The organism is Cupriavidus sp. GW822-FHT02D05, assembly GCF_058802485.1.
The window spans coordinates 56,295-111,985 of the sequence record NZ_JBXAOE010000010.1 but is presented as its reverse complement, the minus strand read 5'-3'; the positions used below and the strand labels follow the sequence as shown (position 1 = coordinate 111,985).

Genomic DNA, 55,691 nt, shown 5'->3' with positions numbered 1-55,691 from the left:
GGTGGGCTGGAACATGTTCTTCGCTCGGGTAGAGCGATCTATGTAGGCGGCGGAAAGGATTGGTGGGGAACTACCGTCTCTTCGTCAGTCTCCCAGGGGAATTCCACATCCCAGGTTGGCGTGTTGCCAGCCGCGTTTCGGGACGTCTATCGCGTGGCTCAAATGGGTGGCCTTGCCAGCGGTTTCCAGCGCTTCACAGACGGGGAGGTCGGGGCAACTCTGACGTTGCCATGGGTGCCGGAGCTTGTGCGCCAATGCGGATCACGCGCAACACAAGGGTATCCGTTTTGTCGCGGCTTGGAAGCAGGTGCCCGTCGCCGCAATCGAGATATTGCTCGATGCCATCAAAACTACGGTGCTTGATCTCGCCATCAACATCGATCGCGAGAAGCTAGTCGCGAGCGTCCGCAAGCGAACTCCCGACGACTATTCAAACCTGAACTGAATTAGGCCGGCCGGCAGAATTTCCAAGTGCGTTCAGGACACCAGCGCCCTGCCAGATTATCCGGCAGGGCCTATAGCGTGCAACTCACACAAGATGACCTATATCCATTCTCTCGGGACAAGCGAGCTATTTCTTGCCGGACGCAAAACCTCGCGCTTACCCCAGGTACTTGAACAGATTCATCCCCTGGATCTGCATGAATGACTGTTGTGCCGCCTGCAGCGAAGTCTGGCGCTGGTAGTACTCGGTCATGGCCGAGTAGTAATCCAGGTCCTGCAGGCCCGAGAGCGTCTCGGTGTAGTTCAACCCACGGTTGGTGCCGATGGTGTTGAGCGCATCGAGCTCATTCATGCGCGAGCCGACCGAGGTCTGCACCGTGCTGACGTTGTCCAGCGAGTTGGCCATCTGGCGGTTTGCCGTGGACAGCGCGTTGGCCAGCGTGGCGCGGTCGGTGCTGGTGACGATCGGCTGCTTCAGGGCATTGATGACGCTCTGCAGGTTGGCAAAGATGTCCGTGCCGGCTTGCTTTGCGGGTTGCAGGTTGACGACATCGCCATCCTTGGGCGTGCCCTTGATCGACAGCGAGAGCCCGCCGGCCGAGATGCCGGCGCCGTCCACATAGTCCACCGGGGCGCCAACGGCGGCCGGCGGCGCGGCGCTCTGGTCCATTACCTGGTACTGCATCTTGCCCGTGACGGCATTGGTTGCGAAATTGAGCGAGAGGCTGTGGCCGTACAGCGCATTGGTTGGATCCGTCACCGAGATCGCGCTGAACTCGCCGGTGCCCGTATTGGTGGTTGGCGAGGAGGCAACGTAGGTGGCGGTGGACTGCACGCTCATGAAGATCGCGTTGCCGTTGTCGTTGGTGGGCATCTGACGGGCAACGTCGACCTGCAGCAGTTGCTGGCCGGTATCGCCGCCATAGACCACCGCGCCGCTGCCGTTCTTCGCGAACGGCGGCGTGGACGACTGGTAACCCGCGAACAGGAACTGGCCGTTGCCATCGTCGGCGTTGGACAGGCCGAGCAGCTGGTTGTATGAGTCCTGCAGCGAGGAGGCGACCGAGGCGCGGTCGGCATCGCTCATGGTGCCGTTGCCGGCTTGCACCACCAGCGTCTGGATATTCTGGACGGTGGTGACGACGCTGTTGAGCGAGCTCAGTTCCATCGACAGGTTGGTGTTAGCCTGTTTGCGGGACGTGGCGTACTGGCCGTTGACCGCGCTGGACTGCGAGACCACCAGCGCCCGGGTGGCACCCACCGGGTCGTCGGACGGCGTCAGGATACGGCGGCCGGTGCCGAGCTGTTGCTGCACATGCAGCAATGAGCCTTGCTGGCTGTTCATCGAGGCCAGGCCGAGTTGGTAGAGCGTGGAGCTTGCAACGCGCATGTCTGTTCCTTTAGGAGATCCGGGTCTTCAGAAGCGATCAGCGGCCGATACCGATGATGGTGTCGAACAGCGTGGTGGCAGTCTGGATGACCTTGGCGTTGGCCTGGTAGAGCTGCTGGAAACGCAGCATGGAGACCGTTTCCTCATCCATGTTCACGCCCGAGATGCCTTGCTGCGCCGTCTGCACCTGGGTCGTGACGCTGTCCTGCGAAGTCGACGCGATCTGCACTGATTTGGCGCGGCTGCCGACGTCGTTGACCAGCTGCGCGAAGGCGTCGTTGTAGCTCGACACGCCGCCGATGGTCTTGGTGGTTTGCAGCTTGGCCAGCGCGAGCGCGTTGCCGTTATCGGATACGCCGCTCAGGTTGGGCGCCAGCGTGAAGCTGTCACCAGTCTTGGGCGTGCCGTCGAAGCTGACCGTGACACCGTTGAACGAGTATTGCGTCGCGGTGCCGCTGGGGGTCGGGCCGCTGGTGGGCACGACAGGCGCGCCCGTCGCATCGGTGAAGACGTAATTGGCGCCGTTGTACTTGGCCGTGATCGTGGTAGCGGGCAGGCTGAAGCCTTGCGCGACATTGCTGACCTTGACCGTGCCGGTACCGGTGTTGGTGGTACCTGCGCTGGCGCGCAGCGGGCCTGCGGCAGCAATCTTGGCGGGATCGGTAATGGCCATGTCCATGCTCGCGGCCACATTGCGGGTCGGCTGGATCTGGTAGGAATCATTGGCCGACATCGCCGTCGGGATCTTGACGTCCACGCCATCCGCCGACAGCGTCAGCGGATAGGTGGCGGTAGCGCCCGCCTGGGTGGCCACGACCGTGTTGTCCGACATGCGCGTGAGCGAGTAGTTGGTGCCGTCGTAGGCCAGCGTGTAGTCGCTGGTGGTCAGTTGCGACGTGTTGCTGATGCTGGCCGATACCAGCGAGGTGCCGGTATTCGAGCTCTTGGGCAGCGTGACGGGCGTGCCGAGCTTGAACAGGTTGCCGCCGATCTGGCCGGTCAGGTCCACGCCCAGCTTATGCTGGTCGTTGAAGGTCTGGGCGAGCGTCACCGACAGCCGCCCGATGGCGTTCTGCGCGGGATCCAGCGACTCGGTGCGGAACTTGAGCAAGCCGCCGACGGAGCCGCCGGTAAGGGTGCTTTCGTCCATCTCGGTCACGTTGCCGTTGGCCTGCGTGTAGGCGATCGTGGTACGCGACGGATCGGCCGACGATTGCACCGCCTTCAGATCATAGGAGTTCGATCCCATCACTAGGGGCTGGCCGTTGCCGACGAACACGTTGTATGTATTGTCCTGCGGCACCACCTTGACGCCTACCAGCTGGGTCAGCTGCGAGACCATCTGGTCGCGCTGGTCGAGCAGGTCGTTGGGCGGCTGGCCGCCGCCGGCAGCGGTAGCCCGCGTGATCTGGTCGTTGAGCTTGGCAAGCTGCTGGGAGTAGGCGTTGATCTGCGTCACCGAGCTCTGCAGCTGGGTATTGACACCGTCACGCAACTGCTGGAAGTAGGAGTTGGCGGCGCGCACCTGCCCAGTGAGCGATTGCCCGGCATTGATCATGTTCTGGCGCGCGGCCGGATCCGCCGGCGTGTCGGATACCCCTTGCACGGCGGCGAAGAACTTCTGCATCAGCGGTGCGATACCGCCCGTCTGGTCGGCCAACAGGTTGTCGATCTGGCCGATCTGGCTGGAGTACGTCGAGAGCTGGGCACTGGCGGACTGGGCGTTGCGCAGCTGGCCGGTCAGGAACTCGTCATAGACGCGGACCACCGAGGTCGTGTTGGACCCTTGGCCGTAGAAGCCGCTGCTGGTGTACTGGCCACCTGCGGACGCAATAATGGTGTTCTGCCGCGTATAGCCTGCCGTGGCGGCATTGCTGATATTGTGGCCAACCGTCGTCAACGCGTTCTGCGCCGTGTTCAGGCCGGAAAGTCCGATATTGAAGAGAGACATGCTCTAACCCCGCATCTGGTGGCTGCCGTGTGCCTGACCTGGCGATCCGTGCACCGTGGCCGCTTGTCGCGGAGCCTTCGATGCCGGTTCGCCGCTGCCGGACATGAACGGCGGTGAATGATGTAAGTAACGGCAGAAGTACAAGGAGACTTTAGTGCGCGGCGCCCACAATTTGCGTCCGCTCGGCCTGTGCCCTGCCAGGGCACGGCATGCGCTCAGACGGGCACTTTCCGCATGATCCGGACCAGCTTTTCGCCGTAAGCCGGATCCGTGGCATAACCGGCACGCTGCAGGCCCCGCGCCGCGTCGTCCGGTGTGGCCGCCGCCAGTACCTCGGCGTAGCGCGGGTTGTTGCTCAGCAAGCGCCCGTAGTCGGCAAAGGCTTCGTCGTACGAACCGTAGGCACGGAAGCGCGCGCGCACCTTTTGCGGCTGGCCGTCGACATATTCGGTGGTGGTGATTTCCGCGACCTGGCCCTTCCAGTTGGCGCCCGCCTTGATGCCGAAGACATTGAAGGTGGTGCTGCCGTCCGGGTAGGCAATCTCGCGCCGGCCCCAGCCGGATTCGAGCGCGGCCTGGCCCAGAATCAGCTTGGCCGGCACGCCGGTAGCGCGCGCTGCGGATTGCGCCGGCCCCGCCATGCGGGAGACGAAGGCGCTGATGTGGGCCGGCGTGTCTTCCGGCAACACGGCATTGCCGCCCTGCCACGCACCGGTGTCCTGCGACTGATACTGGCGCAGGCCCGCAGTGGGGTTCCAGCTGGTGCCGGCCACCACGCTGCCTGCACGCGGCGCGTCCGCGTCGCCGTTGCGCATGTCCAGCGTGCGCGCAAGGCCGGGGGCCGCGTCGTCCATGCCCGCCTGCACGGCGGCCTGCTTGGCGGCCGCGCCAGCGAGCTCGGGCGGCAGGCCCGCGCCGCTGGCGCGCGCGAGCTGGCGCACCATGACGTCGGCCAGGCCGATGCCGCGCGTGGACATCTGCTGGGACAGCTGCTGGTCCATCATCGACATGTACAGCTTGGTCTGCTCGTTGTCGAACAGGCCATCCTGCGGCGTGGCGTCGCGCATGCTCTTGAGCACCATCTGCGTGAACACCGCCTCGAACTGGCGCGCGGCGGTGCGCAGCGTCTCCGGGGTGGCCCCGGTACGGGCACTTTGCTTGAGGCCTTCGAAGCCTTGCGTATCCAGGGCGAAGCGTTGCGAGAGTTCGGCCTGTGCGGCCACGCGGCTGGCTGACATGATCAGATGATCTCGAGGTCGGCGCGCAGCGCACCTGCGGCACGCATGGCCTCAAGGATGGTCTGCAGGTCGGCCGGCGTCGCGCCCAGCGCGTTCAGGCCCTTGACCACCGCGGCCAGCGATGCGCCGGCCTTGACCATCTGCAGCGCGCCGCCTTCTTGCTTCATGTTGATCTGCGAAACCGGCGCCACCACCGTCTGGCCGCCACTGAACGGCGCCGGCTGGCTGATCACCGGCTGGGTATTGATCACCACCGACAGATTGCCATGCGCCACCGCGCAGTCGTCCACCGTCACGGCCTGGTTCATCACGATCGAGCCGGTGCGCGCATTGAGGATGACCTTGGCGGCGGCCTTGGCGCGCGTGACCTCGATGTTCTCGATGCGGGCCATGAAGCCCACCCGCGCGCTCGGGGCCGCGGGCGTGCGCACCTGCACCACCCTGCCGTCCAGCGCGCTGGCTACGCCGCCGCCCATCGCGCGATTGATCGCCTCGACAACGCGTTCGGCCGTGCCGTAGTCGGTTTCGCGCAGCTCCAGGTTCAGGATGCCGCCTTCGGGTTGGAACGCGGGGACGGCGCGCTCCACGATGCCGCCATTGGCAATGCGGCCCACCGCCAGCTGATTGACCTGCACCTTGCTGCCGTTGGCCGACGCGCCCGCGCCGCCCACCAGCATATTGCCCTGCGCGATCGCGTAGACCTGGCCGTCGGCGCCCTTGAGGGGCGTCATCAGCAAGGTGCCGCCACGCAGGCTCTTGGCATTGCCCATCGACGACACCACCACGTCGAGCTGGCTGCCGGGCCGTGCGAACGGCGGCAGCGTGGCGGTGACCATCACCGCCGCCACGTTCTTGAGCTGCATGTTCTTGCCGGCCGGCAGGGTGATGCCGAGCTGCGAGAGCATGTTGGTCAGGCTCTGCGTGGTGAACGGCGTCTGCATGGTCTGGTCGCCGGTGTTATCCAGCCCCACCACGAGCCCATAGCCCACCAGCGGGTTGTCGCGCACGCCCTGGAAGTTGGCCAGGTTCTTCAGCCGTTCCGCGTGCGCCGCGCCTGCTAGCAGGCCCAGCGTCAGCGCCAGGAAGAGAGCGCGGACGAAGCGGCTGCGCGAGGCGGGGAGCGAAGACAGGGACATGACGCGGTCAGTGATCAATACGGTGAAACATTGAGGAAGAAACGCTGCAGCCAGCCCATGTTCTGCGTCTCGTCGATATAACCCTTGGCGGTGTACTCGATGCGCGCATCGGCCACCTGCGTGGACGGCACCGCGTTGTCGCCGGTGATCGTGCGCGGATTGACCACCCCGGAGAAGCGGATGTATTCCGCGCCCTGGTTGATGGCCATCTGCTTTTCACCGGAGACGATGAGGTTGCCGTTGGCCAGCACTTCCAGCACGGTCACGGTGATGGTGCCGTTGAACGTGTTGGTGGCGCTGGCGCCGCCGCTAGCCTTAAGCGCATTGGCGCCGCTCATGGTCGCGTTCTGGGCGCTGCTGAACAGCCCGCCAAGCGCCCTGGGCACGGCATCGAAGGCCAGCGCGCTGTTGGACGTGCGGCTGGCGTTGGTGCCGGAGTTCTTGCTGGCGTTGACGTTCTCGCTGATCACGATGGTGAGGATGTCGCCCACGTTGCGCGGCCGGCGATCCTCGAACAACGGATTGCCCGCATACGACGACTGGTAGATCGATCCGCTCGCCGGCGCCAGCGCGCGCGGCTCTGCCCGCGCGGAGGTGGGCAGCTGGACCAGCGGCTCGCGCGGCATCATCGCGCAACCCGTCGCGAAGCAGCAAAGGGCAAGCGCGCCCAGGCGAGTCAGCGAGGCAATCATGATCATCCCAGCTGGGTGAGGCGCTGCAGCATCTGGTCGGAGGTCTGCACGGCCTTGCTGTTGATTTCGTAGGCGCGCTGGGTCTGGATCATGCTCACCAGTTCTTCGACCACGTTCACGTTGGACGCTTCGACGTAGTTCTGCTGCAGCGTGCCGGAGCCGTTCAGGCCAGGCACCGTGGTGTTCGGCGCGCCCGACGCATCGGTCTGCACATACAGGTTCTCGCCAAGGCTCTCCAGGCCGGCCGGGTTCGCGAAGGTAGCCAGTTGCAGCTGGCCGACCTGCACGTTGGCGCTCGAGCCGGGCTGGGTCACCGAGACCACGCCGTCGCGCGCAACGGTCAGCGCCGTGTAGTTGGCCGGCAAGGTGATGGCGGGCTGGATCACGAAACCGCTGGACGTCACCAGTTGGCCGTTCTGGTCGGTCTGGAACGAGCCATCGCGCGTGTAGGCGGTGGTGCCGTCGGGCATCGTGACCTGGAAGAAGCCCTGGCCGATCACTGCCACGTCCTTGCTGTTGCCGGTCTGCTGCGGATTGCCCTGGGTATGGATCCGCTCGGTAGCCACGGGACGCACGCCGGTGCCCAGTTGCAGGCCGGACGGCAGCGTGGTCTGGTCCGAAGACAATGCGCCGGGCTGGCGCACGGTCTGGTACATCAATTCCTCGAACACGGCACGCCCACGCTTGAAGCCGTTGGTGGAGACGTTGGCCAGGTTGTTCGAGATCACGTCCATCTGCGTCTGCTGCGCATCGAGGCCGGTCTTGGCAATCCAGAGAGAGCGGATCATGTTTGTCCTCACAAGGCTGCCGCGAGCCGCGGCAGCACATCAATTCAAAGTTCAGTTATTCGAGAGCAGTTGATTAGCGCGCTGATCGTTGGTGTCAGCGCCCTGGATCATCTTCATCTGCATCTCGAAGCGGCGGGCGTTGGCGATCATGTCGACCATCGCCTCGACCGGGTTGACGTTGCTGCCTTCGATCGCGCCGGAAATCACGCGGATGTTGGCGTCAACCTGCAGCGGCTGCGCGCCGGGGCGCAGCCGGAACAGGCCATCGTCGCCTCGGGCGATCGAATCGGGCGGTGGATTCACCAGCCGCAGCTTGCCCACCTGGGCCAGGCCCGCGGAGGTCTCGCCAGGGCCGCGCGCGGTAATCGTGCCATCGCTGCCGATGGTGACCTGCGCGCCAGGCGGCACCGCGATCGGGCCGCCATCGCCCATCACTTGCAGGCCGGTGCTGGTAACCAGTTGCCCGTCCGCCGACACCTGCAGCGAACCGGCGCGGGTGTAGGCTTCCGTGCCGTCCGGCGCCTGCACCGTCAGCCAGCCGTTGCCCTGCAGCGCCACGTCCAGCGGGCGCTCCGTGTAGGTCAGCGGGCCGGCCTTGAAGTCGGCGCCAGGCGTGGACGCCAGCGTGAATGCGCGCGTTGGCGAGGCTTGCCCCACCACCGGCACCGCGCGGAACATGTTGACCTGCGCGCGGAAGCCCGGCGTGGAAGTATTGGCCAGGTTGTTGGACACCGCGGCCTGCTGGTCGAGCGTCTGCTTGGCCCCCGACAGGGCGGTATAGATCATGCGGTCCATGGCGTCCCTTTAGTTCCTGTCCGTGCGGCTCGTCTTGCCAACGCTGCGCATTACAGGTTGACCAGTGTCTGCATGACGGTGTCCTGCGCCTTGATGGTCTGCGCGTTGGCCTGGTAGTTGCGCTGCGCCACGATCAGGCTGACCAGCTGGCCGGACAGGTCCACGTTGGATGCCTCCACCGCATTGGACTTGAGCGTGCCAAGGCTGCCGCCGGCCGCGCCGACCACGGCCTGGCCCGATGCGCCGGTCGCGGACCACACGTTGTTGCCCTCCGGCTTCAGGCCCTGCACGTTGCCAAAGCCGGCCATCACGACCTGGCCGAGCGACTGCGTCTGCTGGTTCGAGTAGCTGCCAAGGATGGTGCCATCCGGCTGGATCGCAAAGCCGAGCAGGCTGCCCGCGGTATAGCCGTTCTGCACAGGCGGCTTGGTGTCGTTGGCGCCGGCGAACTGCGTCGTGCCGGTCAGGTCCATCGCGATAGCCAGGGGGGCCGCACCGTTGGCAGCGGCGATGTTGATGGCGGTGGTAGCACCTGCGGCCGGCGACTGCAGCGTGCCCTTCGAGTCGAACTTGAGCGTGATCGGCGCGCCAACCACGTTGCCCGCCGCATCGGTCAGGTTCATCGTCCAGTCGGTGCCGCCGCCGCCCGCCGCCGGGAACGTGCCCGCGCCGGGCGTGCCCGTGGAGAAGTACGCGGTGAGCTGCTTGGCGTTGCCCAGCGAGTCATAGACGGTGACGCCGGAGCTGTAGTTGAACATGCTCGACGTCGGCAGTGCGGCCGGGGTGCTGGCGAACGGCGTGGTCGGTACGGTGCTGCCGGAGTTCAGGTTGAAGGAGATGCCGAGGGTGGTGGTCGCCTTGGCGGCCATCGTGGTGTTCGGCACCACCAGCGGCTGCGGCTGCACAGCGCCGCCGCCCACCGTGCCAGCCGGGTAGCCAGTCAGTTTCAGGCCTTGCGCGTTGGTGATGCTACCGTCCTGCTGGCGCTGGAACTGGCCGTTGCGCGAGTAGAAGACCGAGCCCGAGGAATCGGTCAGGCGGAAGAAACCATTGCCATTGGTGATGGCCACATCGAGCGCATTGCCGCTCGACTCGATATTGCCCTGGTTGAACGACTGCACCACCGAATTCACGGTCGTGCCCAAGCCAATCTTGGTGCCGGCGTACACGTCGGCGAACTGCGCGGTCGATTGCTTGTAGCCGACCGTGTTGGCGTTGGCGATGTTGTTGCCGATGACGTCCAGATTCGATGCGGCGGCATTGATGCCGCTTACCCCTTGACCGAAACCCATGATTTTCTCCTAGTTACCTGACATCCTGCCGGCGCGTCTCGCGCGTGGCCACGTGATTAAAGAATGCGGCGAACACCGTCGACCGGCGCGGTGCGGCCGCCGCCGATGTCGACCAGCACGCCCGTGGAGTCGCCACTGATGCTGTTGACCTTGCCGTAGACCAGCGCGACCGGCGCGACATCCTTGCCGTTGGCGGTAGCGGTGACCTTGAAGCTGTAGTCGCCATCGGCAACGGCGACGCCTGCATCGTTCTTGCCGTCCCAGGCGATGTCGTGCACGCCGGCGGTCTGGCCGTTCATGTTGATGTTGCGCACCACGTTGCCGTTCGCGTCGACCACCTGGACCGTGACCGCATCGGCGGTGGACGGCAGGTCCACACCGATCTGGCCCGGCACGCCGCTGGCCACCGTGGTGGCATTGCCCGGCACCATCACGGTGTGGCCAATCAGCGCTGCCGAATCCATCGCGCGGCTCGCGCTGACTTGCGACAGCAGCGAGTTCAGCGTGGTGTTCAAGGTCTGCATGCCGCTCACCTGGCTGATCTGCGCGAGCTGCGAGGTCAGCTGCGAGTTGTCCATCGGGTTGAGCGGATCCTGGTTGTTCATCTGCGTGACCAGCATCGTCAGGAAGTTGTTCTGCAGGTCGGCGGCGGATGCGCTGCCGCTTTGCAGGGTATTGGCGATGCCGGCGGCGCTGGTGCTGCTGCCTGTGGAGGAGGTCGTGGTCATTGCGTATCCCGGTTTTACTGACCGATGGTCAGTGTCTTGAGCATCATGTTCTTGGCGGTGTTGAGGACTTCCACGTTGGCCTGGTAGGAACGCGAGGCCGAGATCATGTTGACCATCTCCTCCACCGGGTTAACGTTTGGCATCGTGACGTAGCCGTCGGCATTGGCCAGCGGATGCGTGGGGTTGTGCACCATGCGCGGGGGCGACGGATCTTCCATCACACCCTCCACCTGCACGCCGCCCACGTCGTTCTGGCCTGGTGTGGCGGCAAGGCCGAACACCACTTGCTTGGCGCGGTAGGGCTGGCCGTTGGGGCCGACCGCACTGTCGGCATTGGCCAGGTTGGACGCGGTCACGTTCATGCGCTGCGACTGCGCAGCCATGGCCGAGCCGGCGACTTCGAAGATGTTCATTGCGGGCATGGCGTGCTCACTGCTGGATGGCCGACAGCATGGTCTTGATCTTGGCGCTCATCACGGTCAGCCCGGACTCGAAGTGCACCGCGTTGTCGGCAAAGGCGACGCGCTCGGTGTCCATCTCGACGGTATTGCCATCGATGCTCGACTGCATCGGGATGCGGTAGTCGAGTTGCATCTTGTCGGCGAACGCAGACGTCACGCCCGGCAAGTGGCGCACCGAGGTGGTGGACAGCGACACGCCTTCGGCTTGCTTTCCGCGCTCGACGCTTTGCGCCAGCGTGCTGGAGAAATCGAAGTCGCGCGCCTTGTAGCCAGGTGTGTCGGCATGGGCGATATTGGAGGCAATCACCGATTGCCGCTGGGTCCGCAAGCTCAGCGCTTCTTGTTGGAAGCGCAACGCCGCATCGAGTCTGTCAATCATGTCTGTGTCTCGCTGGAGGGGGAGAGCAACGAAGGTCGACCTTCTTCAGGTGTGCCATCTTAGGGGCGGCCCCGTCATGCCAATCGCACGAATAGGGCAAAGAAAACCGCGCATTTCGACTCGAGCAAGAACGCGGGGCTGCCTACAATAGGACCCGTTGACACGCACGCAGCACCCGCTTTCGCGGTGCGGCCCGCGTCGTTTCCTTGCCTGGATGTACACATGACCCCTCGTTTCCGGGCCGCCGCGGCGCGCGCCCTGCTCTGCGTGCTGGCCGCCGGCGGCACGCTGCCCGGCAGCGCCGGCGCGGCGCCGCCCTCGCCGTTTCCCGAAGACCCGGTGCGCGCCGCGGTCGAACAATTCCTTGAGCGCCAGACTGCCGGCCTGCCCGGCAAGGCCACCATCCAGGTGGTGCCGCCCTCGGGCGGGCGCGCGCCGGATTGCCCGCTGCCCGAGCCGTTCCTGCCGCCGGGCGCGTCCCCCTGGGGCCGGGTCTCGGTCGGCGTGCGCTGCGCCGGCGAACGTCCCTGGACCCGCTACGTGCAAGCGCGCGTGTCGGTGGTGGCCGACTACTATGTGGCCGGGCGCAACCTGATGCCCGGCGAGGCCATCGATGCAGCCGACTTGGAAGTCCGCCAAGGCGACCTGGCGTCGCTGCCGCGCGCGGTGGTGACGGATCCCGCACAGGTGACCGGCGCGGTGGCGGCCAACCGCATCGCCGCGGGTTCGCCGATGCGGATGGATCTACTGAAGAAGGCCATTGCCGTACGCCAGGGCCAGAACGTGACGGTGCTGGTGGAAGGCGAGTCGTTCCAGCTCAGCAGCGAGGGCAAGGTCATGGCCGAGGCCGCGGTGGGCAACAACGTCCAGGTGCGGCTCAAGAGCGGTCAGGTGGTCAATGCGCTGGTGCGCAACGGCGACACGGTGGTGCTACAGCAATAGGGAATCGGGACGGCGACACCTGGAGTTGCGCATGCGTCTCATGGGCCGGCTCATGAGACAATAACGCACGCTCCGCGGCCGGAAAAACGGCGCCGCGGCGTCGCAATTCGACCTAAAGTTTCGCCCTAAGCATCCGATAAGCCAAAGGTACCCAGCAAGGAATCATCGTGAAGATCAATCAGACCACCTCGTCGAGGCCGAGCGACGCCATCGACGGCGCCGTGCGCAGCGTGGCCGGCGCCCCCGGATCGACGGCCGCCCCGGAGACGTCCAGCGTGCGCGTCAGCAGCCCCCTGTCGGCCCAGGTGCGCGAGATCGGCGCGCGCATGGTGGAAGACCATGACGACGATATCGACACCGCCAAGGTCGAAGAGATCCGCCAGGCGATCTCCGAAGGCCGCATCAAGATCGACCCAAGCAAGATCGCCGACGGGCTGCTCGCGTCCCTGCGCGAACTCAGCGGCGGCGCCTGACACCGCGGCTTGCTACGGGCCGCATCGCCAACCCCACCCTAAGATAGGCAAGCCATGAGCCAGTCCCTGATCCAGAACCTGCACCGCGAAACCGAGCTCGCGCAGGAGTTCGCCACCGTACTAGGCGAAGAAAGAAGCCTGATCAAGGCCGGCGATTACCAGGCCCTTGCCGGGCTGCTGGAACGCAAGGTCGAACTGGCCGGATTGCTGGGCGCCCTGACGCGCACGCGCGAGGCGCAGATGGGTGCCATGGGAATTCGCACCGGCGCGGGCGGCCAGCTGTTCGGGCGCCAGATCGATTCGTCGGTGGAGGCCGCATGGCGGAGGCTGGTGTTTGCGGCACGCACGGCAAGCCACGCCAATGCGCTGAATGCCGCGGTTGTGGATGCGCATCTCGAGTTCACCGAGGAAGCGATCCTGGCGTTGCGGCAACGGGGTGACAACACGACGCTCTATGGGCGCGACGGGCGCACGCAGAACGGGCCGCAAGGGGTCAGTCTGGCGACTGGTTGAATTGGGTATTGGTTGAGCTGGGTGGTTTGTGGCATCTCGTTCTTGCGAGTGCCCGCCCTCTCCCCCGGCCCCTCTCCCACAAGTGGGAGAGGGGAGCAAACCGGCGGGAACAGAAGACGATTCGATGTAGCCGTGATTGCCGCCCCGCAGCGGTAGTGGGACTGCAGTTGCGGTTAAGCAGTTGCGGTTAGGCTACCCTGCCCCCTCACCGAAACCCAACCGTCACCTCGTTAGCCTGCCCGATCAAAACCGGCGTCAACGCGCCCTTCCCCGGCACCTGAAAGGCAAACACAAAGCCCTTGGCAGCGTCATCCCCGCTAAACGCCTCGGTCAGCCCCTCAGCCCCCGAAAGCAATACACACCGTTGCGCATTGCATAGGTAAGCCTGCAGTGCATTCGGCGGCGTACGCGAGAAGCTATAGCGCCACCGCACCGTCGTGATTGCGCCCTGCGCCTGCGGCAAATAGCCGGTCGGTGAAATCGGGACGGAAACGGTGCGCAAGCCTTTGCTGTACAGCGCAGGCCCGTTCACCGAAGCCGACCAGCTATGCAGCGCCTGCCCGCCAGGCGCGGCCAGTGCCGGGCAGCACGCCACGGCTAGCGCCAACGCAGCGAAGTGCTTGGGCCCGTTGCTCACAGCAGCCCGCGCAACTGCGAACGCAGCCGTGTAATCGCCTGGCTGCGGATCTGGCACACGCGCGACTCGGTGACTTCCAGCACCGCGCCGATTTCCCGCAGGTTCAGCTCCTGGTCATAGCACAGCGACAGCACCAGCTTCTCCCGCTCGGGCAGGCGCTCGATGGCGCGGATCAGCGCTTCGCGCATGCCACTCTCCATCAGCACCGTGAGGGGGTTGCCGTCATCGCTCACGCTCAGGTGCCGGTCCAGGAAGTCCTCTTCGCCGGAGCGCTCGAAGTCTTCATAGTGCAGCAACTGGCAGCCATAGACCTCGTTGAGCAGCGTCTGGTATTCGTCGAGCGGCAGCTCCAGTTCCTGCGCCACTTCGGAGTCGAGCGGCGCACGGCCCAGCGTTTGCTCCAGGCCACGCACGGTGCGCTCGATCCGCCGCGTGAACTGGCGCAGGCTGCGCGACTGCCAGTCGTTGGCGCGCACCTCGTCGAGCATGGCGCCGCGAATGCGCTGGCTGGCGTAGGTCTCGAAACGCGCACCGTGGGTGTCTTCATAGCGCTTGGCGGCGTCGAGCAGGCCGATCATGCCGGCCTGGATCAAGTCATCGAGCTGCACGCTGGCAGGCAGCTTGGCCGCCAGTTGCAAGGCGATGCGACGCACCAGCGACGCATGCGCCGTCACGGTATCAGTCTGTTCGAGCTTTCCCTGAATCGTATACATGGTGGAATTCTCGTGAGTCCTAGCTTGCAGGTCCCGGCCCTTAAGCCAGGGCCGTGGCCGTCGGCGCCATCGGTGCCGACAGGGTTGAACGGGGATCGGTGGACATTGGCCAGCTGGCAATGCCCGTGGCAATTCGGCGTAATGCGGCGGTGGCGGGCGCGGCCGGGAAGGCCTCGACCACGCAACGGCCCAATGCGGTACTGCGCTCAACCAGCGGATCGTGCGGCAGGCTGCCCGCGGGGCTGGCCTCGACGCCAAGGTACTGGCTGGCGGTACGGGCCAGGTTGCCCAGCACCGCACTGGCGGCGGCGTCCCCGGCGGCGGCATTGATCACCAGGTGGAAACGCCGGCAGGCGTACAGGTGATTGAGCTGCTTGATGCAGGCGTATGCGGCTTTGATCGAGGCCGGCTCCGCGCGCAGCACCACGATGAGGTTGTGCGCCGCGCCTGCCATTTGCGACAAGCCGCCATCCGCATCGCTGCGGGCGTCGCTGAGCACGGTGCGAAACGACTTGAGCAGCTGCAGGTCGCCATTGGCCTGGGGGCTGCCCGGCAGCACGGCGATGGTGCCGGCGGGACGCTTGCCGAGCGCAGCGTCGAGCGTCACCGCGCCACCCAGCACCGCGGCCAGGGTGCCTTCCGGCATGGCGCCGGCAAGCCGGGTGGCGCGGGCGCCGAAGCGGTCCTCATCGACGAGCAGTACACGTTCGCCTTGCAGGGCAAGAGCGTTGGCCAACCCCAGTGCCACCGTGGTGGCGCCGGCACCGGCATCGCTTGCGACCACGGCAATGCGGCGCGTGGCGCGTGGCGCCAGCATGCGCCGCAGGCTTTCCGCCTGGTCGGATGCGAGTGAATTCACGGCTTATTCTCCCTGCGCCAGTGTCTCGAACACGCGGCTTCCGCTCATGCGCGCCTCGAGCTGGCCCCCGGCGCCGCCCAGTTGGAACGTCTCCGGCGGCGCTTCCTGAACGGCGGACTGCGTGGCGCGGCCGCTGCGGGCGGGATAGTTTTCCAGCACGTCGAGCAAGGCCAGCAAACGGCCGATGCCTTCGACCAGTACCGCTGCGCCGCAAGCCTGGCGAGCCGGCGCGCGGCCGGTCAGCCGCGCCAGGAATGCAGTGACCGAATCATCGCAGGCCTGCTCGAGGCGCAGCGCGGCCACGCCCATCTGCAGCGCGAGCAAGCGGGCGCAGGCCTGCGCTTCGGCCTGTGCGGGTTCATTGCCGCCGTCGCCTTGGCCCAGGTGGTCCAGCGCATGGCGCAGCGTGCGCAGTTGCGCTTCGCCGGCTTCGGCCCAGCGGGCCCAGCGGGCCAGTTGTGCGCCCTCGGCCGACAGCGCCGGGTCGCACAGCAGGTAATGCACGGCGAGCGTCTGGCCGTTCTCGCGGTCGACCACGCGCGACACCAGCAAGCCTGCCTCGGTACCGCCTTCGGCGGCAGAGCGGGCGCCGCGTGCCTGGCCTTCGAGCACGCGCACCGGGCTTTGCGCGATCCACTGCACAGCATCGCGGCCGCGATAATCCATGTCTTGCACGGCGTGGAAAGTCAGCGTCTCGGCCAACGCATCGAGCTTGACGGCACCGCCGCCGCTGGCCACGCGAGTGGTCTTGCGTGCGGTGGCCAGCCAGCGCTCGCCAGCTTGCTGCCAGCGTGCCAGCACGGGGGCGGCAGGCATGGCGTCGAGTACGTTGACCACGGTACGGGCGGCGGCGATGGCGGCGCACAGCGTGGCGGCATCGGCTTCCCATCCGCCCTGGCCGCCTTGCAGCGCCGGGCCGGTGCGGCCGGCGGGCGCGGCGGCGGCCGCCAGCGGCAGGCCGTCGCGGTCCGCCAGGAACAGCGTGTGTTGCCATGGGCGCGGCGCGCGCCGTCCCGCCACCGGCGCGGCCACCGTGGCACTCAGCGACAGCACGAAGCGGTCGCAATGGCGGGCGAGGTCGCGGCAGGCGGCCTCACGCACTTGCTGCGCCATCAGGCGCGGCGAGGGTGCGCTCTCATTGCGTTGCTGCCACAGCGAGCGGACCAGCTCAAAGCTATAGCTGCCAGCGTTCAGTTGCTCCACGCAATCGCCCACCGCGTTGGCGCTGTCGGTCAGCGAGCGCAGCATGCCGTCGGCGCCGCCGGGGCTGGCTGCGCGCGCGGCTTCGCTGTCGTCCTGCGCGGGCATGGCGCGGCGCGCGGCTTCCGCGTCGGCAAACACCGAGCCGCGGCGCGGCGTCTGGAAGGCACGCTCGACAAGGGCCGCGCCGTTGGCGAGTTCAAGGTGCTCGGGCACGCGCTGGCCGGTGGAGGCGTAGTACACCGGCAAGCGGTGGCGGATCACCACGTCGAGCACGGAGCCCAGGTGCGTGGCCTCATCCAGCTTGCTGACGATGCAGCCGTCGATGCCGCCGTCGGGCGTGGCATCGTGACGGTAAGCGTGGACGACTTCGTTGAGCGTGTCGCCGTGGCTGGCGCCGTTGAGCAGCAGGATGCGCTGCACCGGCGCCTGCACGCCGGCCAGCATGGCGATCTGCTCGGACAGGTTGCGGTCTCGCTGGCTCATGCCCACGGTGTCGATGATCACCAGGTGCTTCTCGGTCAGTGCCGCCAGCGCGAAGCGCAGGTCGGCCGCGTCCTTGACCGCGTGCACGGGCACGCCAAGGATGTCGCCGTAGATGCGCAATTGCTCGTGCGCGCCAATCCGGAACGTGTCGGTGGTCAGGAGCGCCAGGCGTTCCGGGCCGTGCTTGAGCACGAAGCGCGCGGCCAGCTTGGCGGTGGTGGTGGTCTTGCCCACGCCGGTGGGGCCCACCAGCGCCAGCACGCCGCCCTGGGCAAAGAGCGCATCTTCGTCGTTCAGCACCGGCACCTTGCGCGCGAGCTCCTGGCGGATCCAGGTCATGGCGGCAGGCCGGTCATGGCCCAGCGGCAAGTGACCCAGCAGCGAACGAGCGAGCTGCCCGGAGAAGCCAGCGGTCACTAACCAGGTAAACAGCGAATCGCGCAACGGGTCGCCGCCGATCGACGGCAGGCTGTGCGTGCCCACGCCGGAGAACTGGCGCTCCATCATGGCGCGCATGGTCTGCAGCTCGCCGCGCAGGTCGCCAAGGGCACCGTCGACGGCGACCGCGGCAGCCGGCGGCGGCGTGAATACCGGCGCGTTGCTGGAGATGGCGCCGAGATCGGTGTCGCGCATCGCGACGATCTCCACACCCCCTTCGACGGTGCGGTTGGACAGCACCACGGCATCCGGCCCCATCGCCTCGCGCACCTGGCGCAAGGCCTCGCGGCCATTGGCCGCCACGAATTTAGCTACGCTCATTTTGCGAAACCCCTCACGCTGTGCCACCGATCATGGCGGTGATCCTGATATTTCGGTTGTCCGGCACCTCGGCATGCGAGAGCACCTTGAGTTGCGGCATGGTCCGGCGCAGGAAGCGCGCCAGCAACGGGCGCAGCGGATGCGGCACCAGAAGCACCGGATCCAGTCCCAGCTGTTCTTGCCTGGTCACCGCGCCGTGCGTCTGCTGCAACAGCGCATCTGCCAGGCCCGGCTCGATGCCGCCGCCGTTAGTGAGCGCTTGCGAAAGCACGCGTTCCAAGCCAGCGTCAAGGCCGATGACCTGGAGGTCGGCGCCGTTGGGGAACCACTGCTGGGTGATGGCGCGGCCCAGCGCCATGCGCACCAGCGAGGTGAGTTCGTTGGGATCGCTGACCTTCGGCGCGTGCTCGGCCACCACGTCCAGCACGGTGCGCATGTCGCGGATCGGCACGCTTTCGTCCAGCAGGTTCTGCAGGATCTTTTGCAGCGCGGTGAGCGTGATGACCTTGGGAACCAGGTCTTCGGTGAGCTTGGGAGATTCCTTGGCGATGCGGTCGAGCAGCGCCTGCACTTCCTGGCGGCCAAGCAGCTCGGCCGCGTGCATGTGGATCAGGTGGTTGAGGTGAGTCGCCACTACCGTGCTTGCGTCCACCACGGTGTAGCCGTAGGTCTGCGCCTGCTCCTTGAGGCCGCTCTCGATCCACACCGCGGGCAGGCCGAAGGCCGGGTCCTGGCTGGGCGTGCCCGGCAGCGCGCCGGACACCTGGCCGGGGTTGATCGCCATCCACTGCCCGGGCGCGGCTTCGCCGCGGCCGATCTCCACGCCCTTGAGGGTGATGCGGTAGGCGTTGGGCTTGAGTTCCAGGTTGTCGCGGATATGCACCACCGGCACCAGGAAGCCGATCTCCTGCGCCACCTTCTTGCGGATGCTCTTGATGCGCCCGAGGAGCTCGCCGTTCTGCGCGCGGTCCACCAGCGGGATCAGGCGATAGCCCACTTCCATGCCGAGCGGATCAACCAGGGTGACATCGTCCCAGCTGGCTTCGGTCGATTCCGGCGCCACCGCGGGGGCGCGTTCCTCGCGCTTCTTTTCCTGCGCCTGCGCCATGTCGCGGCGTGCCACATAGCGGCCGAACCACACCAGCGCCCCGGCAAAGGCCAGGAAGGCGAAGTGCGGCATGCCCGGGATGATGCCCATCATGCCAATGATGGCGCCGGTCAGGTAGAGCACGCGCGGATTGGAGAACAGCTGTCCGGTCAGCTGCTGGCCCACGTCCTGCTCGTTGGAGACGCGCGAGACGATCACACCCGCGGCGGTGGAAATCACCAGCGCCGGGATCTGCGCGACCAGGCCATCGCCAATGGTCAGCAGCGTGTAGTTGCGCACCGCGGTGGCAAAGTCCAGGTCATGCTGCACCATGCCCACCACCATGCCAGCGCCGACGTTGATGAACATGATCATCAGGCCCGCCACGGCATCGCCGCGCACGAACTTGCTGGCACCATCCATCGCGCCGTAGAAGTCCGATTCCTGCGAGACCTCGGCGCGGCGCTTCTTGGCGCCGTCTTCATTGATCAGGCCAGCGTTGAGGTCGGCGTCGATCGCCATCTGCTTGCCGGGCATGGCGTCGAGCATGAAGCGCGCGCCAACTTCGGCGATACGCCCCGCGCCCTTGGTGATGACCATGAAGTTGATCACCACCAGGATCGCGAACACCACGATGCCCACTGCAAAGTTGCCGCCCACCAGGAAGTGGCCGAAGGCCTCGATCACCTTGCCCGCGGCATCCGGCCCGGTGTGCCCTTCCATCAGCACGACCCGGGTCGAGGCCACGTTGAGCGACAGGCGCAGCAGCGTGGTGAACAGCAGCACCGCCGGGAAGGCTGCGAAGTCCAGCGCCTTCTGGGTGTACATGCCCACCAGCAGCACCATGATCGACAGGGCGATGTTGAACGTGAACAGCAGATCCAGGACAAAGGGCGGCAGCGGCAGGATCATCATGCCGAGGATCATGATGATCAGCAGCGGGCCGGCCAGGGCCTTCATCTGCCCGCCTGTCTGGCCCCCCGGCAGTTTGAACAGCGAGGTCAATGCGTTCATGCTTGGCTTTCCGGTACGGCTAACTCGTCAGGCACCAGCAGATCGGAGGGTGCCGCCGGATGCGGGCCGCTGCTGTGGTGCCAGTGCTTCAGTTGATAGACCCAGGCCAGGACTTCGGCCACGGAGGTGTACAGGCCGGCAGGGATTTCCCTGCCCAGCTCTACGTGACGATGCAGCGCGCGCGCCAGCGGCGGCGCGCACAGCAACGGCACGCCGTTCTCGACGGCAATCTCGCGAATGCGCGCGGCAATCGCGTCACTGCCCTTGGCGACCACACGCGGCGCGCTCATGCGGCCTTCTTCGTAGCGCAGCGCCACGGCGAAGTGGGTGGGGTTGGTTACCACCACATCCGCCTTCGGCACTTCGGACATCATGCGGCGCTTGGCCATGGCACGCTGCTGCTGGCGGATGCGCGCCTTGATGTGCGGGTCGCCATCGCTGTCCTTGTGCTCCTGCTTGACCTCTTCCTTGGTCATGCGCAGCTTCTTGTAGAAGGTCCAGTACTGCCAGGGCACGTCGAGCGCGGCCACCAGCACCAGCGAACCCGCCACCATCGCGGTGCAACTCAGCACCATCTCCAGCATGTGCAGCAGCGCTTCGTGGATCGGCGCGCTCATCAGCGCGATGGCCTCGGGCAGCCGCCGCCACAGCACCCAGCCGGCCACGCTGCCAACCAGCAGCGCCTTGGCAATGGCCTTGGTCAGCTCCACCAGCGACTGCGAGGAGAACAACCGGCCCAGCCCCTTGAGTGGCGAGAGGCGGGAGAAATCCGGGGCGAAAGACTTGGCGGAGAACATCCAGCCGCCCAGCAGCATGGGGCCGGCCAGCGCTGCCGCGCCAAAGAACAGCAGCAGCGGCAGGAAGGCCAGCAGGCCCTCCCAGACCGCGATACCAAAGCGCGACATCATGCGCGTCGTGTCGAAGGCAATCGCCGGCTCGAAGGCCAGGCTGGCATGCAGCACGGCATCGAGCTTGTTGGCAAGCGTGCCGCCCAGCGTCGACAGGCCCACTACGCCGCTCATCAGCATGATCAGCGTGGCGAGCTCGCGCGAACGCACGACCTGCCCCTCTTCGCGCGCCTTTTCCAGGCGCCGCGCTGAGGCAGGTTCGGTTTTCTCGAGATCGCTTTCTTCGGACATGGCCGCTCCGTTACGAAGCGGCATGCGGCCGTTCGTCAGGATCGATTATCGGAGCGGAAACCGGTGGGCATTAGCTGGAATAGGACCGGGATTCTGGCGCTGTTTGCGCGATGGCGCCGCTTGGGCGGGGCGCGCGGCGCGCGAGGGAGGGCCGGCATGCGCGATGCGCAGCCCTCGCCTTGGCGGCGGGGGCGCTCCGGCAGCGCACCCCGGGGAAGGGGCGCACGCGGGACGGCGCGGCGCCGCTAGCAGCGCCGCGGTCCGTGCCTGGCGATCAGAAGCCCAGGCTGGCGAGCAGGTCGTCGACCTGTGACTGGTCGGAGACCACGTCGGCCTTGCCTTCGGGGTTCACCTGCGGCCCGTTCATCAACGTCGGCGGCGCTTCCACGCGGCGATCGGCCGGGACATTGTCGATCAGCACCTGCAGCAGTTCCTGCTCCAGGGAGTGGATCATGTCCATCATCTTCTTGATGACCTGGCCGGTCAGGTCCTGGAAATCCTGCGCCATCATGATGTCGAGCAGGTGACTGCCAGTGGCGCGGGCCTGCTGCGGCACATCCGTCAGGAAGGCGCGGGTATCGAGCACGAGCTCGCGCGCGTCGCCCAGCTCCACCGGCTTTTCGAACCAGGCTTCCCAGCGCTTGTCGAGCGCCTCGGCCTGTTTCTCCATGCCGGACTGGATCGGCTGCGCCAGCTCCACCGCGGTCAGCGTGCGCTCGGCAGCCTGCTCGGTCATGGAGGCGATATAGCTCAGGCGGTCACGCGCGTCGGGGATGGCCTGCGCGGCGCGCTCGATTTCCTTGTCGAGCCCCAATTCGCGCATGTTGTCGCGCAGCATCCGTGTCAGGGCGCCAATGCGCTGGAACAGCTGCTCGGCAGATTCGTTGCTTAGAGTCGGAGTCGTCGACATGTCGCCCACCTTATGCCCCTTCCTTCGCCAGCTTCTCGAAGATCTTGGTGATCTTCTCATCGAGCGTCGCAGCCGTGAACGGCTTGACCACATAGCCGTTCGCGCCGGCCTGTGCCGCAGCGATGATGTTTTCCTTCTTGGCCTCGGCCGTCACCATCAGTACCGGCAACTTGGCAAGCGCCCCTTCGGCGCGAATCGCCTGCAGCATGCTCAGGCCGTCCATGTTCGGCATGTTCCAGTCGGAAATGACGAACTGGAAGCTGCCGTCCTTGACTTTCTCCAGGCCCGCGGCGCCGTCTTCGGCTTCCTCGACGTTGGCAAAGCCCAGTTCCTTAAGCAGGTTGCGGATGATGCGACGCATGGTGGGGAAGTCATCGACCACCAGGATCTTCATGTTCTTGTCCACTCTAACGGCTCCAATACAGTTGTGGAAAGTTGCTGCAATACTTGCGCTGGCCCCGCCGGTATGCGGCCGGGCCGGCGCTTGTGCCCTGTCAAACTCGCTGCGCGCGTGTCCCGAAGGTGGCCAGGCGTGCCATCACGCGCTGGCTCATCGCGTGCAGCGGTACTACCTCATGCACCCCACCGGCGGCAATCGCCTCCTTGGGCATGCCGAATACAATGCAACTGCTCTCGTCCTGCGCCAGGTTATAAGCACCGGCCTCGCGCATGCGCAGCATGCCTTGCGCCCCGTCCTTGCCCATGCCCGTCAGCATCACGCCGATGGCGTTCTTGCCGGCATGCTTGGCCGCGGAGTCGAACAGCACTTCCACCGACGGCCGGTGGCGGTTGACCGCCGGCTCCTGCGACAGGTGGGCCACATAGTTGGCCCCGCTGCGCGCAAGCAGCAGGTGCGAGTCGCCCGGGGCGATATAGGCGTAGCCGGGCAGCACGCGCTCGCCGTGCTCCGCTTCCTTGACCGTGATCCGGCACAGGCCGTCCAGGCGCTGCGCGAACGAACGCGTGAAGCCCGCCGGCATATGCTGGACGATCAGCACGGCGGGGCAATCGGGCGGCATCGGCATCAGGAAGTCCTTGATGGCTTCGGTGCCGCCGGTGGACGCCCCGACGATAATCAGCTTTTCCGTGGACAGCAACGGGCTGCGCAGCATCGGGGTAGCCGGCGCTGCCCCTTCCCCGCTGGCGGGTGCGTTGCTGCGGATGCGTGCGCGCGACGCGGCACGGATCTTGTCGGCGATGGTGTCGGTGTAATCCATCAGGCCGTCGCGGATGCCGAGCTTGGGCTTGGTGACGAAATCCACCGCGCCGAGTTCCAGCGCGCGCATCGTGATTTCCGAGCCGCGCTCGGTCAGCGATGACACCATCAGCACCGGCATCGGGCGCAGGCGCATCAGCCGCTCAAGGAAATCCAGCCCGTCCATGCGCGGCATTTCCACGTCCAGCGTCAGTACATCCGGATTCAGGCGCTTGATCAGGTCGCGCGCCACCAGCGGATCGGGGGCGGTACCCACCACCTCCATATCGTTCTGGCTGTTGATGATCTCCGTCATCAGGCTGCGTATCAGCGCGGAGTCGTCCACGCACAATACCTTGATCTTGGCCGCAGTCATGTCTGGAAAAAGTCCTTGTCGTATCAGGAAACGGCAGCCGATGGCGCACGCCGTGAAAACAATTCCGCGCCGCCCTTTCCAGGCGTCGTCGCGGAGCTGGCGATGGCGCGTGCCAGCGCGCGTTCGTTACGCTCGACCACCACCTGGTCGTCCTGGCGCGTGAGCCGGCGCACCAGCGCCAGCCCGGTAAGCGGGAAATAGCTGACCCGGCGCGCATGCGGGCCGCGCAGGTCCTGCGCGGCCAGCCGGATCCCTTCGGTCTTCAGGTAACGGATCACGAACTCTGCATTGCGGTCGCCGATGTTGAGCGTGGTCATGTTGGCCAGCACCGCGCCGCCGCCAAACACCTTGGCTTCGAGCCGCTCGCGGCGCGCGCCCATCTTCAGCAGTTCGTTGACCAGCACCTCCAACGCGTAGCAGCCGTAGCGCATCGACGCGGACAGCAGCCGGTCGGCACCCACGCCATCGTCATCCGGCAGCATGAAGTGGTTCATGCCCCCTACCCCGGCCGTCTCATCGCGGATGCATGCCGCTACGCACGAGCCGAGCACCGTGGTCAGCACCACGTCTTCGCGGGTCACGTAGTACTCGTTAGGCAGCAGCTTGATGGCTTGCTTGCCGAATTCACGGTCAAAGTAGCTGCGGGTGGCGATTGCCTCCGGCAATTGGGGCGTGCGCATCACGATCCTCCCGGCCGGGCCGACTGCGGCGCCAGTTCATAGACAGTCTGCCCGCGCAGCTGGAAGGCGCGCGTCACGTAGGAGAAATTCTCGGAGTGGCCCGCGAACAGCAGCCCGTGCGGCTTGAGCAGCGGCACGAAGCGCTCCAGGATCTTGCCCTGCGTAGGCTTGTCGAAATAGATCATCACGTTGCGGCAGAAGATCGCGTCGAACTTCTCGCGAATCCCCCAGTCCGGCGCCAGCAGGTTGAGCGGCTCGAAACTGATGGTGCCCGCCAGTTCCGGCTTGACCTTGACCGCGCCGGCGCGCTGGCCGGTGCCCTTGAGGAAGAAGCGCTTGAGCCGCTCCGGCGAGAGCTTGTTCACCTGCTCAGCCGTATAGACACCGGAGCGGGCCTTGGCCAGCACCTGGGTATCGATATCGGTGGCCAGCACGGTGGCGGCGCGATCGCCGAGCGCTTCAGCCAGCGTGATGGCGATCGAGTAAGGTTCCTCGCCGGTGGACGCGGCCGAGCACCATACCGAGTAGGGCCGACCGGTCTTCTTGGCATGCTCCGCCAGCAAGGGGAAGTGATGGGCTTCGCGGAAGAACGACGTCAGGTTGGTGGTGAGCGCGTTGGTAAAGAACTCCCACTCGTCCGAGCCGGCATCGGCGTCCAGCATCGCCAGGTAAGTGCCGAAATCGACCAGCTGCAGCGTGCGCAGCCGTCGCGCCAGCCGGCTGTACACCATCTCTCGCTTGTGGCTGCCAAGCGAGATGCCCGCGCGGCGATGAATCATCGCGCGGATCTTCTCGAAGTCCCGCTCGGTCAGCAGGAAGTCACGCGGCTCGTCGCGCCGCAGGGAAGCGGGCTGCGCTGATTGCGGGCCGGCGGCAAAGGCGGTTGGGCGAGGCTGCGTCATGTGTTGCGGGGCTTTTGGCCGTGGTCTTGCTGGGGCTTGCTTTGGTGAACTCAGGCGGATCCGCTCGGGATCAGGCGAGCTCGGCTTCGACCAGTTCCATTTCGGCACTGGTCATCAGCTTCTCGATGTCGATCAGGATCAGCATGCGGCCGTCGACAGTGCCAAGGCCGGTCAGGTGATCGTTGGAGACCGAGACGCCGAACTCCGGCGCCGGCTTGATGGCTTCGCCGGTCAGGGTCAGCACGTCCGATACGCCATCCACCACGATGCCAACCACGCGGCCAGCGATATTGAGGATGATGACCACGGTCTGGTGGTCGTAGCGCACGTTGCCCAAGCGGAACTTCAGGCGCAGGTCCACGATCGGCACGATCACGCCGCGCAGATTGGTCACGCCCTTGATGAAGTCAGGCGCATTCGCCAGGCGGGTCACCGCGTCGTAGCCGCGGATCTCCTGCACCTTGAGAATGTCGATGCCATACTCTTCGCTTCCCAGCGTGAAAACCAGGAACTCCTGCCCGGAAGCTTCGCTCCCGGGGGTATCGATGTGTCCGATGCCGGCCATGATGTCTTGTTCTCCTGAGCGTTAAGCAAGCGCCGGGTCTTGGCGGCGCACTCCGGTGCGCTGCAGCGCGCCGACGTCCACGATCAGTGCCACGCTGCCGTCGCCAAGGATGGTGGCAGCGGAAATGCAAGGCACCTTGCGGTAGTTGGTTTCGAGATTCTTCAGCACGACCTGGTGCTGGCCGATCAGTTGGTCCACCAGCAGCGCGAAGCGCTTGCCTTCGGCCTGCAGGATCACGGCGATGCCCTGGGTCGGCTCGTGCACGGCTTCGGCCACGTTGAACACGCGGTGCAGTTCCAGCAGCGGGAGGTATTCGCCGCGCACATGCATCACGCGGTCGTTGTTGGCGGCCGTGTGCACGTCTTCCGGCTTGGGCTGCAGCGACTCCATCACGCAGTTCAGCGGCAGGATGAAGGTCTCGGCGCCCACCTTGACGGACATGCCGTCCAGGATCGCCAGCGTCAGCGGCAGCACGATGCGGGTGGTCGTGCCCTGGCCGGGACGCGAGGTAACCTCGACGTGGCCGCCCATTTCCTGGATGTTCCGCTTGACCACGTCCATGCCCACGCCGCGGCCGGACAGGTCGGTCACCGCTTCGGCGGTGGAGAAGCCCGGCGCGAAGATCAGTTGCCAGACTTCATCGTCGCTGATGTTCTCCGACACCGGCAGGCCATTCTGCAGTGCCTTGGCGAGGATCTTGTCGCGGCGCAGGCCACCGCCGTCGTCGCTCACTTCAATGACGATGTTGCCGCCGTGGTGCTGGGCCGACAGGATCAGCTGCCCGGTGGGTTCCTTGCCTGCGGCAACGCGCAAGTCCGGTGTCTCGATGCCGTGGTCCAGGCTGTTGCGCACCAGGTGGGTCAGCGGGTCGATGATGCGTTCGATCAGGCTCTTGTCGAGCTCGGTGGCCTTGCCGAAAGTGACCAGGTCGATCTGCTTGCCCAGCTTGCCGGCCAGGTCGCGCACCAGGCGCGGGAAGCGCGAGAAGACGTAGTCCATCGGCATCATGCGGATCGACATCACCGCTTCCTGCAGGTCGCGCGCATTGCGCTCGAGCTGGCCCATGCCGGAGAACAAGCGGTCGAACAGCACCGGATCGAGCGCGGATGCGGTCTGCGCCAGCATCGACTGCGTGATGACCAGTTCGCCCACCAGGTTGATGATCTGGTCCACCTTTTCGGTGGGCACGCGGATGGAGCCGTTCTCCTGCGCGTGCGCGGCCGCGGCGGGCTGTGCCTTGGCTTTTTCCTTGGCGGGAGCGGGCGCGGCCGGGGCTTGCGCCGGTGCGGCGGCGGCCGGCGCAGCTACCGGCTCGTCCGCTGCCGGCGCTGCGGCCGGAGCCGGCGCATCCGCCGCTTCCACAATGATCTGGTCGCCGTCGACGACGAAGCAGCACACCGCGATGATGTCATCGGCGCTGCACTGGCTCGACAGCCACACGGTGAGATCGCCGCCCTCTTCCTTCTGGCCAGTGATCTCGCCCAGGTTGGCGAGTTCCTCGCGCAACAGCGCCTGATCCGAGGGCGACACCTTGACCAGGGTCACCTTCAGGCCGCCGCCGGCGCTCGCAGGTGCCGCAGCTGCCACGGTTGCCGCCGCGGCGACAGGCGCCGGGGCGGGCGCCGCTGCCGGCGTGCCGCCCGCAGCCTCGAGCGCCAGTTGCTGAAGAACGGCGCAGATACGCGCCAGCGTTTCCGGATCGGGTTCCGTACCGTTACGGTAGGCGTTGAGCTGATCTTGCAACACGTCCTTGGTTTCCAGAAAAGTGTCGATGATGGTCCGGGACAACGCCAGTTCCCGCCGCCGCGTACGGTCAAGCAGGTTTTCCAGCAGGTGCGTGGTTTCGGTCAGGGCAGCGAAGCCGAACGTGGCCGCGCCACCCTTGATAGAGTGCGCCGCGCGAAAAATCGCGTTGAGCTCTTCCGCATCGGGGGATTCGAGATCCAGCCCGAGCAGCAGTTGCTCCATTTCCACGAGGAGCTCTTCCGCCTCCTCGAAAAAGGTCTGGTAGAACTGCGTGATATCGATATCGACAGACATAACCGTCCTGGCTCACTGAATTTTGCTGCGAAGCCCGCTGCCGGCATGGCAGGCGGTCTTCATTGAACACTGCCCGGCTTGGCCGGGGCCGCGGCGGCGTTGCCCGGCGCAGCCGCAGCCGGGGCGGCCGAAGCGGCCGGCGCGACTGCGGTTGCGGGGGCGGAGGCGGCCGCCAGGCCTGCCTGCACTTCCTGGCCGGCTTCACCGGCCTTTGCTGCGATCGAAACCTCGGCGGCGCTGGCATTCTCAGCCTCGATCCGAGACTGCGCGCGCTGGTTCAGCACCACGATGCTGATGCGGCGATTCACCGGCGCGAGATCGTCCTTCTTGTCGAGCGGCATGGTCGCGGCCAGGCCGATCACGCGCAGCACCTTGCCCTCGTTCATGCCGCCGGCAATCAGCTCGCGCCGGGAGGCATTGGAGCGGTCGGAGGACAGCTCCCAGTTGCTATATGTGCGCTCGCCATTGGAATAGTTGGCGGAGTCGGTATGGCCGGACAGGCTGACCTTGTTGGGCATCTCGTTGAGCACCGGGCCGATCTCGCGCAGGATGCTGCGCATATACGGCTCGACCGCGGCGCTGCCGGTACGGAACATCGGCCGGTTCTGCGTATCCAGGATCTGGATGCGCAAACCTTCGCTGGTGATATCGAGCAACAACTGGGGGCGGAACTGGCGCAGCACCGGGTTGTTCTCGATGATCTGCTCAAGACGTTTCTTGAGCGAGCGCAGGCGCTCGGCTTCCTGGCGTTCCTTGGCCTTTTCCGTGGCGTCTTCGGGCGTCTTCCTGACTTCCGCGTCCTGGCGGGTCACGTCCGTGCCGCCGCCCGGGATCACGCTGGAAGACAAGCTGCTCTTGTTGCCGCCCGCAATGGCCACTTTCAGCGGCGTGCGGAAATACTCTGCCAATTGCACCAGGTCCTTGGGCTGGGCAGCCTTCAGCAGCCAAAGCACAAGGAACAGCGCCATCATTGCCGTCATGAAGTCGGCGTAGGCGATCTTCCACGATCCGCCATGATGCCCGGCGCTGCTCTTCTTGATGCGTTTGACGACAATGGGGTGCGCACCGTGCTCACTGCTCATCGCTGTCGCTCCTCTTCGTCAGGTGATGCTCTTGACTTCGCGGACGTGGTCGTCCAGTTCGAGGAAGGATGGCCGCTCGGTCGAGTACAGCACCTTGCGGCCGAACTCGACCGCCACCAGAGGTGCATACCCATTGAGCGAAGCCAGCAGCGTGACCTTGATGCACTCGTACATCTTCACGGTTTCGTCCACCTGGTGCTCGACCCGCGCCGCCAGCGGCGAGACAAAGCCGTAGGCGAGCAAGATGCCGAGGAAGGTGCCGACCATGGCGTGGGCGATCAGCGCGCCCAGTTCGGCCGGCGGCAGGTCTGCCGAGGCCAGCGCGTGCACCACGCCCATCACCGCGGCGACAATGCCGAAGGCGGGCAATCCGTCGCCGACGCGGGTCAGCGCATGCGCTGGCACCTCGGCCTCGTGGCGGAAGGTCTCGATCTCGTGATCCATCAGGGTCTCGATCTCGAAGGCGTTCATATTGCCGTTGACCATCATGCGCAGGTAGTCCGTCAGGAACTCCATCATTCCCGGGTCGGCAAGGATGCGCGGATACTGGCTGAACACGCTGCTGGCCGCCGGATCCGCGATTTCCTTCTCGAGGAACAGGATGCCTTCGCGGCGGGCCTTGGACAGCAGGACATAGAGCAGCGCCATGACTTCCATGTACAGCGCCTTGCTGTACTTGCTGCTGCGAAACAGTGTCGGCAGCACGCGAATGGTGGCCTTGATAGCCTTGCCATTATTGGAGCTGATGAACGCGCCGACCGCGGCGCCCCCAATGATGACAAGCTCTGCCGGTTGATAAAGCGCGCCCATATGGCCGCCGGTCATGGCGTATCCGCCAAGCACCGCCGCTATCACGACAACAAAGCCAATTACAACTAGCACGATTGATTCCCCGTCAGAAAAACACGCGTCAGGCACGCACAAGGGTCACCCCTCCAGCCAGGCGGATATACCGGCTGCCTTGGCAGGGCTCACCTGTCACGCAGGCTGCCATCGGATCTGAGACCTTGGGACTATCGGGCCTTGAAGCCTTGGGTCCTGAAGTCTGTCCGTCTTAAGACTTAACGACTGAAGACGGCAAGACTTGAAGACTTAGTGCCCTATCGACCCAAGGATTTCAGTCAGGCGACAGCTTGCGCTGGTGCGATGTCCTTCGAGAGCTTCTTGGCTTTGCCAGCACGCGAGGGCGGACGGCACAGGCTGCATACGAAATTCGCATGCGGCTCGTACGCGTGCGCAACGAAACGCCCGCCGCAGCAGGTGCAGCTGGAAAGCTGCAGCATGTTGCTCTCGAAAAACCGTACTAACGTCCAGGCACGGGTGAAACTTAAGACAATTTCGCTTTCGAGCAGCGATACGTGCTCAAGATAGAGCCGATAGGCTGCCACCACGCCGCGGATGCCAACCGTCTCGCCCTGCTGGACCATGAACTGATAGGCCGAGAAGAACAGCGAGGAATGGATGTTTGGCAACCAGGTGGTGAACCAGTCGGTCGAGAAGGGCAGCATGCCCTTGGGCGGCGAGGCGCCGCGCAGCTCCTTGTAGAGGCGGATCAGGCGATCGCGCGAGAGCGTGGTCTCGGCTTCGAGGACTTGCAGGCGCGCACCCAGGCCGATCAGCTCAATGGCGAGCTGGGTCTGGTTGGCATCCTGCAGGACGCTCTTGCGATTGGGGACGGGAGTGGCCGTGGTACTCCGGGCTGACGGGGCCTGCAGGAGCGCGGTCAATTGAGCGACTCCACGGGCTGCCGTGCGAGCAGGATCGCAGCATGGATCTGCTGCATATCATGGCTCTTGGCCGTATGGGTGAGTGTCGACAGCAAGGCATGGTCGTCGAACCGAAAACGGCATAGGACCATGTTTGATGCTGCCAGTTTGACAAGCTGGGCCGGTGTCAACTTGGCGAGAATGTCGGCAATTTCCTTGCTGACGCCAAGCCTGAACATGGCTTCCAGATGATTTTCGCGCACCAGGCGTTGCGCGAGCAGCAGATAGGCGAGATTGACCTCCCTGATCTCCTGGAGAACTTCACTGCTTTCCAATTTTTCCCCGCTACCAAAAGCCCTTCGACCGCTTGTCCGGCGCTTACCCGCAGCCGAAGGCTGAAGGCGACCAGATCGTTTGAGTGCGTGTTCGACGGGTACTGCGTACGACTACGGAACTGCGCTTGGTCAGACCTATCTGAAACGTTACAAATGTTACAGAGTGTAAGTGCGACTGACAGTGTTATATCGGCAATTTGAGCAGACTGCCAATCCCCTCTTACGTTGGGGTACAGCAATGTCGCATGAAACATACATGGGATTCAAAGTTTGTAACAGACATCTCCTTGTCATGTGATTTGCATCAAAACTGTTACGCGTATGTAACAGAGGAAAAGCTCTAAAATGGCGCGTTAGGTCATCCCGCCCGAGGGTGTACTAGTCGCATTCCTCTATTGACGGGTCGGTCTCACTGCACTAGGACCCTGCGCAGCCATGCCGCCACCCGTGCGAACAGGTCGTCGGGCTCTTCGCGGAACAGATGCGGGCAGGTTTGCTCCACCTGCTCCATCACGCGTGCAGCCTCTTCGGCACTCACAGTGCCATAGTCCATCGATAGCCCCAGCAACGCACGCAACTCGCCCAGCCGCGAGCGTGCCGTGCCTGCGGTGCGCTCAGTCTGCACCATGTACATGAGGTCGTAGACCCGGCGGCGCAGGCTTTCCGCGACGCGCCATGCCGGTGTCTGCATCTGCTCCTCAAGCGTGCGGATATCCACCGCCGAGGTGGCCAGCTGGGATGCCAGGGGATCGGTAAAGGCCAGGTCGGCCCCGGCGTCCTCCAGAATCTGCCGGGACCAGTCACGGGCGTGCGCAAGGCGTTCCTGGGGCGTCCACTCGTAGCGCACCGCCAGGCCATAGCCATAGCGCTGCGCGTCGCGCATCAGGGTCGCCATGGCATTGGGCAACTGCTTGTTGAACACGCGCTTGGCCCAGGCGTATTCCCCACCCGAGAGCAGCCGCGTGACGGCACGCTCGGTCAGCGGGCCGTCATGGTGAAGCAGGCGCGCCCGCAGGAAATCATCGAAGCCGGGCGGCGTGAACTCGTTGTCCAGCCCGGTCGAGAGCTTGACGAAGTGCTCGAACTCGGCACGCAGCTTGGCCGCGGCTTCTTCGGGCAGCGCCAGGGTGATTTCAGTAGTCATGATATGCAGATCCGGCTATGCCGCTGACGGTGGGAGCACCTTGTTCGCCGTCAGAAAGCGCTCCAGTCGCCGCTTTCCGAGGCAACCAGGGCTGCGGGACGCGCGGCGCGCGCCGTAACCGGCGCAGGCATATCACGTCCGCCCTCGCGCTCATCCTTGTCCACCGGCGCGGGCTCGGCATGACCGGACTCTTCGTGGCGGGAGGCCGGTGCCGACGGCTCCATGCGCTTGGGCTTGGCCTTGGGCGCAGCGATCACCTTGGGCTGCGGCGCTTGCACGCGCGAGCCGGCAAAGGCATCCGTTTCGGCCAGGCGGAAACTGGCTACCGAGGATTGCAGGCGCGTGGCCTGGTCTTCCAGGGAACCGGCGGCAGCCGCGGCCTGCTCGACCAGCGCCGCGTTTTGCTGCGTCACCTCGTCCATTTGCGCCACGGCCTTGTTGACCTGCTCGATGCCCGAGCTCTGCTCGGCGGACGCCGCGCTGATCTCGCCCATGATGTCTGTCACGCGCTTGACCGCCTGCACGATCTCACCCATGGTGTGCCCGGCCTGGCCCACCAGCGTCGAGCCGTTGTCCACCCGCGCCACCGTGTCGCCGATCAGGCCCTTGATTTCCTTGGCCGCATTCGCGCTGCGCTGCGCCAGGCTGCGCACCTCGCCTGCCACCACCGCAAAGCCCCGGCCTTGCTCGCCGGCGCGTGCGGCTTCCACTGCCGCGTTCAGCGCCAGGATATTGGTCTGGAAGGCAATGCCTTCGATCACACCAATAATGTCGACGATCTTCTTGGAGGCATCGTTGATCTCATCCATGGTCTTCACCACGCGGCCCACCACTTCGCCACCCTTGACCGCGGTCTCGGAGGCGTTGGCTGCCAGGCCGCTGGCCTGCCGCGCGTTGTCCGCGTTCTGGCGCACCGTGCTGGTCAGCTCTTCCATGCTCGATGCGGTTTCTTCCAGCGAGGCCGCCTGCTGTTCGGTGCGCTGCGACAGGTCGCTATTGCCCGCGGCGATCTCACGCGAGGCGGATGCGATCGATTCCGCGGAATCCTTGAAGTCACGCACCATGGCCGAGAGTTGCTGCTGCATCTGCCGCATGGCGTGCAGCAGGCTGTCCTTGTCGCCCGCACGCAGTTTCACGTCGGCCGAAAAGTCACCCTCGGCGATACGCGAGGCAATATCCACCGCGTAGGCCGGCTCGCCGCCCAGCTGGCGCGACAGCGTACGGGCCAGGAGGGCGCCCAGCAGCACGGAGACGGCCAGGCCACCCAGCACCAGGCCGAGCATCCACAGGCGGGAGCTTTCGTAGACGCCACGTGCTTCGTCCATATTGGCCAGCGCGCGATCGTCGCGGCGCTTGACCATCTTTGCCATCACGTCTTCGAGCGCGCGGCTATCCTTGATCAGGTCGGCGCTTTCGCTAAAGACCTGGCTTTCAAACTGCGAGGTATCGAGCGGCTGCTTGCTGACGAGCGCCACATACTTGCCCAGGCGCTCACGGTAGGCCGGCAGCAGGGTATCGAATTGCTTGACGAGGGCGATCCCCTCCGGCTGGTCGAACGCCGGGCGCGCACGCTTCATGCTCTCGTCCAGCAGGACCAGCGACTTTTCGATCTGCTCCTTCTCTGCAGCGCGCTCGCCCATGGTCGAAGCCGACAGCAGCGCAATCTGCGCGCGGCTGGAATAGAGCAGGTCAATATTGCCGCTCTGCACCGCCTTGAGCGCCTGCAGGTCGCCGTGATAAATCCGGCTGGTCCAGTCCGTCATGCGTCCCATATTGATGACGCCCAGCAGACCCATCACCGCGCCGATAAGCGACACGACCAGAAAGCCAACGACCAGCTTGGTCGTGACGCGGAGCTGATTGAACCATTGCATGCAGACTACCTCTTTTTTCTGAATGACTTGACCGGGGCCTCATCTGTCCGCTGCCGGCGGGTTGCCGGCAGTGCGCACGACAGGCGCTACTTCTTTTTCTAGAACACGCTTTCAGGCCGATTGCCTCGACACTGCTTGATCTCTTTCTCTTTTCAGGCTTGCGCCAGATGCAGCGCATCGCCCTGACGGGCGCGCACCGGCCGTGCTTCAGGGCGCAAGCTGACGCGGAAGGTGGCTACCGCATCGCGCAAGCGCCCGGCCTGGTCTTCCAGTGCGCCGGCCGCGGCCGCGGCCTGCTCCACCAGTGCCGCGTTCTGCTGTGTCACCTCGTCCATCTGGGCCACGGCCTTGTTCACCTGCTCGATGCCCGAGCTCTGCTCGGCGGACGCCGCGCTGATCTCGCCCATGATGTCCGTCACGCGCTTGACCGCCTGCACGATCTCGCCCATGGTCAGCCCGGCCTGGCCCACCAGTGCCGAGCCGTTGTCCACCCGTGCCACCGTGTCGCCGATCAGGCCCTTGATTTCCTTGGCCGCGTTCGCGCTGCGCTGTGCCAGCCCGCGCACCTCTCCCGCCACCACCGCGAAGCCCCGGCCCTGTTCGCCGGCCCGCGCGGCTTCCACCGCCGCGTTCAGCGCCAGGATATTGGTCTGGAAGGCAATGCCTTCGATCACGCCGATAATGTCGACGATCTTCTTCGATGCACCGTTGATGTCGTCCATGGTCTGCACCACGCGGCCCACCACTTCGCCGCCCTTGACGGCAATCTCGGAGGCGTTGGCTGCCAGGCCGCTGGCCTGCCGCGCGTTGTCCGCGTTCTGGCGCACCGTGCTGGTCAGCTCTTCCATGCTCGATGCGGTTTCTTCCAGCGAGGCTGCCTGCTGTTCGGTGCGCTGCGACAGGTCGCTGTTGCCCGCGGCCACCTGGCGCGTGGCCGTGGAAATGCTCGCCATGCCCTCCTGGATCTCGCCCACCACCGACAGCAAGCTGCGCTGCATCGTGCGCATGGCACGCGCCAGCGCCCCCACCTCGTCGCTCGCGCGGTAGTCCAGGCGCGTGGTGAGATCGCCCGCGCCCATGCGCAAGGCAAAGTCGAGCATGTCCTGCACCGGCCGGTTCACGCGTGCCAGCAGCAGCGTGCCGCCGATAAAGGATGACGCGACCGCCAGCCCGAAACCGCCCCACAACCAGGGCCGCAACTGGCTCGTGGCTTCTGCCCCGGCCAGCGCCTCGAAGGCCAGCAGCGCCGCGAGGAACCACACCAGGCCCGCCGCCTGCGACAGCAGGATGCGCCGCTTGAGCGTGATCTTGCCCAGGCGTGCCGGCAGCCCCGCCAGGCCCCTGCGTACCACGGCACCATCGCGCACGGCCAGGCCCGAGCCGCCGCCCTCGCGCAGGCGTGCGTAAGCGGCGCCTGCTGCCTCGACCTGCTCGCGCTGCGGCATCGAACGCACCGAGGTATAGCCCACCAACTGGCCGTCGACGACCGTGGGTGTCACCGTGGCACTGACCCAGTAGAAATCACCGTCCTTGCGGCGGTTCTTGACGATGCCGACCCACGAGCGTCCGGCCTGAATGGTCTTCCACAGGTCGGCGAATGCCTCCGGCGGCATGTCCGGATGGCGGACCAGGTTGTGCGCGGCGCCGAGCAATTCCTCGGCCGCGAATCCGCTGGCCTCGATAAAGGCGCGGTTGGCGAACGTGATGCGACCCTTCAGGTCGGTCCTGGAGATCAGGTAATCGTCTGCGGAGAGCTTGTACTCTCGGGAGGTAACGGGTTGATTATTTCGCATGGATGGAAGACTGCATGGATCGGGCTCTCGCTACGTGCGGCCGCCTCAGCTGGCCGCGGCTGCCTCGATGGCCGCGAGTTCTTCGGTGTCTAGCAGTTTCTCGATGTCGACGAGGATCAGCATGCGGCTTTCGACCGAGCCGATGCCGCGGATGTAATCCGTCTCGCCGGAGAGCTGGGGTGCCTGCCGGATCTGGCCCGGCGCCAGCGTCAGCACGTCGGACACACCGTCGACCACGATGCCGGTGGTGCGATCGTGCAGGTCGGCGATGATCACGACCGTGTACTGGTCGTAGTTGACCTTGTCCTGGCGAAACTTGATGCGCAGGTCGATGATCGGGACGATGATCCCGCGCAGGTTGACCACGCCCTTGAGATAGGCGGGCGCATTGGCAATCTGCGTGACGTTCTCATAGCCACGGATCTCCTGCACCTTGAGGATGTCGACGCCGTACTCCTCGCCGCCCAACCTGAACGCGAGGAACTCTTCCCCCGCGCCCTCTGTCTTGTTCCCGGCTTTCATTTGCTGGCTCCCGCTGCAATGACCGGCCATGCGGCGCTGCCAAAGCCGCAGCCGGCCGGCCCGCGGGCGGGCAGCCAGGCCGAGACTCAGCCTGCGACGAGGCACGAATATCGTTTACCTCTTAACGGCAGTCCTGGACGTGACTGAAGGGCAACAATGCCAAGGCATTTACCCTACCTTGGAGGGGTCTAGCAGCGCATTCACGGCTTCCATCAACTGATCCGGATCGAACGGCTTGGCCAGGAAGCCGGACGCGCCGGCCACGCGAGCCTGCTCGCGCACCTGGCTGTCGGCCTCGGTGCTCAGCATCAGCATCGGGATGGCGGCATAGGCAGGTTTCGCACGCAGCGTGCGGATCAGGGTCAGGCCGTCCGTTCCCGGCATCACCTGGTCGGTCACCAGCATGCCGAAGTCAGCGTCGAGGGCCAGCGCCAGCGCCTCGTCGCCGTCGGCGGCTTCGGACACGGCGTAGCCCCCCGCGCGCAGGCAGGCGCCGATCATGCGGCGCAAGGAGGGAGAATCATCGACGACTAGAATATGAGGCAAAGACATAGCGGCTCCGTTGACAGCACGATGGTGAGTCCACAAGCCGGGGTTCTGGCACGGTGGACCGATGTTCCTGCGGACGGGGCTGCGGTGTGCGGCGATGCGCGACTGGCGTGGCCGGTGCAAACAACGCCCCTTTGGGGCATATCGGCAGCGGCGGCCGAATCCGTAGCACGGTTGCGTCGATCGGCGGGATTTGTGGCATTTGTTACCCCACGAGCATGGGGTGCATCTGGCGGCGGCGGGTGGGCATACTACGGCCTCGCCGTAAAATGGCCCGCGCACCGGCGGGCCATGGCACGCCTGCGCTACCCGCGACTGAGGCACTGCAATACCATCGGAACGTGATCATGTCGAACTTGCCAGGCCCGCAGTGGAGCAAACGGGATACCCCTGACCCGCGCCAACCCGACAAGCTCACCGTCTTCGTCCAGGGCGCCCCGGACGCATTGCTGGCGTCGCTGCCGGATTTTGGTGGATGCCTGCACTGGGTATCGCGGCGCCCGCGCCAGCCGGCCGATGCGCAGCTTGTGATCGTGGAGCGGCAGATCAACGCTACCACCGCCCAACGCCTGCGCTCCCTGCGCCATCCCGATCGCCTTGTGCTCACATTGCTGGTCGACGGCCTGCCACATGCCGCCAGCGGCTGCGGGCCCATCGTGCCGACCACCGCCGAGGCGCTGCCGCATACCCTGCAGCTGCTGGCTTCAGTGCTGTTCGCGCCGGTGCTCAGCGACGGGCCCATGCCTCTGAACTGGCGGGACGTGCAGACCGTGGCCAATCGCGACGCCATTGGCCTGCCCTTGCACCTGGACACCAGCAGCGAGGCCGGCATGTCGGATGAGCTGCTGATGCAGCTGGCGCGCTTTCATGGCCGCACGCGGATCGAGCCGGAGGCGCTGCTGGCGAGCATCTACCTGCCGCGCGGGCTGCCGTCGCTGGTTAGTTGCAGCCAGCAGTTGCGCCGGCTTGGGGCCGTTACAGGGCATCATTGCGAGACCCGGTTTGCCTTGCTGGTGCCTGAGAGCGGGCGGTTTACCCGGCTTTTGGCGTTGTTTCCGCCTGGAGGCGCGTTACCGGAGCCGTTCACGCCCAGAAAGTGAGGTTTGACGGCGAGGCGTCATTCGCCCGAATCGCCCGAATCGCCCGAATCGCCCAAATCGGCCGATTCTCCTCACGCTCCCGATAACAAATTGGCAAACGTGACCGGGTCCAAGGGATGCGACAGCAAGTACCCCTGCGCCTCGTCACACCCCATCCCCGCCAGGATATCCAGTTGCGAATGCGACTCCACGCCTTCGGCCACCACCCGCATCTTCAGCTCGTGCGCCAGCGCCACCATCGACCCGACAATGGCCCTGCCCTGCGCATCGACATCCAGCCCGCCAATCAAGGTCCGATCGATCTTCAGCGTCCCGACCCGCAAGCGCTTGAGATAACCGAGGCTTGAATAGCCACTGCCAAAGTCGTCCAGCGCCACGTGGATGCCCAGCGCCTGCAGCTCCAGCAGCGTCTCCAGCGATTGGGCGATGTCCTTCATCGCCGCGGTCTCGGTGATCTCGAGCGTGACAGCCGATGGCGGGATGTCATGCTGGTGGATCTGCTCGAGCAGGTACTGCGGGAAGTCGCGGCTGGCAAAGCGCAAGCCGGAGACGTTGATGGCCACCGGCACCACAGGGATGCCGTCGTCCTGCCACTGTCGGATCTGCCGGCAGACCGTGGCGATCACCCAGTCGTCGAGCTTGTCGATCTGGCCGGACTGCTCCGCCACCGTGATGAACTCGGCGGGATTGACCTGCCCCAGGGTCGGATGGCGCCAGCGGCATAGGGCCTCGGCGCCGATCACGGTACGCTGGCGCACGTCGAACTTCGGTTGGTACTGCAAGGCCAGGCCATCGTCCTGGATGGCCAGCCACAGGTCGCGGCGGATCACCCGCATGCGCCGGGCGCGTTCACCGGCTGCCGAGTTGAATACGCGCACCTGGTTCGAGCCGCTCTCGCGCGCCTCGCTCAGGCTCACGCGTGCCGCCTGCATCAGGGCCTCGGAGGTTTGCGCATCGCGCGGGTAGATGGCAATGCCGATGTTCACGCCGATCTGCATCTGCAGGCCACGCGCGGCCACGAACTCCGCGAGCGAGCCCAGCAGGCGCGCGCCCAGCTCATTGGCGCGGCTCTGGTGCACCATCTCCGGCACGCCGACCGCGAATTCGTCCCGCGCCAGGCGCGCCAGGAAGTCGTGCGGCTCCAGCGCTGCCTGGGCCAGCGCCCCGGCATCCTGTGCCAGGATATCGTCGGCGCGCACCTCGAAAACCTCATCGACCTCGCGAAAATCAGCGATATGCACCAGCAGCACGGCGCAGCTGGTCTCGGCCAGGCGCGCCTGGGCGATCGACTGGTCGAGCCAGCGCGCAAAGCCGGTGCGGTCCGGAAGGTCCGTGCTGACGCTGTACTCCCCGACCGTGCCATGCCCGCGCGCGGTCGCTCGCACGGTCAGGCGGCCCGGGATACGGCCACGGCGCCGCATCGGCACCGTCGGCCCACCGCTGCCGGCGATGCCACCGGTACCGGCCGGATGGTCCTCGAACATCTCGTCCAGCGCATGGCTCTGCGGGCTTGCGAAACTGCCGCTGCTGGCCAGCCGCCATCCGGGCAAGTTGGCGCGGCGCAGGGCGAAGAATCCCAGCGGCAGCAAAAGCAGCGCGCCCGCCGCCATCCAGGCCGGCGGCATGAACCTGCCGGGATCCAGGCACAGGGCGGACGGGTGCGGGGCCTCGCCGCACAGGGTGCTCAGGCGCATGCCGGCAGCCACCACCACGCCGGCGCCGGCCAGTGTCATCGCCAGCGCAGCACCACGCAGTGGCACGTTGCGGCGCAGCCAGGGAAAGGCAAGCGTGAGTGCGGCCGTCGCGACGAGTGCCACCGCGGCCTGCGACACGTCGTGCGTGACGCGCAGGCTGCCGGAACCCAGCGCGACCCATAACGGCAGGCCTACGGAAGCAGGGGAGAGCAGCAAGACCGCCCATTGCAGCGACCGGGCCGGCCCGCTAGGCAGCTCCCGGTCCGGCTTGGCTGCACGTATCCCCAACCCGACCGCGAGGCCGGATAGGGCAGCGAGCAGCAGAAGGCTAGCACTCATGTCAATAAGGAAGCTGCGCAAAAATTGGGGGCGATGGCGCGACGATCCAGGCGATGCGGGCGCAAAACCCGCATCATCGCATCACACGCGCTTCCCCGGTGATGAAAACGGCGGCAAACGTTCAACCATGGCTCAGAACGCGCTCCAGTCGTCGCCGCCAGCGTTGGCCGTAGCCATCGCCGGGGCGGCCGGACGTGCCGCGCGTGCCTGGCGCTGGACCGGCGTGCGCGGACGCGCCGGCATGGCCGGCTGGCGCCCGGGTGAACTGCTCGCCGCGGCCTTGGCGGCCACGGGCGCGCGCGTTGCCGGCGGCTGCGCTGCCATCACGTGGCTGCCGGAAAGACGGAACACCGACACCACGCCATTGAGCTTCTGCGCCTGCTCTTCCAGGGCGCCGGCTGCCGCCGCGGCCTCTTCCACCAGCGCGGCATTCTGCTGGGTGACCTGATCCATCTGCGTGACCGCCTGGTTGACCTGCTCGATGCCGCTGGTCTGTTCCTGCGTGGCCGCGCTGATCTCGTTCATGATGTCGGTGACGCGCTTGACCGCGTTGACAATCTCGCCCATGGTCTGGCCGGCTTCGGCGACCAGCTTGGTGCCACTTTCCACGCGCTGGCCGGATTCGCTGATCAGCGCCTCGATCTCCTTGGCGGCGGCGGCCGAGCGCTGCGCCAGGGTGCGCACCTCGCCTGCCACCACCGCGAAGCCGCGGCCTTGCTCGCCGGCACGCGCGGCTTCCACCGCGGCATTCAGCGCCAGGATGTTGGTCTGGAAGGCAATGCCTTCGATCACGGCAATGATCTCGACCACCTTGCGTGACGAGCCATTGATCTCGTTCATCGTATCAACCACGCGGCCCACCACGTCGCCACCCTTGAGCGCGATCTGCGAGGCATCGGTGGCCAGCACGCCGGCCTGGCGCGCGTTGTCCGAATTCTGGCGCACGGCCGAAGTCAGCTCTTCCATGCTGGCGGCGGTCTCCTCCAGCGACGAGGCCTGCTCTTCGGTACGCTGCGACAAATCGAGATTGCCGGTGGCGATCTGCTGCGTGGCCGAGGCGATCGAGTCGGTGCCGCCGCGCACCTGCGAGACGATGTTCGACAGGCTTTCCTGCATGGCGACCAGTGCCTGCATCATGCGGCCCACCTCATTGCGCGACACATTGGTGATACGCGAGGTCAGGTCACCCGCTGCGATACGCTCGAAGACCGCCAAGGCCTCCTCCACCGGCCGGACGATGGCCCGCTGCAGGGTGGTCGTGCACAGCGCGGCCACCACCAGGCCAAAGGCGATCAGCAGGAAGCAGAGCACGCGCACATGCCGGAAGCCAGCTTGCGCGTCATTGAAATTGGACTCGCCGGTACGGTACTGGAATGCCTGCAGTGCCTCGTAGGCCGTTGCCATGCTGCGCTGCAGATCGGGCAAGTCTTTCTTGGCAACCTTGAGTGCCGCGTCCGCGTTGTTCTCCTTCAAGGCTTTTTGCAGGGGCAGGATGCCCTTTTCCATGAATTCCTGGCGCTTGCGGCCAAACTCGGTGGCCAGTGCCTTTTCTTCAGCGTCCTGCGGTAGCGCAGAGTATCGCTTCCAGGCCGCCTCGGCACTGTCGACGAATACCATCGAACGGTCCACCACCGCCTTGGCATCATCTCCCTCTCCCGGCATGACGCCGCGATCGAGGGCCAGGCGCATGCGCGTCATGCCAAGCATGGCCTCGCCCAGCGCTTGCGAGGAGGCTAGCTGGTTGCCATAGGTTTCCTGAAGCGCCTCGTTGCTGTGCGACATGCCATACAGGCCAACGCCGCCAACCAGCATCAGAAGAAGCGACAACATTGCCATTGCGCCGCGCAGCAGAGTTTTGATCTGGATATTGTTATGGAAAGACATGAAGCACCCGATACGGTAAGGAATGCGCAAGGCCTCCACCGGCCCCGGCCCGGCGGATCGACACCCCAGCGACCCGCTCAGGGCAGATAACGGCGGTGCCCCGCGATTCCTTGAGCCGGGTGCCGTGCCCGCCACGCCAGACCGCTCATGGCGGGACGGCCGCGGCGCAGCGCCCTCGCCCTGCTCATTCGCGCTCTCCTGGCACTACCTGAAAACCCTCTCCCGTGGCAAAAAAAGCGCCACCAGCCAGATAGTGCATTGAGCGGCACTCAGCGTCCGGAAAATGCCATCTACCCTCTGAAAATGCAGCGGAGTCTGCCCACGCGGCCACCACTTCCGCGATGAACAAGTCGTAGCGGCCAGCCACGGCTGGCTCGGGAATGACGCGGCACTCCAGCCAGGCGAGGCAGCCGGCCACCAACGGCGCGGCAATTTCCGCCGCCGCGAACGTGGACAGTCCCGCAGCGGCGAATTTGTCCTGCTCGCGGCCGGAACGCGAGCCCACTGCCAGCGTGGCGGCAGCCTGCCCACGCGCGGGTATGTTCAGCGCGAATTCACCGCAGGCATCCACCAGCTCGCGCGTGAGCGTGCTGGCGTCGATCACCACCGCCACTTTCGGTGGCTGGAAATCCAGCGGCATGGCCCAGGATGCCGCCATCACGTTGCGCCGGCCAGCATGGGCGCTGGTGACCAGCGTCACCGGGCCGTGATTCAGCAGGCGATAGGCTTTTGCCAGCCCTACGGGGACGCGCCGGGAAGCGGCGCCGACGTTAATCGAGTCGTCAAGCATGTCGGATACGGATGAAGGTTCGCTCAAACTGAAATCGGATCGGCATTGTTGCAGCAAAAGCACTTTATGACCCTCGCCATTACGAGGGGAAGGGTTATTGCGCAGCGCGAGTGTAAAAAACCGAATCTGCGCCACGCATGGATTTCGGCGAGCCGCCAAAGTGGGCACCACGCCGGAAAATCCGGCCCCATCGATGACCGGCGACCTGCGCGGAAGTTCATTAATTAGATGGAGCAGATGATTTATCAGAATTCTCCCCATCGGGGTTAAAAGCGTTTGCAGGATCGCTTGCGGCCGTTATAATTCATCCGGTTCATCATGCTCACCCAGTAAATCGAGGCTCGTAATGGCGACTTATCAGGAAATTGTTCAGAAAATCAGCGAACTTCAAAAGCAGGCCGAGGAAATCAAGGCCCGCGAGCAGGCTTCCGTCATCGCCGATATTCGCCAGAAAATCGACCAATATGGACTGACCGCGGACGACCTTGGCTTCGGCACCAAGCCCGCCGCCGGCAAGAAGGCAACCCGCAAGGTACCGGTTCGCTATCGCGACAGCGCAGGCAATACCTGGACTGGCCGCGGCAAGCGTCCGGGCTGGCTGACCCAGGCCCTGGCCGCGGGCAAGACCATCGAGGACTTCCTGATTCGCTAAAGTCGGGCGCAACGCCGGGCATGGCGGCCGACTGCGCCGCGAGCCCGCAGGACTCCTGAAGACGGCCGGGCATTTGCCCGGCCGTCTTTATTTCCTGCTGCCCTGTCCTCGCCTCGACACGCCGGAGAAACCGGGCACGCAGATAACGGATGCGCGCCCCGCTTGCCTACGTGCCCGCGCGTCCGCGCCAGGCAGCTTAGCCGGCAAACCCCAGCGGGTTCATCGACTGCCAGCGCCAGGAATCCTCGCACATGCGATCGATGTCGTGCTGCGCGCGCCAGCCGATCAGCTGTTGCGCCAACGCGGGGTCGGCGTAGCACGAAGCGATATCGCCAGGGCGGCGGTCCCCGATCACGTAGGGCACCGGGCGCCCGCTGGCGCGCTGGTAGGCCGCGACCACTTCCAGCACGCTGTAGCCCCGGCCCGTGCCGAGATTGACCGTCAGGCACTGCTGCTGGTCACGCAGGTAGACCAGGGCCGCAAGGTGGCCGGCTGCCAGATCGCAGACGTGGATGTAATCGCGTACACCGGTGCCGTCGACCGTGGGATAGTCGCCACCGTGCACCTGCAGCTTCTCGCGGCGCCCGCCGGCGACTTGCGCCACATAAGGCATCAGGTTGTTCGGCACACCACCCGGGTCCTCCCCGATCAGCCCGCTTTCGTGCGCGCCCACCGGATTGAAATAGCGCAGGTAGGCGATACGCCAGGCGGGATCCGACAGTTCCAGGTCACGCAGGATCTGCTCGCTCATCAGCTTGGTCTGGCCATACGGATTGGTCGCCGACAGCGGAAAGTCCTCCAGGATCGGCACCGCATGCGGATTGCCATAAACGGTGGCGGAAGAGCTGAACACCAGTTGCTTCACGCCAGCCGTGTTCATGGCCGAGCAGAGGGTGAGCAGGCCATTGAGATTATTGTCGTAATAATCCAGCGGTTTGCTGACCGATTCCCCCACCGCCTTGAGTGCCGCGAAATGAATCGCGCCCGAGATCCGGTGTTCGGCGAACAAACGGTCCAGCAAAGCGCGGTCCCGCACGTCGCCTTCGACAAAATGCGGGCGCTGGCCGGTAATCTGCGCAAGACGCTCGACCACGACGCGATTGCTGTTGCAGAGATTATCCAGGCCGATCACGTGATAGCCGGCCTCGAGCAAGGCGACCCAGGTGTGCGAGGCGATATAACCGGTGGCTCCCGTGAGCAGCAAGGTTTCAGACATAGCGATTCATCAAATAGTTGTGAAAAGAGACGTAACAGGCGCCAGGACAGGGCGCACGATGCAACAAGCGAAATCCATGCTTCAGGCTGCAATATCGCGGCGCTGTCCTGGCGGGCGGCAGGCACGCCCCGCCAGGGTTGCCCGCATCGGATCGAAACAGATTGAAAGAGGTTGAAAGAGGGCGGCTAAGCATAGCAGGCCACATCTGTCGCGCCTGTGTCACCGGCACGGCGCACCGGTTTCAGCCCTGCACGTGCCTGCCAGGCCTCAAAAGCGGCACGCAAGCGCCAGCCGGACTCCAGGTCGCGCATGCCGAGACACTGCGCCACCTCGGCCGGGCCGGCTCCGGCCTCGAAATGCAGTGCGCCGCAGGTATTGCGCAGCGTCTGCGGCGACGCGCGCTCGCTGCGCCCCGCCAGCACGCCAGCCTCGTCGAGCAGGATCTCCACACGGCGGTATAGCGAGGCCGCGTGCAAGTGCCGCCCGCTTGGCATGGCCGGAAACACCAGGTTGCCCAGCGTGCCGGTACGGGAGCGGATTTCCATCCAGGCCAGCAGCGCCGCCCGCGCGAAGGCAAAGACCGGCGCCTCGTACGCGCGGCCGTTGTCGGCGCGCACCAGGCGCAGCCTGGCGGCGTCCTCGGCGATGCTGTCGATGCCCAGGCCGCGCGCTTCGCCCACTTTCAGGCCGGCGCCCAGCAACACGGCCACCAGTGCGGTGTCGCGGGCGCGCTTCCATTGGGTGGCCGACAGCGCGGCGCCGTCCTGCCCGGCCGCCAGGGCCGCCGGTGCCAGCACGCGGGCAATCAGGGCATCGCGCTCGGCGGGCAGCAAGAAGGCGGTCGGATCGTTCTCGCCTTCGGCGAGGTGAGCGCGCACCGCCTGGCTGGCCGGGTTGTGCAAGCCGTCCTGCAATAGCGATAGATGGTGGAAGACACGCTCGATCAGCCGCGTGTAGCGGTAACGGTGATGCTTGTGCAGATCCTGCTCATCGAGGAAGGCCCCGATCTGCTCCGCCGACCAGGACAGCGGCGCCAAGCCGCGCTCGCCCGACCAGCGCAAGAGCTTGCCCCACATCGCGCGGTACACCACAGCCGTGCCATGGCGAAAACCGTGGCTGGCCAGCCAGCCATCGAAGGCTCGCTCGGGCTGCTTCCGCCAGGCCTCCAGGTCCGCATCGAACAGGTCGGGGGAGGGCCCGTTGGCGCTCATGTCAGTACTCACTCGCGCTCCTGCATTGGTTTTCGGCAATGCCGCTATTGTAGACAAGTCGCCACAAAAGACAGAGTTCGTTTGACCGCTGCCCAAGCACGGGCGGGCCTCATCCGGCAATCCGGAACGCACCGGTTCCTGCCCTCGCAACGTCAGGCCATTGCATTTGCCGTCGTCTGCTGCTACCTTTCACACATCGCTATGCAACCAGTTGCATAGCGATGTGTAAGCCGCCGCTGCCGTAGCCCCTGAGGGGCCACGGGCAAGCGTTGCGCAGCGTGCCGCAACGGGCGACTCCCACGCCCTCGGCCCAACCGGAGGAGACACCGTGACCCAAGCAACCTTGTCAGCGGCGGCGCAGGCCTCGCTAGCCATCTGGCACCGCATGATCGCCACCCATTCCATGTCCGACCTGGACAGCATCGTGGCGGACGAAGTGGTTTTTCACTCGCCCGTCGCCCACACGCCGTACCCGGGCCGCGTTGCCCTGCGCATGGTGCTGGAATCCGTCAACCAGGTGTTCCAGGACTTCCGCTACCACCGCACGTTTGTCAGCGACGACGGGCGCAGCGTGGTGCTGGAGTTCAGCGCGACGGTCGATGGCAAATCCGTCAAGGCCATCGACATGATTCGTTTTAACGACGCCGGCAAGATCGACGACTTCGAAGTCATGGTCCGCCCGAAGAGCGGCCTGGACGCGCTCGCCGCCGCCATGGGCGCCCGCCTCGCCAGCCAGAAATCCGTGTTGCAGGGCGCCAGCGCCTGAGCGCATCGCCGTTTCCCGTATCCCGTACCCCTATCCGTTCCACTGTATTCACTCTCGCAGAAACGCCATGTCACTTCCCGCCATTCTCCAGAACCGTCTTTCGCTGCCGGTGGTTTGCTCGCCGCTGTTCATCATCTCCAACCCCGACCTGGTGATCGCCCAGTGCAAGGCCGGCGTGGTCGGCTCCTTCCCGGCGCTCAATGCGCGCCCTGGCCCGGTGCTCAACGACTGGCTGGACCGCATCACCACCGAGCTGGCCGAGCACGACGCCAAGCATCCGGACCGCCCGTCGGCACCGTTCGCGGTCAACCAGATCGTGCACAAGTCCAATGACCGGCTCGATCACGACCTGGAACTGTGCGTGCGCTACAAGGTGCCCATCGTCATCACCTCGCTGGGCGCGCGCAAGGAAGTCAACGATGCCGTGCACTCCTATGGCGGCATCGTGCTGCACGACATCATCAACAACACCTTCGCACGCAAGGCCATCGAGAAGGGCGCCGACGGCCTGATCGCGGTCGCCTCGGGCGCAGGGGGCCACGCCGGCGTGCTGTCGCCGTTTGCGCTGCTGCATGAAATCCGGGAGTGGTTCGACGGCCCGCTGCTGCTGTCGGGCGCCATCGCCAGCGGCGACGGCATCCTCGCGGCGCTGGCCGCAGGCGCCGACCTGGCCTATGTGGGCTCGGCCTTTATCGCCACCGAAGAGGCCAACGCGCAGGCCGGCTACAAGCAGATGATCGTCGACAGCACGGCGTCGGACATCGTCTACTCGAACCTCTTTACCGGCGTGCACGGCAACTACCTGCGCCAGAGCATCGTCAATGCCGGGCTCGATCCGGAAGCGCTGCCGCAATCGGATCCGTCCAAGATGAACTTCGGTTCGGGCAGCGCCAAGGCCTGGAAAGACATCTGGGGCGCTGGCCAGGGCGTGGGCGCCATCAAGCGCGTGGTGCCGGCCGCCGAACTGGTGCGCCGCTTTGCGGAGGAATACGCGCTGGCGCGCCGCCGCCTCGGGCTGGCCCCGGCAGCGGCTTACGCCAACGGCGCGACGGCGGCCGACCTGGCCTGAGCGCGTTATTGACGGTGGCCAGCGCGCCGCAGCGCCTGGCCACCTGTCCGATCCCCCTATTGCCGCCCGTTTCCACGCATTTCCCATCCGCCGGGCGCGATCGCCCGGCGCGACTTCAGGCCGCGTCGTCCTGCTTATCCAGCAGCGGCAACAATTCCTCGGCCCACGACACCCAATCCTCTTCATACCGGATGCCGCGCTTGAGCAGGGCGTGCTGCACCTGTTGCGCGCGCGTGGGCTGCGCGGCGGAGAAATCGCGCCGCTCGATCTGGCGATAGGTCTCGAGCCGCTCGCGGTGCAGGCCGATCAGCCGCGCCATCTCCGGCCTCAGCCCGAGCGGGCCCACGACAGCATCGGCGCGCAGCTTCACCAGGATTTCATCTCGCACGTCCAGGCCGGCGGTAGGCGCCAGCACCCAGCGCGCCAGTTCGTCGCGCCCTGGCGGCAGCACGAAGTAGACCTTCTTGCGATTCCTGGCGTCGCCCTCCCCCTCATCCGCGGCAATCCAGCCGTGCTCGGCCATGCGGCCCAGCTCCCGATAGATCTGCTGATGCGTCGCATGCCAGAAATAGCCGATGGAGCGGTCGAAGCGGCGAGCCAGCTCGTAGCCGGAAGACGGTTTTTCCAGAAGGGAGGTCAGGAGTGCGTGCTGAACGGACATGCGGGAAGCGTGACGTGGAGGCCGGTCGCCCGGTGGCGGCATATGGCTGCCGCCATGGCTTTGGGTGGCGAGCGCCTATGGTAGCGCAAAGCCCGGCCCCGCCAGGGCTGCTGCCCACGGATACCGCCAATTTCCGGCTGTTGGACACACGAAAAATGACAAGGCAACGACAACGCTGATGCAGATCTAAAAAATGCTAAATAGCATTTTTCGGCAGGGTGCAATACATTTGCAGACATAGTCATTCCGCATGCCTGTTGCCGGTTCTCGGCCACGGCACAGCCATGCCAGTCATTCACCAGGAGTGGTCCATGCCAGGACGAACAGATTTCGCCGAAGACCGGGATGTCCCGTGGGAGGCCGATGGGCCCCAAGCCGCCAGCCAGCCCGCGTCGGCTACAACGATGCCCGTGTACTACCGCCTGCCGGATACGCCGGACGGGCACCATATCAAGGAGTACGCCAGCGGCTTGCGTCAGCTGGTGCGTTTTGTGGGCGTGGAAGAACAGGTTGTCAAGTACAGCCTGGCCTGACGGCTGATGCGCCGCGTGCGCCGTGCACCGTCTCCTGCCAATGTTTCCCCCCTGTCTCCTCCTGCCCTGTGTGTGGGCCAGGATTGGGCCCGCAACCTACCGCGGGCTTTTTTCTGCCCTGAGCGCGTCCACACATCAAGCGCACGTAAAAAGGCCGACCCCGAAGGGCCGGCCTTTTTACTGTCATCGGCCCGGGCCAGAAGTCCGGGCCGGGGCAACCGTGCGGGGATCGATCAGTCCACCGTGGCGCCCGAAGCCTTCACCACCTTGGCCCACTTGGCGGTCTCGGTCTTCATGAAAGCGGCCAGTTCGGCCGGCTTCTCGGGATGCGGCTCCGCGCCCTGGTCGGCCATCTGCTTCTTCACTTCCGGCATGGCCAGGATCTTCACCACTTCCGCATTCAAGCGATCGACGATCGGCTGCGGCGTGCCGCCGGTGGCGTACAACGCGAACCAGGAAGTCGCTTCATAGCCCGGCACGCCGGATTCGGCCACGGTCGGCACGTTCGGCAGTGCCGGCGAGCGCTTGGCCGAGGTCACGGCGATAGCGCGCAGCTTGCCGGCCTTCACGTGCGGGTACGACGACGGCATGTTGTCGAACATCAGGCCGATCTGGTTACCCAGCAGGTCGTTGACCGCCGGGGCGCTGCCCTTGTACGGGATGTGCTGGATATGCAGGCCGGTCATCGAGTTGAACAACTCGCCCGACAGGTGCATCGACGAGCCGCTGCCCGACGAACCGTACGACAGCTTGTCCGGGTTGGCCTTGACGTAGGCGATCAGTTCCTTGACGTTGTTGACCGGCACCTTGGGGTTCACCACCACAATGTTCGGCACCATCGCCACGCGCGAGATCGGCGCGAAATCCTTGACCGGATCGAACGGCAGCTTGGAGTAAAGCGACTGGTTGATGGCATGGGTACCGATGGTGCCCATGAACAGGGTGTAGCCATCGCCCGGAGCCTTGGCCGCGATCGATGCGCCGATGTTGCCGCCCGCGCCCGGACGGTTGTCGATCACCACCGGCTGGCCGAGCGCCTTGCCCAGTTGCAGGCCGACGATGCGCGCCAGGATGTCGGTGGTGCCGCCGGCCGAGAACGGCACGATCATGGTGATCGGCTTGGTCGGATAGTTGCCTTGCGCGTAGGCTGCGCTGGTCATGCCGCCGAAGGTGGCGGCCAATGCCACACCGGCAGCCAGCAGGCGACGGCGCGCGCTGTTGTGCGGGGTGCGAGCTTGGGAATGGGATTTCATGTTTGCTCCAGGATAAATCGCTGTAAGCCCGCGCTTGTGGCGCGGGTCATCTTTTTTAGTTTTCTACGGACTAAATGCTGCGGCGTGATGACGGGTGCGCGTTTTGCACCGGTCACGCCGCGGGACTACACGGGTGCGACGCCGAGGGTGGTGCCACCGCACACATAAAGCACCTGGCCGGTCACGAAGCCGTTCTCCGGCGACAGGAAGAACATCGAGGCGCGAGCCACGTCATCCGGGGTGCCCATGCGCTTGACCGCGATGCTGGCGAGGATCCGCTTGGTCTGCTCGCTGCCTTCGGGGTTGCTCTTGCGGAACAGGTCGGTCGCAATCGGGCCAGGCGCCACGGCATTGACCGTGATGCCGTCGCCGCCGAGTTCCATCGCGAGCGTGCGGGTCATGCCGATCAGGCCGGCCTTGGTGGCGGAATACACCACGCGTTCCGGCTTGCCCAGCGCCGCGCGCGAAGCCATGTTCACGATTCGGCCAAAGCCTGCCGCGCGCATGGCGGGCAGGCAGGCCTGGGTCAGCAGCAGGGTGGCTTGCAGATGCAGGCCAACCACATAGTCCAGGTCTTCGACGCGCGCCGTGTCGGCCGTGCCGGGGCGGGTGGCGCCGGCATTATTGACCAGCCGGGTCACGGCAAAGCGCGAGGTCACCTGCTCGGCCGCGGCGCGGGTCGCGTCGGCATTGGTCAGGTCGGCCTGGACAAACGTCATGTTGGGATGGGACCAGGCGGGGGCGACATAGTCGACATTGACCACCTGGGTCACGCCATCGGCCAGCAGCATTTCGCTGATGGCGCGGCCGATACCGGAACTGGCGCCGGTAACGAGCGTGGCAACGGGAAGGGACATCACATACTCCGACCGGCAAGGGGCACCGGGTCATGCTGAAGAGGATGCGACGAGAGCCGGCGAGCCAGTCGGCCCTGTCGCGCTGCTTCTTTGCGTTGGGAAACTTCATCAGCCTGCACTTCCACCGGGTACTAACGGCAGCCGCGCGGCATTCTTTAGCGCACGGCGCCCGCGAGCCGAAACCCGCGGGCGCCCAGGCGTCAAACGGTCAGGCAGCTGACGATCAGACCCGCTCGATCACCATGGCGATGCCCTGGCCCACGCCGATGCACATCGTGCACAGCGCGTAGCGGCCGCCGGTGCGGTGCAGCTGGTACATGGCGGTGGTGACCAGGCGGGCGCCGCTCATGCCGAGCGGGTGGCCCAGCGCGATCGCGCCGCCATTCGGGTTGACGCGTGCGTCGTCGTCGGCCACGCCGAGTTCGCGCAGCACGGCCAGGCCTTGCGCGGCGAACGCTTCGTTCAGCTCGATCACGTCCATCTGGTCGATGGTCATGCCGAGTTGCTTGAGCAGCTTTTGCGAAGCCGGTGCCGGGCCAATGCCCATCACGCGCGGCGCCACGCCGGCGGTTGCCATGCCGACGATGCGAGCCTTGGGCGTCAGGCCGTGCTGGCGGGCCGCGGCTTCGCTGGCGAGCAGGATGGCGCAGGCGCCGTCATTCACGCCCGAGGCATTGCCGGCGGTCACGGTGCCATCGGCGCGAACCACGCCGCGCAGCTTGCCCAGCGCTTCCATGCTGGTGGCACGCGGGTGTTCGTCGCGGTCCACCACCAGCGGGTCGCCCTTCTTCTGGGCGATCGTCACCGCGGTGATTTCCTGCGCCAGCGTGCCGTCGGCTTGCGCGCGCGATGCCTTTTCCTGGCTGCGCAGGGCCATCAAGTCCTGGTCTTCGCGGCTGATCTTGTAGTCGGTGGCAACGTTCTCGGCGGTCTCGGGCATCGAGTCCACGCCGTAAGCCGCGCGCATCGCCGGGTTGATGAAGCGCCAGCCGATGGTGGTGTCGAAAATCTGCGCATCGCGCGAGAAGGCGCTGGTGGCCTTGCCCATCACGAACGGGGCGCGGCTCATGCTTTCCACGCCACCAGCGAGCATCAGGCCGGCTTCGCCGGACTTGATCGCGCGCGCGGCGGTGCCGGTAGCGTCCATGCCAGAGCCGCACAGGCGGTTGATGGTGGCGCCCGGCACGCTTTGCGGCAGGCCGGCCAGCAGCAGCGACATGCGCGCTACGTTGCGGTTGTCTTCGCCGGCCTGGTTGGCATTGCCGTAGATCACGTCGTCAATGGCGGACCAGTCCAGGTTCGGGTTGCGTGCCATCAGGGCCTTGAGCGGCACCGCGCCCAGGTCGTCCGGGCGAACGCCGGACAGGCTGCCGCCGTAGCGGCCGATGGGGGTACGGATGGCGTCGCAGATGAAGGCTTCGGTCATGGTTGTCTCTCTCTTGCTTGTTCGTGATCGTGAAAACGGGAGGCTTGCAAGCGTGCTCGCCGGGGCTCGCCCCGCCGGTCAGGCCAACACTCAGGCACTCAGGCAGAAGCGCCCTGCTTGAGCGGCACGCCGGTCAGGCGTTGCAGTTCGTCGAAGGACAGGCCTTCAACCAGGTCGCGCGCCACCAGCCCGTCGGACGTGACGTCGATGGTCGCCAGATCGGTATAGATGCGCGTGACGCAGGTCATGCCGGTCAGCGGATACGTGCATTCCGCCACGATCTTGCTCTCGCCCTGCTTGGTCTGGTGTTCCATCATCACGAACACCTCCTTGGCGCCGATCGCCAGGTCCATCGCGCCGCCCACGGCGGGGATCGCGCCCGGCGCGCCGGTATGCCAGTTGGCCAGGTCGCCCTTCACCGAGACCTGGAAAGCCCCCAGCACGCAAAAGTCGAGGTGGCCGCCGCGCATCATGGCGAAGGAATCGGCATGGTGGAAATACGAGCCGCCCGGCTTGATCGTGACCGGCTGCTTGCCGGCGTTGATCAGGTCGCCGTCTTCTTCGCCGGCGGGGGGTGCCTTGCCCATGCCGAGCAGGCCGTTCTCGCTGTGCAGCAGGATTTCACGGTCGGCTGGCAGGTGATTGCCAACCAGGGTGGGCAGGCCGATGCCGAGATTGACCACGGCACCGTCGGGAATGTCTTTGGCCACGCGGGCGGCCATCTGATCGCGGGTCAGGCGTTGCATATTCTGAATCTCCTTGGCGCTCAGGCAGCGGCTTGGCTGGCGCCGTCGACCTTGACGACGCGCTTGACGAACAACCCCGGGGTCACGATGTGTTCCGGGTCCAGCTCGCCGAGTTCGACGATCTCGCTGACCTGCACAATGGGGCATTTGGCGGCCATCGCCATGATGGGGCCAAAGTTGCGCGCGGTCTTGCGGTAGGTCAGGTTGCCCCAGCGGTCGGCGCGCAGCGCCTTGATCAGGGCGAAGTCGGCATGGATGGGCGTCTCGTAGACGTAGCCCTGGCCGTCGATAATGCGGGTTTCCTTGCCCTCGGCCAGCGGCGTGCCATAGGCGGTGCGGGTGAAGAAGCCGCCGATGCCGGCGCCGGCGGCGCGGATGCGCTCGGCCAGGTTGCCCTGCGGCACCAGTTCCAGCTCAATCTTGCCAGCGTGGTAGAGCGAATCGAAGACGTAGGAGTCGGCCTGGCGCGGGAAAGAGCAAATGATCTTGCGCACGCGCTCTGTCTTGAGCAGCGCGGCCAGCCCGGTGTCGCCATTGCCGGCGTTGTTGTTGACGATGGTGAGGTCGCGGGCGCCCTGCGCGATGAGGGCATCGATGAGCTCCGCCGGCATGCCTGCCATGCCGAAGCCGCCGATCAGGATGGTGGCGCCGTCCTGGATATCGGCCATGGCCGATTCCACCGAGTCGAATAGCTTGTTGATCACTTGCGTTCCAGTTCCGAGAGTCCGGACGAACTATCCGGAACCGGCCGCCAAGGAGGGAAACCAGGCGGCGCGCAAACGCTGTCTCCGGACAGTCCTGCCGGAAGAGCCATCCGGCTTGGGCGCCCTCCGCTTGCAAAAGGCGCACCGCCGGAAACGAATCCAACAGACTTTGGTTTTTCTTATTATTGTGGTTTGTTCTAATTGCGAACTTCAATTCGCAGAATGAACAGGTTACACCCCCTGTCCGCGGGTGGTCAAGGCGCCGGCAAATCGCTTGTGCGTTAGCCGGCCACGACCGTAGGGCAGTTGAAAGCTAGCTTGCCAACGGGGCCACGGCGGCCCGGAACATCGGACAGCTTACGCTCTTCAGGCCCCGCTGAGGTGGCGCCCGGGCCGCTACGGCAATTGCAGCTCCGCTCGGCTGCCGCCGGCCCCGGCCCGGATCTCCAGCCGCACATCGATGCGCTCGCGCAGCTCGGCCACGTGGGAAATGATGCCCACCAGCCGTCCGGCATGCTGCAGGTCGATCAGGGTGCGGATGGCAAAGTCCAGGCTCTCGGGATCGAGCGTGCCGAAGCCCTCGTCGACAAACAAGGTATCGAGCTGGATCCCGCCCGCGCGCGACTGCACCACATCGGCCAGCCCCAGCGCGAGCGAGAGCGAGGCCAGAAAGCCCTCGCCTCCGGACAAGGTATTGGCCGGGCGCGCCATGCCAGTGTCGTGGTCGAACACCTCCAGGTCGAGGCCGCCGGCGGTGCGCTGGTCGCCCTGCTGGCGCACGCGCTGCAGCTCATACCGGTTGCGGCTCATGCGCATCAGCCGCAGCGAGGCCGCTTCCAGCACCTCGTCGAGCAAGGTGGCCAGCACGAAGCGCTGGAATGTCATGCGGCGCGGATTGTTGCCGTTGGCCACTTCGGCCAGGCGGCCGAGCACCGCGTAGCTGCGCTCGATGTCCGCGCCCTTGCTGGCCAGGGCATCCAGCCGCTGCTGGCATTGCAGTAGGTTCTCGCGGCTGCGGTGCAGGTCGGCCTGCTGCCAGACCAGCGCCTCGAGCGCGCCGGCGGCGTCCGCCTGGGCCTGGCGCAGGGCGGCAAGATCCGGCGGGGCAAGGTCGCGCGCGGCAATGGCGGCGCGCTCGCGGCGATCGCCGGCAGCGGCCAGGTCGAGGTCGAAGCGATTGACCTGGGCTTCGGCCTGCTCCATCTGCGCACCCGGCATCCGCGCCTCGGCATAGGCCTGGCGAGTGACAAAGCCGGCTTGCTCCAGCGCGCTCGCGAATGCGGCGCCCGCCTGCGTCTCCCGCTTTGCGTGGGTAGCGAGGCTCGCTTGCGCGGCGGCTTGCGCGGCCAGCGCTGCCGCCAGCCCCACGCCGGCCTGCTTGTCGGCGGCCTGCGCGGCGGCCAGTGCGGCTTCGCGCGCGGCAAGGTCCCGGCGTGCCTGTGCTAGCGCCGCTGTCAGCCGCTCCGGCTCGCGCCGGTCCGGCGGCACCTGCGTGCTGGCGGCCTGCCACTCGCCCTGGAGCTTGGCGTGACGCTGGCCTGCATCCTGCACAGCGGCGTCGGCGGCGCGAATGGCCGCCTCGGCTGCCGTGAGAGCGGCTTGCTGCCGCTCAACTTCCGCGGCCAGCGGCTGGCAGCGGCCGGCGGCCGCCTCTGCCGCCTGTTGCTGCTGGTGCAGCGCCTGGACGGCGCCGGCAAGCTGCTGCCTGGCCGCCGCCGGGTCTTGCGCGGCGCCGTCGGGCATGCCCACCGTTCCCGCCGCTTCGCGCAGTTCATCCAGTTGTTCCTGCCGGTGCGTGGCTGCCAGCAACGCGCCCTGCGCACGGCTGGCCGCGCCCTGCGCCGCCTGGTCGGCAAGCCGTGCGGCCTCGCGGGCCAGGTCCAGTGCCTCGTCGGAGACCAGTGCATCGACGTGCTGCGCCAGTTGCGGGTGCGCGGTGCTCCCGCAGACAGCGCACGCCTGGCCATCCTGCAAGCCGGCAGCCAGCCGCGCGGCTTGCCC

General features: G+C 65.8%; 54 protein-coding genes (1 of these 54 only partly in view). 9 read left to right on the top strand and 45 right to left on the bottom strand.

All coding sequences use genetic code 11. The features are described 5' to 3' along the window. Positions 1–244: 244 nt before the first annotated feature. Positions 245–445 (top strand): hypothetical protein, encoded by a 201-nt coding sequence (locus tag AC1RQK_RS15240; protein WP_492371357.1) that lies wholly within the window; start codon positions 245–247, stop codon positions 443–445. 156 nt (positions 446–601) lie between these two features. Here the strand turns inward: AC1RQK_RS15240 and flgL are convergent, their stop codons facing one another. The 11 genes from flgL to flgB all read right to left on the bottom strand — a co-directional run bounded on the left by flgL (position 602) and on the right by flgB (position 11,294). After that, positions 602–1,834 (bottom strand): flagellar hook-associated protein FlgL, encoded by a 1,233-nt coding sequence (flgL, locus tag AC1RQK_RS15235; protein ID WP_492371356.1) that lies wholly within the window; start codon positions 1,832–1,834, stop codon positions 602–604. A gap of 37 nt (positions 1,835–1,871) precedes the next feature. Beyond that, positions 1,872–3,785 carry a flagellar hook-associated protein FlgK gene (flgK, locus tag AC1RQK_RS15230; RefSeq protein WP_492371355.1) on the bottom strand — a complete coding sequence of 638 codons (1,914 nt, stop codon included), beginning with the start codon at positions 3,783–3,785 and terminating at the stop codon, positions 1,872–1,874. A gap of 215 nt (positions 3,786–4,000) precedes the next feature. Beyond that, positions 4,001–5,023 (bottom strand): flagellar assembly peptidoglycan hydrolase FlgJ, encoded by a 1,023-nt coding sequence (gene flgJ, locus AC1RQK_RS15225; protein WP_043356992.1) that lies wholly within the window; start codon positions 5,021–5,023, stop codon positions 4,001–4,003. A gap of 2 nt (positions 5,024–5,025) precedes the next feature. Continuing rightward, positions 5,026–6,159: a flagellar basal body P-ring protein FlgI gene (locus tag AC1RQK_RS15220; RefSeq protein ID WP_492371353.1), complete on the bottom strand. Its 1,134-nt coding sequence runs from the start codon at positions 6,157–6,159 to the stop codon at positions 5,026–5,028. Positions 6,160–6,173: 14 nt separating this feature from the next. Continuing rightward, a complete protein-coding gene (flgH, locus tag AC1RQK_RS15215; RefSeq protein ID WP_370564869.1) occupies positions 6,174–6,851 on the bottom strand; it encodes a flagellar basal body L-ring protein FlgH in 678 nt (225 codons plus the stop codon). Between the two features lie 2 nt (positions 6,852–6,853). Then, positions 6,854–7,639 (bottom strand): flagellar basal-body rod protein FlgG, encoded by a 786-nt coding sequence (gene flgG, locus AC1RQK_RS15210; RefSeq protein ID WP_043356996.1) that lies wholly within the window; start codon positions 7,637–7,639, stop codon positions 6,854–6,856. 51 nt (positions 7,640–7,690) lie between these two features. Further along, positions 7,691–8,434, bottom strand: coding sequence for a flagellar basal-body rod protein FlgF (flgF, locus tag AC1RQK_RS15205; RefSeq protein WP_416051539.1), 744 nt, complete (start codon positions 8,432–8,434; stop codon positions 7,691–7,693). Positions 8,435–8,484: 50 nt separating this feature from the next. After that, on the bottom strand, positions 8,485–9,726 hold the full coding sequence (flgE, locus tag AC1RQK_RS15200) for a flagellar hook protein FlgE (protein ID WP_492371351.1): 1,242 nt from the start codon (positions 9,724–9,726) through the stop codon (positions 8,485–8,487). A gap of 56 nt (positions 9,727–9,782) precedes the next feature. Next, positions 9,783–10,454 carry a flagellar hook assembly protein FlgD gene (locus AC1RQK_RS15195; protein ID WP_183033949.1) on the bottom strand — a complete coding sequence of 224 codons (672 nt, stop codon included), beginning with the start codon at positions 10,452–10,454 and terminating at the stop codon, positions 9,783–9,785. Positions 10,455–10,468: 14 nt separating this feature from the next. Further along, positions 10,469–10,876: a flagellar basal body rod protein FlgC gene (flgC, locus tag AC1RQK_RS15190; RefSeq protein WP_006162655.1), complete on the bottom strand. Its 408-nt coding sequence runs from the start codon at positions 10,874–10,876 to the stop codon at positions 10,469–10,471. Positions 10,877–10,883: 7 nt separating this feature from the next. Beyond that, positions 10,884–11,294, bottom strand: a complete 411-nt coding sequence (flgB, locus tag AC1RQK_RS15185) for a flagellar basal body rod protein FlgB (protein WP_416051536.1) — start codon at positions 11,292–11,294, stop codon at positions 10,884–10,886. 222 nt (positions 11,295–11,516) lie between these two features. On the opposite strand from flgB, the gene flgA reads away from it, so the two are divergent. The 3 genes from flgA (at position 11,517) to AC1RQK_RS15170 (ending at position 13,222) form a co-directional block, all read left to right on the top strand. Next, positions 11,517–12,236: a flagellar basal body P-ring formation chaperone FlgA gene (gene flgA, locus AC1RQK_RS15180; RefSeq protein WP_492809630.1), complete on the top strand. Its 720-nt coding sequence runs from the start codon at positions 11,517–11,519 to the stop codon at positions 12,234–12,236. A 167-nt stretch (positions 12,237–12,403) separates the two neighbouring features. After that, the gene (gene flgM, locus AC1RQK_RS15175; protein WP_183033945.1) at positions 12,404–12,709 is read left to right on the top strand and encodes a flagellar biosynthesis anti-sigma factor FlgM; all 306 of its coding nucleotides are present in this window, start codon (positions 12,404–12,406) and stop codon (positions 12,707–12,709) included. Between the two features lie 54 nt (positions 12,710–12,763). Then, entirely contained in the window at positions 12,764–13,222 is a 459-nt protein-coding gene (locus AC1RQK_RS15170; RefSeq protein WP_492371349.1) for a flagella synthesis protein FlgN, read from the top strand. Between the two features lie 205 nt (positions 13,223–13,427). Here the strand turns inward: AC1RQK_RS15170 and AC1RQK_RS15165 are convergent, their stop codons facing one another. From AC1RQK_RS15165 to AC1RQK_RS15060, 22 genes are all read right to left on the bottom strand, one after another. Continuing rightward, positions 13,428–13,859, bottom strand: a complete 432-nt coding sequence (locus AC1RQK_RS15165) for a flagellar protein FlhE (RefSeq protein ID WP_492371348.1) — start codon at positions 13,857–13,859, stop codon at positions 13,428–13,430. Then, on the bottom strand, positions 13,856–14,572 hold the full coding sequence (locus tag AC1RQK_RS15160; protein ID WP_006162649.1) for an RNA polymerase sigma factor FliA: 717 nt from the start codon (positions 14,570–14,572) through the stop codon (positions 13,856–13,858). The genes AC1RQK_RS15165 and AC1RQK_RS15160 overlap by 4 nt, the downstream gene beginning before the upstream one ends. A 40-nt stretch (positions 14,573–14,612) precedes the next feature. Beyond that, positions 14,613–15,431, bottom strand: a complete 819-nt coding sequence (locus tag AC1RQK_RS15155) for a MinD/ParA family ATP-binding protein (protein WP_492809627.1) — start codon at positions 15,429–15,431, stop codon at positions 14,613–14,615. 3 nt (positions 15,432–15,434) lie between these two features. After that, the gene (flhF, locus tag AC1RQK_RS15150) at positions 15,435–17,876 is read right to left on the bottom strand and encodes a flagellar biosynthesis GTPase FlhF (RefSeq protein ID WP_492809625.1); all 2,442 of its coding nucleotides are present in this window, start codon (positions 17,874–17,876) and stop codon (positions 15,435–15,437) included. A gap of 13 nt (positions 17,877–17,889) precedes the next feature. After that, positions 17,890–19,977, bottom strand: coding sequence for a flagellar biosynthesis protein FlhA (gene flhA / locus AC1RQK_RS15145; RefSeq protein ID WP_492371345.1), 2,088 nt, complete (start codon positions 19,975–19,977; stop codon positions 17,890–17,892). After that, positions 19,974–21,116 carry a flagellar biosynthesis protein FlhB gene (gene flhB, locus AC1RQK_RS15140; protein ID WP_492371344.1) on the bottom strand — a complete coding sequence of 381 codons (1,143 nt, stop codon included), beginning with the start codon at positions 21,114–21,116 and terminating at the stop codon, positions 19,974–19,976. Before flhB ends, flhA begins: the two co-directional genes overlap by 4 nt. 274 nt (positions 21,117–21,390) lie before the next feature. Continuing rightward, positions 21,391–22,026 (bottom strand): protein phosphatase CheZ, encoded by a 636-nt coding sequence (gene cheZ, locus AC1RQK_RS15135; RefSeq protein ID WP_492371343.1) that lies wholly within the window; start codon positions 22,024–22,026, stop codon positions 21,391–21,393. 10 nt (positions 22,027–22,036) lie between these two features. Further along, a complete protein-coding gene (gene cheY / locus AC1RQK_RS15130; protein WP_006162642.1) occupies positions 22,037–22,432 on the bottom strand; it encodes a chemotaxis response regulator CheY in 396 nt (131 codons plus the stop codon). 88 nt (positions 22,433–22,520) lie between these two features. Next, complete coding sequence (locus AC1RQK_RS15125; RefSeq protein WP_492809621.1) at positions 22,521–23,597, bottom strand: protein-glutamate methylesterase/protein-glutamine glutaminase; 1,077 nt, start codon at positions 23,595–23,597, stop codon at positions 22,521–22,523. 23 nt (positions 23,598–23,620) lie between these two features. Continuing rightward, positions 23,621–24,277 carry a chemoreceptor glutamine deamidase CheD gene (gene cheD, locus AC1RQK_RS15120; protein WP_492371341.1) on the bottom strand — a complete coding sequence of 219 codons (657 nt, stop codon included), beginning with the start codon at positions 24,275–24,277 and terminating at the stop codon, positions 23,621–23,623. Beyond that, on the bottom strand, positions 24,277–25,179 hold the full coding sequence (locus AC1RQK_RS15115) for a CheR family methyltransferase (protein WP_492371340.1): 903 nt from the start codon (positions 25,177–25,179) through the stop codon (positions 24,277–24,279). The genes cheD and AC1RQK_RS15115 overlap by 1 nt, the downstream gene beginning before the upstream one ends. Before the next feature lie 70 nt (positions 25,180–25,249). Next, positions 25,250–25,744, bottom strand: a complete 495-nt coding sequence (gene cheW, locus AC1RQK_RS15110; RefSeq protein ID WP_006162638.1) for a chemotaxis protein CheW — start codon at positions 25,742–25,744, stop codon at positions 25,250–25,252. Positions 25,745–25,765: 21 nt separating this feature from the next. Next, a complete protein-coding gene (gene cheA, locus AC1RQK_RS15105) occupies positions 25,766–27,784 on the bottom strand; it encodes a chemotaxis protein CheA (protein WP_492809618.1) in 2,019 nt (672 codons plus the stop codon). A 59-nt stretch (positions 27,785–27,843) separates the two neighbouring features. Then, a complete protein-coding gene (gene motB, locus AC1RQK_RS15100; RefSeq protein ID WP_492371338.1) occupies positions 27,844–28,866 on the bottom strand; it encodes a flagellar motor protein MotB in 1,023 nt (340 codons plus the stop codon). Positions 28,867–28,884: 18 nt separating this feature from the next. Continuing rightward, positions 28,885–29,748 carry a flagellar motor stator protein MotA gene (gene motA / locus AC1RQK_RS15095; protein ID WP_253930423.1) on the bottom strand — a complete coding sequence of 288 codons (864 nt, stop codon included), beginning with the start codon at positions 29,746–29,748 and terminating at the stop codon, positions 28,885–28,887. Positions 29,749–29,987: 239 nt separating this feature from the next. Then, complete coding sequence (gene flhC, locus AC1RQK_RS15090; protein WP_043357029.1) at positions 29,988–30,593, bottom strand: flagellar transcriptional regulator FlhC; 606 nt, start codon at positions 30,591–30,593, stop codon at positions 29,988–29,990. Continuing rightward, positions 30,590–30,907, bottom strand: a complete 318-nt coding sequence (gene flhD / locus AC1RQK_RS15085) for a flagellar transcriptional regulator FlhD (RefSeq protein WP_006162633.1) — start codon at positions 30,905–30,907, stop codon at positions 30,590–30,592. The genes flhC and flhD overlap by 4 nt, the downstream gene beginning before the upstream one ends. A gap of 409 nt (positions 30,908–31,316) precedes the next feature. Further along, positions 31,317–32,051, bottom strand: coding sequence for a DUF4088 family protein (locus AC1RQK_RS15080; RefSeq protein WP_492371337.1), 735 nt, complete (start codon positions 32,049–32,051; stop codon positions 31,317–31,319). Positions 32,052–32,101: 50 nt separating this feature from the next. Next, the gene (locus AC1RQK_RS15075; protein ID WP_492809615.1) at positions 32,102–33,925 is read right to left on the bottom strand and encodes a methyl-accepting chemotaxis protein; all 1,824 of its coding nucleotides are present in this window, start codon (positions 33,923–33,925) and stop codon (positions 32,102–32,104) included. A 152-nt stretch (positions 33,926–34,077) separates the two neighbouring features. Next, positions 34,078–35,718: a methyl-accepting chemotaxis protein gene (locus AC1RQK_RS15070; protein ID WP_492371335.1), complete on the bottom strand. Its 1,641-nt coding sequence runs from the start codon at positions 35,716–35,718 to the stop codon at positions 34,078–34,080. 45 nt (positions 35,719–35,763) lie between these two features. Next, positions 35,764–36,240, bottom strand: coding sequence for a chemotaxis protein CheW (locus tag AC1RQK_RS15065; protein WP_492371334.1), 477 nt, complete (start codon positions 36,238–36,240; stop codon positions 35,764–35,766). Between the two features lie 168 nt (positions 36,241–36,408). Beyond that, on the bottom strand, positions 36,409–36,792 hold the full coding sequence (locus AC1RQK_RS15060) for a response regulator (protein WP_492371333.1): 384 nt from the start codon (positions 36,790–36,792) through the stop codon (positions 36,409–36,411). A 344-nt stretch (positions 36,793–37,136) separates the two neighbouring features. Here AC1RQK_RS15060 and AC1RQK_RS15055 point away from each other — a divergent pair, with 344 nt between their 5' ends. Continuing rightward, entirely contained in the window at positions 37,137–37,889 is a 753-nt protein-coding gene (locus AC1RQK_RS15055; protein WP_492371332.1) for a hypothetical protein, read from the top strand. A 71-nt stretch (positions 37,890–37,960) separates the two neighbouring features. On the opposite strand, the gene AC1RQK_RS15050 is transcribed toward AC1RQK_RS15055, so the two are convergent. The 3 genes from AC1RQK_RS15050 to AC1RQK_RS15040 form a co-directional block, all read right to left on the bottom strand. Then, the gene (locus AC1RQK_RS15050) at positions 37,961–39,922 is read right to left on the bottom strand and encodes a putative bifunctional diguanylate cyclase/phosphodiesterase (RefSeq protein WP_492809612.1); all 1,962 of its coding nucleotides are present in this window, start codon (positions 39,920–39,922) and stop codon (positions 37,961–37,963) included. Between the two features lie 132 nt (positions 39,923–40,054). Next, entirely contained in the window at positions 40,055–41,806 is a 1,752-nt protein-coding gene (locus tag AC1RQK_RS15045) for a methyl-accepting chemotaxis protein (RefSeq protein ID WP_492809610.1), read from the bottom strand. Between the two features lie 184 nt (positions 41,807–41,990). Next, positions 41,991–42,596: a flavin reductase family protein gene (locus AC1RQK_RS15040; RefSeq protein ID WP_492809783.1), complete on the bottom strand. Its 606-nt coding sequence runs from the start codon at positions 42,594–42,596 to the stop codon at positions 41,991–41,993. Between the two features lie 346 nt (positions 42,597–42,942). On the opposite strand from AC1RQK_RS15040, the gene AC1RQK_RS15035 reads away from it, so the two are divergent. Next, on the top strand, positions 42,943–43,248 hold the full coding sequence (locus AC1RQK_RS15035) for an H-NS histone family protein (RefSeq protein ID WP_043357044.1): 306 nt from the start codon (positions 42,943–42,945) through the stop codon (positions 43,246–43,248). Between the two features lie 196 nt (positions 43,249–43,444). On the opposite strand, the gene galE is transcribed toward AC1RQK_RS15035, so the two are convergent. Both galE and AC1RQK_RS15025 read right to left on the bottom strand, forming a co-directional pair. Beyond that, positions 43,445–44,464 (bottom strand): UDP-glucose 4-epimerase GalE, encoded by a 1,020-nt coding sequence (galE, locus tag AC1RQK_RS15030; RefSeq protein WP_492371329.1) that lies wholly within the window; start codon positions 44,462–44,464, stop codon positions 43,445–43,447. Between the two features lie 185 nt (positions 44,465–44,649). Continuing rightward, positions 44,650–45,675: a tyrosine-type recombinase/integrase gene (locus tag AC1RQK_RS15025; protein ID WP_492371422.1), complete on the bottom strand. Its 1,026-nt coding sequence runs from the start codon at positions 45,673–45,675 to the stop codon at positions 44,650–44,652. A gap of 385 nt (positions 45,676–46,060) precedes the next feature. Here AC1RQK_RS15025 and AC1RQK_RS15020 point away from each other — a divergent pair, with 385 nt between their 5' ends. Both AC1RQK_RS15020 and AC1RQK_RS15015 read left to right on the top strand, forming a co-directional pair. After that, positions 46,061–46,441, top strand: a complete 381-nt coding sequence (locus AC1RQK_RS15020; RefSeq protein WP_220810808.1) for a nuclear transport factor 2 family protein — start codon at positions 46,061–46,063, stop codon at positions 46,439–46,441. Positions 46,442–46,508: 67 nt separating this feature from the next. Next, positions 46,509–47,510: an NAD(P)H-dependent flavin oxidoreductase gene (locus AC1RQK_RS15015; protein WP_174424123.1), complete on the top strand. Its 1,002-nt coding sequence runs from the start codon at positions 46,509–46,511 to the stop codon at positions 47,508–47,510. Positions 47,511–47,625: 115 nt separating this feature from the next. Here AC1RQK_RS15015 and AC1RQK_RS15010 read toward each other — a convergent pair whose 3' ends face one another. Then, positions 47,626–48,171, bottom strand: a complete 546-nt coding sequence (locus tag AC1RQK_RS15010; protein ID WP_150993161.1) for a PadR family transcriptional regulator — start codon at positions 48,169–48,171, stop codon at positions 47,626–47,628. A gap of 311 nt (positions 48,172–48,482) precedes the next feature. Here AC1RQK_RS15010 and AC1RQK_RS15005 point away from each other — a divergent pair, with 311 nt between their 5' ends. Further along, on the top strand, positions 48,483–48,704 hold the full coding sequence (locus AC1RQK_RS15005; protein ID WP_416051513.1) for a hypothetical protein: 222 nt from the start codon (positions 48,483–48,485) through the stop codon (positions 48,702–48,704). 233 nt (positions 48,705–48,937) lie between these two features. Here AC1RQK_RS15005 and AC1RQK_RS15000 read toward each other — a convergent pair whose 3' ends face one another. From AC1RQK_RS15000 to AC1RQK_RS14975, 6 genes are all read right to left on the bottom strand, one after another. Beyond that, a complete protein-coding gene (locus AC1RQK_RS15000) occupies positions 48,938–49,957 on the bottom strand; it encodes a Bug family tripartite tricarboxylate transporter substrate binding protein (RefSeq protein ID WP_150993157.1) in 1,020 nt (339 codons plus the stop codon). Between the two features lie 125 nt (positions 49,958–50,082). Next, the gene (locus tag AC1RQK_RS14995; protein ID WP_492809606.1) at positions 50,083–50,814 is read right to left on the bottom strand and encodes an SDR family NAD(P)-dependent oxidoreductase; all 732 of its coding nucleotides are present in this window, start codon (positions 50,812–50,814) and stop codon (positions 50,083–50,085) included. Between the two features lie 223 nt (positions 50,815–51,037). Continuing rightward, positions 51,038–52,240, bottom strand: coding sequence for a 3-oxoadipyl-CoA thiolase (gene pcaF / locus AC1RQK_RS14990; protein ID WP_174424128.1), 1,203 nt, complete (start codon positions 52,238–52,240; stop codon positions 51,038–51,040). A gap of 98 nt (positions 52,241–52,338) precedes the next feature. Then, positions 52,339–52,986: a 3-oxoacid CoA-transferase subunit B gene (locus tag AC1RQK_RS14985; RefSeq protein ID WP_492371328.1), complete on the bottom strand. Its 648-nt coding sequence runs from the start codon at positions 52,984–52,986 to the stop codon at positions 52,339–52,341. A gap of 20 nt (positions 52,987–53,006) precedes the next feature. Further along, the gene (locus AC1RQK_RS14980) at positions 53,007–53,690 is read right to left on the bottom strand and encodes a 3-oxoacid CoA-transferase subunit A (protein ID WP_043357062.1); all 684 of its coding nucleotides are present in this window, start codon (positions 53,688–53,690) and stop codon (positions 53,007–53,009) included. A 396-nt stretch (positions 53,691–54,086) separates the two neighbouring features. Beyond that, positions 54,087–55,691, bottom strand: the 3' portion of a protein-coding gene (locus AC1RQK_RS14975; RefSeq protein ID WP_492809603.1) for an AAA family ATPase. It continues 1,473 nt past the right edge of the window; only the last 1,605 of its 3,078 coding nucleotides appear in the window; its start codon lies off the right edge, out of view — the gene reads right to left on this strand; the stop codon is at positions 54,087–54,089.

What these genes read in the sequence shown, in the direction of transcription:
- flgL (WP_492371356.1), bottom strand. Translation starts at nt 1,834, where the DNA reads ATGCGCGTTGCAAGCTCCACGCTCTACCAACTCGGCCTGGCCTCGATG.
- flgK (WP_492371355.1), bottom strand. Translation starts at nt 3,785, where the DNA reads ATGTCTCTCTTCAATATCGGACTTTCCGGCCTGAACACGGCGCAGAAC.
- flgJ (WP_043356992.1), bottom strand. Translation starts at nt 5,023, where the DNA reads ATGTCAGCCAGCCGCGTGGCCGCACAGGCCGAACTCTCGCAACGCTTC.
- AC1RQK_RS15220 (WP_492371353.1), bottom strand. Translation starts at nt 6,159, where the DNA reads ATGTCCCTGTCTTCGCTCCCCGCCTCGCGCAGCCGCTTCGTCCGCGCT.
- flgH (WP_370564869.1), bottom strand. Translation starts at nt 6,851, where the DNA reads ATGATTGCCTCGCTGACTCGCCTGGGCGCGCTTGCCCTTTGCTGCTTC.
- flgG (WP_043356996.1), bottom strand. Translation starts at nt 7,639, where the DNA reads ATGATCCGCTCTCTCTGGATTGCCAAGACCGGCCTCGATGCGCAGCAG.
- flgF (WP_416051539.1), bottom strand. Translation starts at nt 8,434, where the DNA reads ATGGACCGCATGATCTATACCGCCCTGTCGGGGGCCAAGCAGACGCTC.
- flgE (WP_492371351.1), bottom strand. Translation starts at nt 9,726, where the DNA reads ATGGGTTTCGGTCAAGGGGTAAGCGGCATCAATGCCGCCGCATCGAAT.
- AC1RQK_RS15195 (WP_183033949.1), bottom strand. Translation starts at nt 10,454, where the DNA reads ATGACCACGACCTCCTCCACAGGCAGCAGCACCAGCGCCGCCGGCATC.
- flgC (WP_006162655.1), bottom strand. Translation starts at nt 10,876, where the DNA reads ATGCCCGCAATGAACATCTTCGAAGTCGCCGGCTCGGCCATGGCTGCG.
- flgB (WP_416051536.1), bottom strand. Translation starts at nt 11,294, where the DNA reads ATGATTGACAGACTCGATGCGGCGTTGCGCTTCCAACAAGAAGCGCTG.
- flgA (WP_492809630.1), top strand. Translation starts at nt 11,517, where the DNA reads ATGACCCCTCGTTTCCGGGCCGCCGCGGCGCGCGCCCTGCTCTGCGTG.
- AC1RQK_RS15170 (WP_492371349.1), top strand. Translation starts at nt 12,764, where the DNA reads ATGAGCCAGTCCCTGATCCAGAACCTGCACCGCGAAACCGAGCTCGCG.
- AC1RQK_RS15160 (WP_006162649.1), bottom strand. Translation starts at nt 14,572, where the DNA reads ATGTATACGATTCAGGGAAAGCTCGAACAGACTGATACCGTGACGGCG.
- flhF (WP_492809625.1), bottom strand. Translation starts at nt 17,876, where the DNA reads ATGAGCGTAGCTAAATTCGTGGCGGCCAATGGCCGCGAGGCCTTGCGC.
- flhA (WP_492371345.1), bottom strand. Translation starts at nt 19,977, where the DNA reads ATGAACGCATTGACCTCGCTGTTCAAACTGCCGGGGGGCCAGACAGGC.
- flhB (WP_492371344.1), bottom strand. Translation starts at nt 21,116, where the DNA reads ATGTCCGAAGAAAGCGATCTCGAGAAAACCGAACCTGCCTCAGCGCGG.
- cheZ (WP_492371343.1), bottom strand. Translation starts at nt 22,026, where the DNA reads ATGTCGACGACTCCGACTCTAAGCAACGAATCTGCCGAGCAGCTGTTC.
- AC1RQK_RS15125 (WP_492809621.1), bottom strand. Translation starts at nt 23,597, where the DNA reads ATGACTGCGGCCAAGATCAAGGTATTGTGCGTGGACGACTCCGCGCTG.
- cheD (WP_492371341.1), bottom strand. Translation starts at nt 24,277, where the DNA reads ATGCGCACGCCCCAATTGCCGGAGGCAATCGCCACCCGCAGCTACTTT.
- AC1RQK_RS15115 (WP_492371340.1), bottom strand. Translation starts at nt 25,179, where the DNA reads ATGACGCAGCCTCGCCCAACCGCCTTTGCCGCCGGCCCGCAATCAGCG.
- cheW (WP_006162638.1), bottom strand. Translation starts at nt 25,744, where the DNA reads ATGGCCGGCATCGGACACATCGATACCCCCGGGAGCGAAGCTTCCGGG.
- cheA (WP_492809618.1), bottom strand. Translation starts at nt 27,784, where the DNA reads ATGTCTGTCGATATCGATATCACGCAGTTCTACCAGACCTTTTTCGAG.
- motB (WP_492371338.1), bottom strand. Translation starts at nt 28,866, where the DNA reads ATGAGCAGTGAGCACGGTGCGCACCCCATTGTCGTCAAACGCATCAAG.
- AC1RQK_RS15080 (WP_492371337.1), bottom strand. Translation starts at nt 32,051, where the DNA reads ATGACTACTGAAATCACCCTGGCGCTGCCCGAAGAAGCCGCGGCCAAG.
- AC1RQK_RS15075 (WP_492809615.1), bottom strand. Translation starts at nt 33,925, where the DNA reads ATGCAATGGTTCAATCAGCTCCGCGTCACGACCAAGCTGGTCGTTGGC.
- AC1RQK_RS15070 (WP_492371335.1), bottom strand. Translation starts at nt 35,718, where the DNA reads ATGCGAAATAATCAACCCGTTACCTCCCGAGAGTACAAGCTCTCCGCA.
- AC1RQK_RS15065 (WP_492371334.1), bottom strand. Translation starts at nt 36,240, where the DNA reads ATGAAAGCCGGGAACAAGACAGAGGGCGCGGGGGAAGAGTTCCTCGCG.
- AC1RQK_RS15060 (WP_492371333.1), bottom strand. Translation starts at nt 36,792, where the DNA reads ATGTCTTTGCCTCATATTCTAGTCGTCGATGATTCTCCCTCCTTGCGC.
- AC1RQK_RS15055 (WP_492371332.1), top strand. Translation starts at nt 37,137, where the DNA reads ATGTCGAACTTGCCAGGCCCGCAGTGGAGCAAACGGGATACCCCTGAC.
- AC1RQK_RS15050 (WP_492809612.1), bottom strand. Translation starts at nt 39,922, where the DNA reads ATGAGTGCTAGCCTTCTGCTGCTCGCTGCCCTATCCGGCCTCGCGGTC.
- AC1RQK_RS15045 (WP_492809610.1), bottom strand. Translation starts at nt 41,806, where the DNA reads ATGTCTTTCCATAACAATATCCAGATCAAAACTCTGCTGCGCGGCGCA.
- AC1RQK_RS15040 (WP_492809783.1), bottom strand. Translation starts at nt 42,596, where the DNA reads ATGCTTGACGACTCGATTAACGTCGGCGCCGCTTCCCGGCGCGTCCCC.
- AC1RQK_RS15035 (WP_043357044.1), top strand. Translation starts at nt 42,943, where the DNA reads ATGGCGACTTATCAGGAAATTGTTCAGAAAATCAGCGAACTTCAAAAG.
- galE (WP_492371329.1), bottom strand. Translation starts at nt 44,464, where the DNA reads ATGTCTGAAACCTTGCTGCTCACGGGAGCCACCGGTTATATCGCCTCG.
- AC1RQK_RS15025 (WP_492371422.1), bottom strand. Translation starts at nt 45,675, where the DNA reads ATGAGCGCCAACGGGCCCTCCCCCGACCTGTTCGATGCGGACCTGGAG.
- AC1RQK_RS15020 (WP_220810808.1), top strand. Translation starts at nt 46,061, where the DNA reads ATGATCGCCACCCATTCCATGTCCGACCTGGACAGCATCGTGGCGGAC.
- AC1RQK_RS15015 (WP_174424123.1), top strand. Translation starts at nt 46,509, where the DNA reads ATGTCACTTCCCGCCATTCTCCAGAACCGTCTTTCGCTGCCGGTGGTT.
- AC1RQK_RS15010 (WP_150993161.1), bottom strand. Translation starts at nt 48,171, where the DNA reads ATGTCCGTTCAGCACGCACTCCTGACCTCCCTTCTGGAAAAACCGTCT.
- AC1RQK_RS15005 (WP_416051513.1), top strand. Translation starts at nt 48,483, where the DNA reads ATGCCAGGACGAACAGATTTCGCCGAAGACCGGGATGTCCCGTGGGAG.
- AC1RQK_RS15000 (WP_150993157.1), bottom strand. Translation starts at nt 49,957, where the DNA reads ATGAAATCCCATTCCCAAGCTCGCACCCCGCACAACAGCGCGCGCCGT.
- AC1RQK_RS14995 (WP_492809606.1), bottom strand. Translation starts at nt 50,814, where the DNA reads ATGTCCCTTCCCGTTGCCACGCTCGTTACCGGCGCCAGTTCCGGTATC.
- pcaF (WP_174424128.1), bottom strand. Translation starts at nt 52,240, where the DNA reads ATGACCGAAGCCTTCATCTGCGACGCCATCCGTACCCCCATCGGCCGC.
- AC1RQK_RS14985 (WP_492371328.1), bottom strand. Translation starts at nt 52,986, where the DNA reads ATGCAACGCCTGACCCGCGATCAGATGGCCGCCCGCGTGGCCAAAGAC.